This is a genomic window from Pseudomonas mediterranea CFBP 5447 (assembly GCF_000774145.1).
Taxonomy (GTDB): domain Bacteria; phylum Pseudomonadota; class Gammaproteobacteria; order Pseudomonadales; family Pseudomonadaceae; genus Aquipseudomonas; species Aquipseudomonas mediterranea.
On the sequence record NZ_KN322987.1, the window covers coordinates 2,756 to 60,426 of the forward strand.

Annotated in this window: 38 protein-coding genes (1 of these 38 cut by a window edge); 19 read left to right on the top strand and 19 right to left on the bottom strand. The window is 63.1% G+C overall.

All coding sequences use genetic code 11. The annotated features are described in order from the left end of the window. The 3 genes from N005_RS20290 to N005_RS20300 form a co-directional block, all read left to right on the top strand. Window positions 1-15,519, top strand: a 15,519-nt coding sequence (locus tag N005_RS20290) for a non-ribosomal peptide synthetase (protein ID WP_144402737.1), incomplete at its 5' end; no start/stop codon positions are given. 78 nt (window positions 15,520-15,597) lie between these two features. Next, a complete protein-coding gene (macA, locus tag N005_RS20295; protein ID WP_047702820.1) occupies window positions 15,598-16,749 on the top strand; it encodes a macrolide transporter subunit MacA in 1,152 nt (383 codons plus the stop codon). Window positions 16,750-16,751: 2 nt separating this feature from the next. Next, complete coding sequence (locus N005_RS20300) at window positions 16,752-18,713, top strand: MacB family efflux pump subunit (protein ID WP_047702821.1); 1,962 nt, start codon at window positions 16,752-16,754, stop codon at window positions 18,711-18,713. A gap of 202 nt (window positions 18,714-18,915) precedes the next feature. On the opposite strand, the gene N005_RS20305 is transcribed toward N005_RS20300, so the two are convergent. Then, on the bottom strand, window positions 18,916-20,256 hold the full coding sequence (locus N005_RS20305) for a diaminobutyrate--2-oxoglutarate transaminase family protein (protein WP_047702822.1): 1,341 nt from the start codon (window positions 20,254-20,256) through the stop codon (window positions 18,916-18,918). Between the two features lie 317 nt (window positions 20,257-20,573). On the opposite strand from N005_RS20305, the gene N005_RS20310 reads away from it, so the two are divergent. Genes N005_RS20310 through N005_RS20320 form a run of 3 tightly spaced genes read left to right on the top strand, consistent with a single transcriptional unit; the run spans window position 20,574 to window position 26,187 of the window. Then, window positions 20,574-22,004 (top strand): efflux transporter outer membrane subunit, encoded by a 1,431-nt coding sequence (locus N005_RS20310; protein WP_047702823.1) that lies wholly within the window; start codon window positions 20,574-20,576, stop codon window positions 22,002-22,004. Window positions 22,005-22,012: 8 nt separating this feature from the next. Next, window positions 22,013-23,107, top strand: a complete 1,095-nt coding sequence (locus N005_RS20315) for an efflux RND transporter periplasmic adaptor subunit (protein WP_047704062.1) — start codon at window positions 22,013-22,015, stop codon at window positions 23,105-23,107. After that, window positions 23,104-26,187, top strand: coding sequence for an efflux RND transporter permease subunit (locus tag N005_RS20320; RefSeq protein WP_052126418.1), 3,084 nt, complete (start codon window positions 23,104-23,106; stop codon window positions 26,185-26,187). The genes N005_RS20315 and N005_RS20320 overlap by 4 nt, the downstream gene beginning before the upstream one ends. A 57-nt stretch (window positions 26,188-26,244) precedes the next feature. On the opposite strand, the gene N005_RS20325 is transcribed toward N005_RS20320, so the two are convergent. After that, the gene (locus N005_RS20325) at window positions 26,245-27,111 is read right to left on the bottom strand and encodes a helix-turn-helix domain-containing protein (RefSeq protein WP_047702824.1); all 867 of its coding nucleotides are present in this window, start codon (window positions 27,109-27,111) and stop codon (window positions 26,245-26,247) included. Window positions 27,112-27,143: 32 nt separating this feature from the next. Then, window positions 27,144-27,917 (bottom strand): acyl-homoserine-lactone synthase, encoded by a 774-nt coding sequence (locus tag N005_RS20330; RefSeq protein ID WP_047702825.1) that lies wholly within the window; start codon window positions 27,915-27,917, stop codon window positions 27,144-27,146. A gap of 589 nt (window positions 27,918-28,506) precedes the next feature. On the opposite strand from N005_RS20330, the gene N005_RS20335 reads away from it, so the two are divergent. Then, window positions 28,507-29,106, top strand: a complete 600-nt coding sequence (locus N005_RS20335) for a LysE family translocator (RefSeq protein WP_047702826.1) — start codon at window positions 28,507-28,509, stop codon at window positions 29,104-29,106. 94 nt (window positions 29,107-29,200) lie between these two features. Here the strand turns inward: N005_RS20335 and N005_RS20340 are convergent, their stop codons facing one another. Together N005_RS20340 and N005_RS20345 are read right to left on the bottom strand one after the other, a co-directional pair. Continuing rightward, on the bottom strand, window positions 29,201-29,929 hold the full coding sequence (locus tag N005_RS20340) for a LuxR family transcriptional regulator (protein ID WP_047702827.1): 729 nt from the start codon (window positions 29,927-29,929) through the stop codon (window positions 29,201-29,203). Between the two features lie 384 nt (window positions 29,930-30,313). Then, window positions 30,314-32,971, bottom strand: coding sequence for an excinuclease ABC subunit UvrA (locus N005_RS20345; protein WP_047702828.1), 2,658 nt, complete (start codon window positions 32,969-32,971; stop codon window positions 30,314-30,316). A 204-nt stretch (window positions 32,972-33,175) separates the two neighbouring features. Between N005_RS20345 and N005_RS20350 the strand changes: the two genes are divergently transcribed. Then, window positions 33,176-34,642 (top strand): hypothetical protein, encoded by a 1,467-nt coding sequence (locus N005_RS20350; RefSeq protein WP_047702829.1) that lies wholly within the window; start codon window positions 33,176-33,178, stop codon window positions 34,640-34,642. Between the two features lie 593 nt (window positions 34,643-35,235). On the opposite strand, the gene N005_RS20355 is transcribed toward N005_RS20350, so the two are convergent. From N005_RS20355 to N005_RS20405, 11 genes are all read right to left on the bottom strand, one after another. Further along, window positions 35,236-36,732: a nitrite reductase gene (locus N005_RS20355; protein WP_047702830.1), complete on the bottom strand. Its 1,497-nt coding sequence runs from the start codon at window positions 36,730-36,732 to the stop codon at window positions 35,236-35,238. Next, window positions 36,729-37,568: a uroporphyrinogen-III C-methyltransferase gene (gene cobA / locus N005_RS20360; RefSeq protein WP_047702831.1), complete on the bottom strand. Its 840-nt coding sequence runs from the start codon at window positions 37,566-37,568 to the stop codon at window positions 36,729-36,731. Before cobA ends, N005_RS20355 begins: the two co-directional genes overlap by 4 nt. 25 nt (window positions 37,569-37,593) lie before the next feature. After that, on the bottom strand, window positions 37,594-38,775 hold the full coding sequence (gene nirJ / locus N005_RS20365; protein ID WP_047702832.1) for a heme d1 biosynthesis radical SAM protein NirJ: 1,182 nt from the start codon (window positions 38,773-38,775) through the stop codon (window positions 37,594-37,596). 151 nt (window positions 38,776-38,926) lie between these two features. Continuing rightward, a complete protein-coding gene (gene ahbB, locus N005_RS20370) occupies window positions 38,927-39,460 on the bottom strand; it encodes a siroheme decarboxylase subunit beta (RefSeq protein ID WP_052126419.1) in 534 nt (177 codons plus the stop codon). Continuing rightward, window positions 39,435-39,878 (bottom strand): Lrp/AsnC family transcriptional regulator, encoded by a 444-nt coding sequence (locus N005_RS20375; protein WP_047702833.1) that lies wholly within the window; start codon window positions 39,876-39,878, stop codon window positions 39,435-39,437. The genes ahbB (N005_RS20370) and N005_RS20375 overlap by 26 nt, the downstream gene beginning before the upstream one ends. Beyond that, window positions 39,871-40,383: a siroheme decarboxylase subunit beta gene (gene ahbB / locus N005_RS20380; protein ID WP_047702834.1), complete on the bottom strand. Its 513-nt coding sequence runs from the start codon at window positions 40,381-40,383 to the stop codon at window positions 39,871-39,873. Before ahbB (N005_RS20380) ends, N005_RS20375 begins: the two co-directional genes overlap by 8 nt. Next, window positions 40,380-40,838, bottom strand: coding sequence for an Lrp/AsnC family transcriptional regulator (locus tag N005_RS20385; RefSeq protein ID WP_047702835.1), 459 nt, complete (start codon window positions 40,836-40,838; stop codon window positions 40,380-40,382). The genes ahbB (N005_RS20380) and N005_RS20385 overlap by 4 nt, the downstream gene beginning before the upstream one ends. A 2-nt stretch (window positions 40,839-40,840) precedes the next feature. Continuing rightward, window positions 40,841-42,019: a cytochrome D1 domain-containing protein gene (locus N005_RS20390; protein ID WP_047702836.1), complete on the bottom strand. Its 1,179-nt coding sequence runs from the start codon at window positions 42,017-42,019 to the stop codon at window positions 40,841-40,843. After that, entirely contained in the window at window positions 42,016-42,345 is a 330-nt protein-coding gene (locus N005_RS20395; protein ID WP_047702837.1) for a c-type cytochrome, read from the bottom strand. The genes N005_RS20390 and N005_RS20395 overlap by 4 nt, the downstream gene beginning before the upstream one ends. A gap of 296 nt (window positions 42,346-42,641) precedes the next feature. Further along, window positions 42,642-42,953, bottom strand: a complete 312-nt coding sequence (locus N005_RS20400) for a c-type cytochrome (RefSeq protein ID WP_047702838.1) — start codon at window positions 42,951-42,953, stop codon at window positions 42,642-42,644. Window positions 42,954-42,977: 24 nt separating this feature from the next. After that, the gene (locus tag N005_RS20405) at window positions 42,978-44,657 is read right to left on the bottom strand and encodes a cytochrome D1 domain-containing protein (RefSeq protein WP_047702839.1); all 1,680 of its coding nucleotides are present in this window, start codon (window positions 44,655-44,657) and stop codon (window positions 42,978-42,980) included. A gap of 198 nt (window positions 44,658-44,855) precedes the next feature. Here N005_RS20405 and N005_RS20410 point away from each other — a divergent pair, with 198 nt between their 5' ends. From N005_RS20410 to N005_RS20435, 6 genes are all read left to right on the top strand, one after another. Then, window positions 44,856-45,659 (top strand): CbbQ/NirQ/NorQ/GpvN family protein, encoded by an 804-nt coding sequence (locus N005_RS20410; protein ID WP_047702840.1) that lies wholly within the window; start codon window positions 44,856-44,858, stop codon window positions 45,657-45,659. Next, a complete protein-coding gene (locus tag N005_RS20415; protein ID WP_047702841.1) occupies window positions 45,643-46,227 on the top strand; it encodes a cytochrome c oxidase subunit 3 family protein in 585 nt (194 codons plus the stop codon). The genes N005_RS20410 and N005_RS20415 overlap by 17 nt, the downstream gene beginning before the upstream one ends. A gap of 12 nt (window positions 46,228-46,239) precedes the next feature. After that, on the top strand, window positions 46,240-46,497 hold the full coding sequence (locus tag N005_RS20420; protein WP_047702842.1) for a cytochrome C oxidase subunit IV family protein: 258 nt from the start codon (window positions 46,240-46,242) through the stop codon (window positions 46,495-46,497). Between the two features lie 282 nt (window positions 46,498-46,779). Continuing rightward, complete coding sequence (locus N005_RS20425; RefSeq protein WP_047702843.1) at window positions 46,780-47,220, top strand: c-type cytochrome; 441 nt, start codon at window positions 46,780-46,782, stop codon at window positions 47,218-47,220. A gap of 3 nt (window positions 47,221-47,223) precedes the next feature. Then, window positions 47,224-48,651, top strand: coding sequence for a cbb3-type cytochrome c oxidase subunit I (locus N005_RS20430; protein WP_047702844.1), 1,428 nt, complete (start codon window positions 47,224-47,226; stop codon window positions 48,649-48,651). Window positions 48,652-48,841: 190 nt separating this feature from the next. Continuing rightward, window positions 48,842-50,680 carry a nitric oxide reductase activation protein NorD gene (locus tag N005_RS20435; protein ID WP_047702845.1) on the top strand — a complete coding sequence of 613 codons (1,839 nt, stop codon included), beginning with the start codon at window positions 48,842-48,844 and terminating at the stop codon, window positions 50,678-50,680. Between the two features lie 25 nt (window positions 50,681-50,705). Here N005_RS20435 and N005_RS20440 read toward each other — a convergent pair whose 3' ends face one another. Further along, on the bottom strand, window positions 50,706-50,906 hold the full coding sequence (locus N005_RS20440; RefSeq protein WP_047702846.1) for a hypothetical protein: 201 nt from the start codon (window positions 50,904-50,906) through the stop codon (window positions 50,706-50,708). Beyond that, a complete protein-coding gene (locus tag N005_RS20445) occupies window positions 50,903-51,586 on the bottom strand; it encodes a Crp/Fnr family transcriptional regulator (RefSeq protein ID WP_047702847.1) in 684 nt (227 codons plus the stop codon). The genes N005_RS20440 and N005_RS20445 overlap by 4 nt, the downstream gene beginning before the upstream one ends. 577 nt (window positions 51,587-52,163) lie before the next feature. On the opposite strand from N005_RS20445, the gene N005_RS20455 reads away from it, so the two are divergent. Continuing rightward, entirely contained in the window at window positions 52,164-53,354 is a 1,191-nt protein-coding gene (locus N005_RS20455; RefSeq protein WP_047702849.1) for an NnrS family protein, read from the top strand. A 22-nt stretch (window positions 53,355-53,376) separates the two neighbouring features. Continuing rightward, window positions 53,377-53,817, top strand: coding sequence for a membrane protein (locus N005_RS20460; protein WP_047702850.1), 441 nt, complete (start codon window positions 53,377-53,379; stop codon window positions 53,815-53,817). A 125-nt stretch (window positions 53,818-53,942) separates the two neighbouring features. Here N005_RS20460 and ytfE read toward each other — a convergent pair whose 3' ends face one another. Continuing rightward, a complete protein-coding gene (gene ytfE, locus N005_RS20465; protein WP_047702851.1) occupies window positions 53,943-54,620 on the bottom strand; it encodes an iron-sulfur cluster repair protein YtfE in 678 nt (225 codons plus the stop codon). 160 nt (window positions 54,621-54,780) lie between these two features. On the opposite strand from ytfE, the gene norR reads away from it, so the two are divergent. The 3 genes from norR to moaB form a co-directional block, all read left to right on the top strand. Beyond that, window positions 54,781-56,313 carry a nitric oxide reductase transcriptional regulator NorR gene (gene norR / locus N005_RS20470; RefSeq protein WP_047702852.1) on the top strand — a complete coding sequence of 511 codons (1,533 nt, stop codon included), beginning with the start codon at window positions 54,781-54,783 and terminating at the stop codon, window positions 56,311-56,313. 310 nt (window positions 56,314-56,623) lie between these two features. Beyond that, window positions 56,624-57,271 (top strand): pyridoxamine 5'-phosphate oxidase, encoded by a 648-nt coding sequence (pdxH, locus tag N005_RS20475; RefSeq protein ID WP_047702853.1) that lies wholly within the window; start codon window positions 56,624-56,626, stop codon window positions 57,269-57,271. 88 nt (window positions 57,272-57,359) lie between these two features. Beyond that, on the top strand, window positions 57,360-57,671 hold the 5' portion of the coding sequence (moaB, locus tag N005_RS20480) for a molybdenum cofactor biosynthesis protein B (protein WP_047702854.1). 243 nt of this gene lie beyond the right edge of the window; 312 of the gene's 555 nt are visible here — the first part of the coding sequence; it begins with the start codon at window positions 57,360-57,362; the stop codon falls past the right edge of the window.

Sequence of the window (57,671 nt, forward strand, 5' to 3'; positions counted from 1 at the left end):
GAGGCGCTGGAAACCGGCATCCTCAAGCCGTGGTACGCCCGGGCAATCAATGCCGGTACGCAACTGGTGAACATGTACGGCATCACCGAAACCACCGTGCACGTGACCTACCGTGCACTGTGTGCGGCGGATGCGCAGTTGGTCGGCGTCAGCCCGATTGGCGGGCGTATTCCCGACCTGCAACTGTACGTGCTCGATGCTCAACGCGAACCGGTACCGGTCGGCGTGGTGGGTGAGATGTACGTCGGTGGCGCGGGCGTCAGCCGGGGCTATCTGAACCGCGACGAACTGACCGCCGAGCGTTTCCTGAGGAACCCGTTCAGCGATGAGCCGAACGCCCGCATGTACAAGACTGGCGACCTCGGTCGCTGGCTGGCGGACGGCAGCATCGAATACCTGGGGCGCAACGACGACCAGGTGAAGATCCGCGGCTTCCGTATCGAACTGGGCGAGATCGAGGCGGCGTTGGCGGCTTGCGAAGGGGTCAGCGAGGCGGTGGTCATCGCCCGCGAGGACGAGCCGGGCGACAAGCGCCTGGTGGCCTATGTCATCGCCAAGGAAGATACGCAGCCAGCGGCTGCCGAGCTGCGCACGCAGTTGCTGGGCTCGCTGGCCGACTACATGGTGCCGAGCGCCTTCGTGATGCTCGAAGCCTTCCCGCTGACCACCAACGGCAAGCTGGACCGCAAGGCGTTGCCGGCACCGGATCAGTCGGCGGTGATCAGCCGTGAATACGAAGCTCCCCAAGGGGACGTGGAAAACGCCATTGCCCGGATCTGGCAGGACTTGCTCAAGCTCGAACAAGTGGGGCGCCACGACAATTTCTTCGAACTGGGCGGCCATTCGCTACTGGCGGTGAAGTTGATCGAGCGCATGCGCCAGGTGGACCTGAGCGCCGATGTGCGCGTGCTGTTCGGCCAGCCGACCCTGGCCGCGCTGGCCGCTGCGGTCGGTGGACACACGGAAGTCGTGGTGCCGGCCAACCTCATTCCCGCCGGCTGCACGCGCATCACCCCGGACATGCTGCCCCTGGCCGATCTGGACCAGGAGGCCATCGACCGCATCGTCGCCGGCGTGCCTGGCGGCGTTGCCAACGTGCAGCAGGAAGGCATTCTCTACCATCACCTGGCGGCGGAGCAGGGCGATCCCTACGTGTTGCAGGTGATGTTCGGCTTTGACAGCCGCGAGCGCCTGCAAGCCTTTGCTCAGGCCTTGCAGAGCGTGGTGTCGCGTAACGATATCCTGCGCACCAGCATGGCCTGGCAGGGCCTGGAGTCACCGGTGCAAGTGGTCTGGCGCCATGCGACGCTGGCCCTTGAAGAAATCGCGCTGGATCCGGCGGCAGGCGACGCAGTGCAACAGTTGCACGAACGTTTCGACCCGCGTCACTACCGGCTCGACATTGCCCAGGCACCGCTGATGCGGCTGGCCTATGCCCAGGACCTGGCCAATCAGCGCTGGGTCGGCATGCTGCTGTTCCATCACGTGGCGCTGGACCACACCGCCCTTGAGGTGGTGGTGCATGAAATGCAGGCCAGCCTGCTGGACCAGGCGGAGCTGCTCGCACCGGCTGTGCCGTACCGCAACCATGTCGCCCAGGCCCGGTTGGGCGTGAGTCGCGAACAGCACGAAGCGTTCTTCCGCGACATGATGGGCGATATCGACGAACCGACGCTGCCGTTCGGTCTGCTGAATGTGCAAGGCGATGGCAGCGGCATCGAAGAAGTGCAACAAGGCGTGGATGCGCCATTGGCCCAGCGCTTGCGGACGCAGGCCCGTCAGCTCGGCGTGAGCGCGGCGAGCCTGGTCCACCTGGCCTGGGCCCAAGTGGTCGGGCGTGTCTCGGGGCGGGAGGAAGTGGTGTTCGGCACCGTACTGATGGGCCGGATGCAGGGCGGCGACGGTGCCGATCGCGCATTGGGGATGTTCATCAACACGTTGCCGCTGCGGGTGAGTGTGGGGCACACCGGTGTCCGTACAGCCGTGAAGGCCACCCACGCCCGATTGAGCGGATTGTTGGGGCATGAACACGCTTCCCTGGCATTGGCCCAGCGCTGCAGCGGCGTACCGGCCTCGCTGCCGCTGTTCAGCACGTTGTTGAACTATCGGCACAGTGCTGGCGAAGCCGCATCCGAGCAGGCCATCTCGGCCTGGCACGGAATTCATACCCTGGGCATGGAGGAGCGGACCAATTATCCGTTGTGCCTGAACGTCGACGACCTCGGCGAAGGTTTCCTGCTGACGGCCCAGGCGGTGGCCGAAGTGGGTGCGCAACGTGTCTGCGGCTATATGCATATGGCGCTGGAAAGCCTGGTGCAGGCGCTGGAGCATGCACCTGACGCGCCATTGCGCGAGTTGTCGATTGTACCTGCCGACGAACGCGAGCAATTGCTGGTGGCCTTCAATGCCACCGATGCCGAGTACCCGCTGGAGCAGACCATTCATGGGCTGTTCGAGGAGCAGGTGCGGCGCACGCCGGATGCGCTGGCGGTGCGTCATGGTCGGCAGCAGCTCAACTATCGCGAGCTCAATGGGCTCGCCAACCGGTTGGCCCATTACCTGCGCAAGCAGGGTGTGCAGCCGGACTCGCGGGTGGCGATCTGCGTCGAGCGCGGCATCGATATGGTGGTGGGCTTGCTGGCGATCCTCAAGGCGGGTGGCGGTTATGTACCGCTGGATCCGGCCTATCCGGCGGATCGGATTGCCTACATGCTCGAAGACAGCGCCCCGGCGGCGATCCTGGTGCAGGCGGCCACGCGAGGCTTGCTGGGTGAGACGACGGTCCCGGTGATCGACCTCGACAGGGGTGTCTGGCAGGACGAGGCAGCGCCGAATCCGTTGGTCCCGGGGCTGACTTCGTCCCATCTGGCCTACGTGATCTACACCTCCGGTTCGACCGGGTTGCCGAAAGGCGTGATGATCGAACACCGCAACACGGTGAATTTCCTGACCTGGGCCCATCGTTCGTTCGATGCGCAAACCTTGTCGAAGACGCTGTTCTCGACCTCGCTGAACTTCGACTTGGCGGTTTATGAGTGCTTTGCACCGCTGACCAGCGGCGGCAGCATCGAAGTCGTCACTAATGTGCTGGAACTGCAACACGGCGAGCACGACATCACCTTGATCAACACCGTGCCGTCAGCGCTCAAGGCGTTGCTGGAAGCCGGTGGACTGGGCGAGGGCGTGGACACGGTCAACGTGGCCGGTGAAGCCCTCAAGCGCAGTCTGGTGGAGGCGTTGTTCGAGCAAACTTCGGTCAAGCGCCTGTGCAACCTCTATGGTCCGTCGGAAACCACGACTTATTCGAGTTGGGTCTCGATGGCCCGGGAAGACGGATTTGCCGCCCATATCGGCAAACCGGTCGCCAACACCCAGTTCTATCTGCTGGATGAACATAAGCAGCCGGTGCCATTGGGTGTCCCAGGGGAAATCTACATCGGTGGTGCCGGTGTTGCCCGTGGTTATCTCAATCGCGATGACCTGACCGCTGAGCGTTTCCTTAACGACCCATTCAGCAACATCGCAAACGCCCGGATGTACAAGACCGGCGACTTGGGCCGCTACCTGCCGGACGGCAACATCGAATACCTCGGCCGTAACGACGACCAGGTGAAGATCCGTGGTTTCCGCATCGAACTGGGCGAGATCGAAGCCAAGCTCGCCCAGCACGACGCGGTGAAGGAAGCGGTGGTGCTGGCCCGCGAAGACGTGCCCGGCGACAAGCGCCTGGTGGCTTACTTCACCCAATCCGAAGCGGTGGACATTGAAACCCTGCGCAGCCACCTGCAAGCGCGGTTGCCGGAGTACATGGTCCCTGTGGCCTACGTACATCTCGACGCACTGCCGCTGACGCCCAACGGCAAACTCGACCGCAAAGCCCTGCCGGCCCCGGACCTGGAGTCGGTCATCACCCGTGGCTACGAAGCCCCACAAGGCGAAGTTGAAACCACCCTGGCGCAGATCTGGCAGGACCTGCTGGGCCTGCAACAGGTCGGTCGTCACGACCAGTTCTTCGAGCTGGGGGGCCATTCGTTACTGGCGATGCAACTGATCTCCCAGGTCCGTTTGCGCCTGGGTGTGGAACTGAGCCTGACTGCGCTGTTCGCCCATCCCGCACTCATGGACCTGGCGCAGGCCGTGTCCGAGGCCGGGCGCAGCACATTGCCGGAGATCGTCAGGGTCTCCCGCGACGAACCCTTGCCACTGTCGTTCGCCCAACAGCGCCTGTGGTTCCTGGCGCAGATGGAAGGGGCCAGTTCGGCCTACCACATGCCGGCCGGCCTGCGTCTGCGCGGCACGCTGGACCGCGTCGCCCTGCAACGGGCGCTTGATCGCATCGTTGCCCGTCATGAGGCGCTGCGCACGACTTTCGTACAGGCCCAGGGCGAGGAGCCCCGGCAGTGTATCGCCGCGGCCGATAGCGGCTTTGCCTTGCTGCAGCATGACTTTTCCGAGCGGATCGATGCCGAAGCCGAAGTGCATGCCTTGGCGGCGCGGGAAGCCGTCGACGCCTTCGACCTGGAACACGGCCCGCTGATCCGTGGCCGGTTGATCCGCCTGGGTGATGAGGACCATGTGCTGCTGGTGACCATGCACCACATCGTTTCGGATGCCTGGTCCATGGGTGTGCTGGTCAAGGAACTGGTGGCGCTCTACGAAGCGTTCCGGCATGAGCTGGACGATCCGCTGCCGGCGCTGGCCGTGCAATACGGCGACTACGCCCTGTGGCAACGCCGCTGGCTGAGCGGCGAAGTGTTGCAGGCCCAGAGCAGCTACTGGCGGCAAACCCTGGCCGATGCGCCGGCGCTGTTGATGCTGCCGACGGACCGGGCGCGCCCGGCGCAGCAGGACTACAGCGGGGCGGCGCTGCCCCTGGCGTTCGACGCCGAGCTGACGGCCAATCTCAAAGCCTTGAGCCAGCGTCATGGCGTCACCCTGTACATGACGTTGATGGCAGCTTGGGCGGCGTTGTTGAGTCGCCTCTGCGGGCAGGACGATGTGGTGATCGGTTCGCCGGTGGCCAACCGCACGCGTTCGGAAGTCGAAGGGTTGATCGGTTTCTTCGTCAACACCCTGGCTGTGCGTATCGACGTTTCGGGCGCACCGACGGTCGAGGCCTTGCTGGCGCGGGTCAGGAACCAGACCCTGGGCGCCCAGGCGCATCAGGACCTGCCGTTCGAGCAGGTGGTGGAAGTACTCAACCCGGTACGCAGCCTGTCCCACAGCCCGCTGTTCCAAGCCATGTTGTCCTGGCAGACCCTGGACAACAACGAACTGGCGCTGGGCGACCTCAAGCTCGAAAGCCTTGGTGTGGCAAGCAATATCGCCAAGTTCGACCTGTCCCTGGAACTTGGCGAGGCCCAGGGGCAGATCTTCGGCGCCCTGGAATACGCCACGGCCTTGTTCGACGAGGCCACGGTGCAGCGTTACCTCGGTTATTTCGAGCGGGTGGTGCGTGCCATGGTGGCAAGTGACCAGACCCTGATCGAGCAGATCGCGCTGGTGGACGACACCGAACGCCAGCATTTGCTGGTCGGGCTCAACGCGAACCAGGCACCGTACCCCCGTGGACAGACAATCCATCAACTCTTCGAGGCCCAGGTCGCGACCCGGCCGCAGGCCATTGCCGTGGTGTTCGAAGGCGAGCGGCTGAGCTACGCCGAACTGAATCGCCAGGCCAACCAGTTGGCCCATCACCTGATCGGGCTGGGCATCCGTCCGGACGACCGCGTGGCGATCTGTGTCGAGCGCAGCGCCGAAATGCTGGTGGGCCTGTTGGCGGTACTCAAGGCTGGCGGCGGTTACGTGCCGCTGGATCCGGCGTATCCGGCCGAACGATTGGCTTACATGATTGCCGACAGTGCCCCGGTAGCGCTGCTGACCCAACGCGCACTGCAAGACCGCTTGCCGCCACTGGCTACGCCGGTGGTGCTGCTCGACTACGTCGAACGGGTGCGCAGCGGCATTGCCACAGGCCGCGAAGACAACCCGGTGGTGGCGAGCCTTGGCGTGCGTCACCTGGCCTACGTGATCTACACCTCGGGTTCGACCGGCGCGCCCAAGGGCGTGATGATCGAACACCGTGGCCTGGTCAATTACTGCGTGGACGCCGCGCGCCTGTTCGAGCTGACGCCGGCCGACACGGTGCTGCAGCAGAACACGTTGAACTTCGACCTGTCGGTGGAAGAGATTTTCCCGGCGCTGGTCGCCGGTGCCACCCTGGCGCCGACCCGACAGTTGTTCGGCAGCGTCGAGTTGCAGCAGGACGCCGGGATCCGGCCGACCTTCGTGCACCTGACCGCTGCGCATTGGCATTCCCTGGCGGCTGAATGGCACAGCACGCCGGCACAGGCCCGCGATCATCTGCGCGACGTGCGCCTGGTCAACGTCACCGGTGACGCCCTGTCGATGCAGAAACTGCAGATGTGGGACGCGGTGCGCCCGGCCCATACCCGACTGATCAACACCTATGGCCCGACCGAGGCGACCGTGTCGTGCACCGCCGCCTACATGCACTACGACGCCGACGGCGCGGCCGGCAACGCCACCATCGGCACGCCGATGGCCAACACCCGTATCTACCTGCTCGACGGGCACCGCCAGCCGGTGCCGTTCGGAGTGGCGGGAGAGATCTACATCGGTGGCGACGGCGTGGCCCGGGGTTACCTGAACCTCGAAGCGATCAATGCCGAACGCTTCCTCGTCGATCCATTCAGTGAGCAGCCCGACGCCCGCATGTACAAGACTGGCGACCTGGCCCGCTATCGTCCGGACGGACGCATCGAATACCTGGGGCGCAATGACTTCCAGGTCAAGGTCCGGGGGTTCCGTATCGAGCTGGGTGAAATCGAAACCAGGCTCAGCCACTGCGCCGGGGTCAAGGAAGCGGCGGTGATCGTGCGCGAGGACACACCGGGGGACAAGCGCCTGGTGGCCTATGTCGTGCCGCAGGGCGGTATCACCCTGAGCGCAGCTGCCTTGCGCTCGGAGCTGTCGACGCTGCTGGCCGAGTACATGGTGCCGAGTGCGTTCGTCAGCCTGGTCGCGCTGCCGCTGACGCCGAACCGCAAGCTCGACCGCCAGGCACTGCCGGCGCCGGATGCCGACGCGTTCGCCAGTCGCGAGCATGTAGCGCCGCAAGGCGCCACGGAAATCGCCCTGGCGCGGATCTGGCAGGGCATGCTCAACGTCGAAACGGTGGGGCGTCACGACCACTTCTTCGAGCTGGGCGGGCATTCGTTGCTGGTGATGCGCTTGATTGCCCAGGTGCGCGAGCAATTGGGGGTGGAGCTGAGCCTGAACGAGGTGTTTGCCCAACCCGAGCTGAGCGCCTTGGCCCAGGTTCTGGCCCGAGCGGCACGCAGCTCGCGGCCGGACATCGTGCCGGTGTCCCGTGAGCAGGCACTGCCATTGTCGTTTGCCCAGCAACGCCTGTGGTTCCTCGCGCAGCTGGACAACGCCAGCGCGGCGTATCACATCCCCACCGGCCTGCGTCTGCGCGGTGCGCTGGACACCGCCGCCCTGGGTCGTGCCCTGGACCGCATCGTCGCCCGCCACGAAGCCTTGCGCACGACCTTTGTCCAGGGCCAGGAAGTGGAGCAACGCATTGCTCCGGCCGACATCGGTTTCGCCTTGCAACGGCATGACCTGTCCGCCCACCCGGATGCCGAGGCCGAGCTGTCGCGCATGGCCGGGGAGGAGGCGCGGCAGGCCTTCGACCTGAGCCGTGGCCCGCTGGCCCGCGGTCGCCTGGTGCGCATGGGCGATGCTGACCATGTGTTGCTGGTGACCTTGCACCACATCGTCTCGGACGGCTGGTCCGCCGATGTCCTGACCCGTGAGCTGGGCGTGCTGTACGCGGCATTCAGCCAAGGCCAGGACGATCCGCTGCCGGCCTTGCCGGTGCAATACGCCGACTACGCCATCTGGCAGCGGCGCTGGCTCACCGGCGAGGTGTTGAGCCGCCAGGAACGTTACTGGCAGGACACCCTGGTTGGCGCGCCGGCATTGCTGACCTTGCCGACGGACCGGCCACGGCCGGCCCAGCAGGATCATTCCGGTCATGCGGTGGGGATTGCCTTCGATGAAGCGCTGACCGAAGGCCTCAAGGCTTTGAGCCAGCGCCATGGCGCCACGTTGTTCATGACGGTGATGGCCGCTTGGGCCGCGCTGCTGAGCCGGATGTCCGGGCAGGATGATGTCGTCATCGGCACTCCGACGGCGAACCGCATGCAGGCGGAGGTCGAAGACCTGATCGGCTTGTTCGTCAACACCCTGGCGGTGCGCGTCGAGGTTTCGTCCGAGCTGACCGTCGAGACCTTGTTGCAACGGGTCAAGGCCCAGACCCTGGGCGCCCAGGCGCATCAGGATCTGCCGTTCGAACAGGTGGTGGAAGTGGTCCGGCCATTGCGCAGCCTGTCCCACAGCCCGGTGTTCCAGGCCATGCTGTCGTGGCAGAACAGCGAAACCGGCGGCATGGAATTGTCCGACCTGTCACTGCAAGGGCTGGGGGTGACCAGCCGCACCGCCAAGTTCGATGTGTTGCTGGACATGGCCCTGATCGAAGGGCGCCTGTTCGGTTCGCTGGAGTACGCCACGGCGCTGTTCGACCAGGCCACGATGGAGCGCTACCTCGGTTACCTCGAATGCATCTTGCGCGCCATGGTTGCCGATGAGCAGGCCCTGGTGGTGCAGATCCCGCTGTTGGAGGACGCTGAGCGCCAGCACCTGCTGGAAGCGTTCAATGCTACAGCCGTCGACTATCCGCAAGGCCTGACCCTGCATGGCCTGTTCGAGGCACGGGTCACGACCTGTCCGGATGCCGTCGCCGTGGTGTTCGAAGAGCAGCAACTGGGCTACGCCCAGCTGAACCAGCGCGCTAACCAGATTGCCCATCGCTTGCTGGAACTGGGCATTCGCCCGGATGACCGCGTGGCGATTTGCATGGACCGCAGCACGGACATGGTCGCAGCGCTGCTGGGCATTCTGAAGTCGGGCGCCGCCTACGTGCCGCTCGACCCGGATTACCCGGCCGACCGTTTGGCCTACATGCTGGAAAACAGCGCCCCGGCCGTGGTGTTGACCCAACGCGCCTTGCAGGCGAGTTTGCCGGCGACCGCTGCCAGGGTGATGGTGCTCGAAGACGAAGACTTCGCCACGCAATCGACCGGCAATCCGCAGGTTTCGGGCCTGCATGCCAGCCATTTGGCCTACGTCATCTACACCTCGGGTTCCACCGGTCTGCCCAAGGGCGTGATGAACGAGCATGGCGCGGTGGTCAACCGCCTGCTGTGGATGCAGGACGCCTACACGCTGAGCGCTGCGGATGCGGTGCTGCAGAAGACCCCGTTCAGCTTCGACGTCTCGGTGTGGGAGTTCTTCTGGCCGCTGTTCACCGGTGCGCGGCTGGTGATGGCCCGTCCGGGCGGCCATCGCGATCCGGCGTACCTGCGCGAAGCGATCCAGCGACACGGCATCACCACGCTGCACTTCGTCCCGTCGATGCTGGACGTGTTCCTCGCCCATGGTGAGGCTGGCGAGTGCGAGGGGCTGCGCCAGGTGATGTGCAGCGGCGAAGCCTTGCCGGGCCATCTGGTGCGGCGTTTCAAGGCGCAATTGCCAGGGACTGCGTTGCACAACCTGTACGGCCCGACCGAAGCGGCCGTGGACGTCACCGCCTGGGACTGCACGGGGGCCGAGACACCGGACAGCACGCCGATCGGCAAGCCGATCGCCAACACCCGGATCTACCTGCTCGACGCCCATCAGCAACCGGTGCCCCTGGGCGTGGCCGGGGAGATCTACATTGGTGGCGTCCAGGTGGCGCGGGGTTATCTGCACCGTCCGGAACTGACGGCGGAGCGTTTCCTCGTCGACCCGTTCAGTGACCGGCCGAATGCCCGGATGTACCGCACCGGCGACCTGGGTCGCTACCTGGCGGACGGCAATATCGACTACCTGGGGCGTAATGACGATCAGGTGAAGATCCGCGGATTCCGTATCGAACTCGGCGAGATCGAGGCCAAGCTTGCCCAGCACGGGGCGATCAAGGAAGCCGTGGTGCTGGCTCGCGAAGACGTGCCGGGGGCCAAGCGCCTGGTGGCGTATTTCACTGTGCACGGTGACGAGCACCGTGTCGAGATCGAAAGCTTGCGGACTCAACTGCAAGCGCAACTGCCGGAATACATGGTACCGGCGGCTTATGTGCAGCTTGAGGCACTGCCGCTGACCCCCAACGGCAAGCTGAATCGCAAGGCGTTGCCGGCGCCGGACCTGTCGTCGGTGATCACCCGTGAGTACGAAGCGCCGCAGGGCGCTGTGGAAACGACGCTGGCACAGCTGTGGGCCGAGCTGCTCAAGGTCGAAAAGGTCGGGCGTCATGACCACTTCTTCGAGTTGGGTGGGCACTCGTTGTTGGCCGTCACGCTGGTCGAGCGCATGCGCCAGGCCGGCTTGAGCGCCGACGTGCGAGTGCTGTTCGGCCAACCGACCCTGGCCGCGTTGGCGGCAGCCGTGGGTGGCGCGACGGAGATCGTGGTGCCGGACAACGGCATCGTGCCGGGTTGTAAGCGAATCACCCCGCAGATGTTGCCGCTTGCCGACCTGACCCAGCAGGAAATCGACGCCATCGTCGCCGGCGTGCCCGGTGGCGTGAGCAATGTCCAGGACATCTATGCCCTGGCGCCGTTGCAGGAGGGGATCCTGTACCACCACCTGGTGTCGCCGCAGGGCGATCTCTATGTGCAGCAGGCCATGTTCAACCTCAAGGACCGTGCCCGGTTGGATGCGTTCGTGAACGCACTGCAAGGCGTGATCGATCGCCACGATATCCTGCGCACGGCCGTGCTTTGGGAGGGCCTGGGCGAGCCGGTGCAGGTGGTGCTGCGGAAAGCTCCCTTGGCGGTGCAGACCTGTATGGTCGAACCGGGCCAGGACGCGATGGCTCAGCTGCGTGAGCGTTTCGACCCTCGGCACTATCGGCTCGATGTGCGCCAGGCGCCCATGATGCAGCTTGCCTGTGCCTATGACGACGAGCACCAGCGCTGGGTGGCGCTGCTGCTGTTCCATCACATTGCACTCGATCACACCGCATTGGAGGTGATCCAGCACGATATGCAAGCGTACCTGCTCGGGCAGCAGGCGCAGTTGGGCGATGCCGTGCCGTATCGCAACTACGTGGCCCAGGCCCGGCTTGGCGTGACGCAAAGCGCCCACGAGGCATTCTTCAGGGACATGCTCGAGGATATCCAGGAGCCGACCCTGCCATTCGGCCTGCAGGACGTGCAGGGCGACAGCCATGTCATCGAGCAGGCCCGATTGAGCGTGGACGACAGCTTGAGTCATCGTCTGCGGACCCAATCGCGTCTGCTTGGGGTCAGCGCCGCGAGCCTGCATCACCTGGCCTGGGCGCGGGTGGTGGGCGCTGTGTCCGGACGCGAAGACGTGGTGTTCGGTACCGTGCTGATGGGCCGTATGCAGGGCGGTGAGGGCGCCGATCGGGCGCTGGGGTTGTTCATCAACACCTTGCCGCTGCGGGTCGACATCGGCGTCGACGGGACCCGGGCAGGCGTCAAGGCGACGCATGCACGTCTCACCGCGCTGCTGGGACACGAACATGCGTCGTTGGCACTGGCACAGCGTTGCAGCGGTATCGCCACGTCGACGCCGTTGTTCAGTGCGCTGCTGAACTACCGGCACACTGCAACGCAGGTCACCCAGGAGGCCCAGTCGGCCTGGAACGGGATCGAGGGGCTCGGCGGTGAGGAGTGGAGCAACTATCCACTGTCGCTGAACGTCGACGATCTCGGCGAAGCCTTCGTGCTGACCACCCTGGCGGAGTCGCGCATCGGGGCGGAACGCATCTGCGGCTACATGCACACGGCCCTGGAAAGCCTGGTCGATGCGCTTGAGCGCACCCCCGAGGCACCTTTGCGTGAGCTGGCGATATTGCCGGCGGCGGAGCGCCGGCAACTGCTGGTCGACTTCAATGCGACCGACTCGGTCTATCCCCGCGAAGAGACGGTCCACGGCCTGTTCGAAGCCCAGGTCCGGGCCCGGCCCGACGGGATTGCACTCCAGCATGGGGCGCAGCGGCTCACCTACCGGGCGTTGCACGAGCGAGCCAGTCACCTGGCGCATTGCCTGCTGGAACGCGGCGTCCAGCCAGGGGCGCGGGTCGCGATCATGCTGGACCGTTCGTTCGAGCTCATCATCAGCGAACTGGCGATCCTCAAGTGCGCCGCCGTCTACGTACCGCTGGACCACCATGCGCCCGAGGAGCGGCAGCGCTTCATGTTGCAAGACAGTGCCGCGGTGCTGGTGCTGACGACCAGTGACAAGGCCGTGCCGGAAGACATGCCGCGAGTGGACCTGGACAGGCTGCAGTCGATCCAGGCTGCACGGCCGGCGGTGTTCCCCGGCCAGAGCAGCGATACACCGGCGTACATCATGTACACCTCAGGCTCCACCGGCCACCCGAAAGGGGTGATCGTGCCGCACCAGGCCATAGGCCGCTTGGCGATCAACAACGGTTACGCGGATTTCGGTGTACAGGATCGCGTGGCGTTCGCCTCGAACCCGGCGTTCGACGCCAGTACGATGGAAGTGTGGGGGGCGTTGCTCAACGGCGGGCGCGTTGTGATCGTCGATCACGAAACGTTGCTCAGCCCGACGCAATTCGCCCAGGTGCTGGCAGAGGCCGAGGTGTCGGTGCTGTTCCTCACCACCGGCATGTTCAATCAATACCAGCTGTTGATCCCGGATGCCCTGGCAGGCCTGCGGATCCTGCTGTCCGGTGGCGAGCGCGGTGATCCGGCTTCCTTCCGGCGGCTGTTGGCCCATGCTCCTTCGCTGCGGCTGGTGAATTGCTACGGTCCCACCGAGACCACCACCTTTGCGACGACCCATGCGGTCACTGCCGTACCGCATGGCGCAACGAGTGTTCCGATCGGCCGTCCTATCGCCAACACCCGGGTGTATATCCTCGATGCCGCGCGCCAACCGGTGCCTGTGGGTGTCGCAGGGGAAATCCATATCGGTGGTGCCGGGGTCGCCCTCGGTTACCTGAATCGGCCGGACCTGACCGAGGAGCGCTTCATCGCCGATCCGTTCAGCGATACGGGCACCGCGCGCCTGTACCGCAGTGGCGATATCGGCCGCTGGCTGCCCGACGGCACCATCGAATACCTGGATCGCAATGACGGGCAGGTCAAGATACGTGGTTTCCGTATTGAACTTGGTGAGATCGAGGCCCGTCTGCACGAGTGCCACGGGGTGCGCGAGGCCCTGGTGATAGCGCGTGAAGACAGCCCGGGCGACAAGCGTCTGATCGCGTATTACACCGGGCACGAGAACGGTGAGGCCTTCGATGCGGATGCCCTGCGTGCCCAACTGCGCGCCGTGCTGCCGGAATACATGATCCCGGCGGCCTATGTGAGATTGACCTCGTTGCCGCTGACGCTGAACGGCAAGGTCAATGTCGGGGCGTTGCCGGTACCGGAAATGCACGCTTATGGGAGTCAGGGCTACGAGGCTCCGCAAGGTGATCTGGAAGTCACGCTGGCAGGCTTGTGGGCCGACGTCCTGAAGCTGGAGCAGGTCGGTCGTCACGACAACTTCTTCGAGCTGGGCGGTCATTCATTGCTGGCGATCCGGCTGGTCGGGTTGCTGGCACAGGCCAACCTGACCGTCTCGTTGGCCGAACTGTTCCAGCACGAAAGCGTGGCGTCGATGGCAGCGATGCTGCAGGCCCGCACCGAGGAGGTCCAGGTCAAGGAGGCCATCGTACCGGTGCGCACCACCGGCCAGCAGAACCCGCTGTTCCTGGTGCACGAGTTCAGTGGCCTGGACCTGTACTTCCCGATGCTGGGCAAGCACATCGATCCGGATATCCCGGTGTATGGCCTGCCTGCCGTCGAGTGGGGCGAGCCGCAATTGCAAACGATGGAATGCATGGCCTCGCGGCTGGTGGGGATCATCCGTTCGGTACAACCCAAGGGGCCTTATCGCCTGGCCGGCTGGTCGTTCGGTGGCGTGCTGGCCTACGAAACCGCGATCCAGCTGATCGGTCTGGACGAGGAGGTCGAGTTCGTCGGCCTGATCGACAGCTACCTGCCTCGGCTGGTGGACCAGGGCCGGTCGCGCTGGGCGTTGGACGAAGCGCACAAGCTGCATCTGCTGGACCGCTGCGATGTGTTCTGGAGGGCTGCGTTGCCTGGCGAAGCAGTCCTTGCAGCGATCCTGGAGAAACTGACCGATCTGCAAGGGCAATTGGATCGGTTCGATTTCGAAGGCCTGGTGCAGCATTGCCGCGATGAGGCGATGCTGCCCGCCGAGCTGGCCGTCTACACTGCCGAGCAGCTCTGGCAGTACCTCGATCGCGAAGTGGCCCACGGTCATGCGCTGGCCCATTACATGGTGTATCCGATTTCCGTACCGGTGCATCTGCTGGTGGCCGAAGAACGCAAGGACGATGCTCCCGAACACTCCGGCTACCTGGGCTGGGATGCGGTCCTGCCGACGTCGCAGCTGCATTGCGTCAAGGTTCCGGGCAACCACCAGACCATGATGCAGGCACCCCACGTCCAGGCGTTGGGCCAGGCCATCAGTGCTGAACTCCACGCCGCCGCATCGCGTCCGGCGCCCTCGCCGAAGAGCGGTTACCAGCCGCTGCTGACGATCCAGGGCGGGCGCGCGGACCGGGCTCCGATCTTCTGCGTACCGGGTGCCGGCGACAGCGTCACCGGTTTCATCGGCCTGACCGACGCCTTCGGCCCGGACTGGCCGATCCATGGCTTGCAGCATCGGGGGCTGGACGGCAGCACAGAGCCTTTCAGCCTGGTGGAAACCGCCGCCCAGGCTTACCTCGAAGCCATCGACAAGGTGCAACCGGAGGGGCCGGTGCATCTGCTGGGGCATTCCTTCGGTGGCTGGATTGTCTTCGAGATGGCGGCTCGCCTGCACGCTCGTGGTCGCAAGGTGGCCTCGTTGACGCTGATCGACAGCGAGTCGCCAGGCGGCAACGGCGTGGTGGGCAGGCCCTATACCGGGACAGGGGTGTTGCACCGGTTGATCGAGGCAATGCAACTGGCCTCGGGCAAATCCCTCGGTATCGATGCCACGGTCTTCGGTGCCCAGGACGATTCGGCACAGATGCGCTTGCTGCATGCCGGCATGGTCCGCGCCGGCATGTTGCCGCAGCGTTCGGCGGTGGATTCCATGCGTGGTCCGGCGCGGGCCTTCGGTACGGCCCTGCGCACGGTTTATCAACCGCAACATCAATACACCGGGCCGGTGCGCCTGGTGCTGGCGAATGATCCTACCCTGGATACCGCCGGCAACAAGCGCGAGCAACAGCAAATGATCGAAGGGTGGCGCAAGCATGTACCGGACTTGAGTATCTGGTACGGTCCGGGCAACCACTTCACGATTCTCAAGGCACCACACGTACATAACCTGGCTGCCTGGTGGCAGGACGGCCTTCCCATGCTCGATGAGGAGGAGGCCAGTGACTACGTCTAGCCGTTCTTCCTTCGGGCGCACCCATGGAACCCGGCGCTGTCTTGGCCGGGCCTGAACTCAACGCACTCATGGTTATTTATGGAAAAGTCGAAGTTTCGAAAAATCGCTATCGTGCTTGTCCTGGTCGTGGTCACCGGCCTGGTTTTCTACAGCGCTCAGTCGCCAGGGAAACCGCCGGAGTACCTGACCGCCACGGTCGAGCGTACTGACATCGAGAACGCGGTGTTGGCCACCGGGACGCTCCAGGGCGTCAAGCAGGTCGATGTCGGGGCCCAGGTGTCCGGGCAACTGAAGTCGCTCAAGGTCAAGTTGGGCGACAAAGTGAAGAAGGGCCAGTGGCTGGCGGAAATCGACCCGCTGCTGGCACAGAACGCCTTGCGCCAGGCCCAGGTCAATGAAGAAAACCTGAAGGCCAAGCGGCAAGCCACCGCGGCACAACTCAAGGATGCGAAAGCCACCTACGACCGCTACAAGGTGCTGCAACCGGACGACGCGATTTCCAAGCAGGAATACGAGACCGCCGAATCGAACTACAAGGTGGAGGCAGCCAACCTGCTGTCCCTCGACGCACAGATCAAGGACGCGCAGATCCAGGTGGAAACGGCCCGGGTCAACCTGGCCTACACCCACATCGTCGCGCCCATCGACGGCTACGTGGTGGGCATCGTGACCCAGGAAGGCCAGACCGTGATCGCCGAGCAACTGGCACCCGTGCTGTTGAAGCTGGCGGATCTGGACACCATGACCGTCAAGGCCCAGGTGTCCGAGGCCGACGTGATTCACATCGTGCCCGGGCAAGAGGTGTATTTCACCATTCTCGGTGAAGCGGAAAAACGCTACTACGCCACGCTGCGCGGCACGGAGCCGGCACCGCAGAACTTCCTCGAAACCCAGAACGCCGGGACGCCCAAGCAGAACACCGCGGTGTTCTACAACAGCCTGTTCGACGTGCCGAACCCCGATCACCGCCTGCGCATTTCGATGACGGCCCAGGTCCGCATTGTCCTGGACAAGGCCAAGGCAGTGCTGACGGTTCCGGTCGCGGCCCTGGGCCCGAGAAACCAGGATGGCACCTACGTGGTGCGGGTACTGGACGCCGAAGGCAAGGCCCAGCCGCGTAACGTCCAGACGGGGATCAACAACAACGTCAGGGCAGAAATCAAGGACGGCCTGGCCGAAGGCGACAAGGTCGTCATCGGTGAGCCTACCCCAGCCGTGGCGGGAGCCTGACCATGACGCGACCACTGTTGGAACTCGAAGGGATCACCCGCAGCTTCCAAGCGGGCGAAAAGGCGTTCATCGCGCTCAAGGACATCAACCTGACGATCAATGCCGGGGAAATCGTGGCGATCACCGGGGCGTCCGGCTCCGGCAAGTCCACCCTGATGAATGTGCTCGGCTGCCTCGATCATCCGAGTTCCGGCAGCTATAAAGTGAATGGGCGCGAAACCGGCTCGATGAACGACCGTGAGCTGGCGGAGCTGCGTCGCGATCACTTCGGCTTCATCTTCCAGCGCTATCACTTGCTGCCCCACCTGAGTGCCCTGCACAACGTCGAGATGCCGGCCATCTATGCCGGTGCCGCCGAGTCGCAACGGCACAACCGGGCCGGGGAGCTGCTGGGTCGCCTGGGGCTGACCGGGCACCTGGCCAATCGACCCAGCCAGCTTTCCGGCGGGCAGCAACAGCGGGTGAGTATCGCCCGGGCCTTGATGAACGGCGGCGAGATCATCCTCGCCGACGAACCCACCGGGGCACTGGACACCGCCAGCGGCAAGGAAGTGATGAAGATCCTGCTGGAGCTCAACGCGGCGGGGCACACGGTGATCATCGTGACCCACGATGACAAAGTGGCGGCCTACGCCCAACGCATCATCGAGATCCGCGACGGCGAGATCGTCAGCGACCGGGCCAATCCGCAGCGGTCCATGGAGGACCAGCCGCCCCAAGGCACGCCGCCGGCCAAGGTCAAGTCGTCGAACCGCTTGCTTGCCAGCTTCGGGCTGTTCAGCGAAGCGTTCAACATGGCGTGGGTGGCGCTGATCTCGCACCGGATGCGAACGCTGCTGACAATGCTGGGCATCATCATCGGCATCACCTCGGTGGTGTCGATCGTGGCCATCGGCGAAGGGGTCAAGCAATATGTCCTGAAAGACATCGAAGCAATCGGCAGCAATACCATCGAGATCATGCCCGGGGCCGACTGGGGCGACAGTCGCTCGACGGCAATCGAAACCCTGGTGCTCTCCGACGTCACGGCGCTGAGCGACCTGTACTACATCGACAGCGCCACCCCGAACCTGGGGCGCAACCTGCTGTTGCGTTACCAGAACATCGACGTCAATGCGACCGTCAACGGTGTGAGCGAGAGTTACTTCCAGGTCCGCGGGATCAAGATCGGCGCGGGCGTCGCCTTCAACAAGGACGACTCGAGGCGGCAGTCGCAAGTGGTGGTGATCGACCATAACACCAGCCAGCGACTGTTCGGCTCGCACACGGACCCGCTGGGCAAGGTGATCCTCGTCGACAACCTGCCTTGCACCGTCATCGGCGTGACCGAGGACCGCAAGAGCGTGTTCAACACCAGCAAGAACCTGAATATCTGGATGCCCTATGAAACGGCGGCGGGGCGCTTGCTGGGCCAGCGCTTCCTGGACAGCATCACAGTCCGAATCAAGGACGGGCAGCCGAGCAAGCTGGTGGAAGACAACGTGGTCAAGCTGCTGACGCAGCGCCACGGCACCAAGGACTTCTTCACCTACAACCTCGACAGCGTGATGCAAACGGTGCAGAAGACCAGCCAGTCGCTGGCGCTGCTGCTCTCGCTCATCGCAGTTATCTCACTGGTGGTGGGTGGCATCGGCGTGATGAACATCATGCTGGTCTCGGTCACCGAGCGAACCCGTGAAATCGGCATCCGCATGGCGGTGGGGGCACGGCAGTCCGACATACGCCAGCAGTTCCTGGTGGAAGCGGTGATGGTCTGCCTGCTCGGCGGGACGATCGGCATCGGCTTGTCGTTCAGCATCGGCTACGTCTTCTCGATCTTCGTCAAGGAATGGCAGATGGTGTTTTCGATGGGGTCGATCATTACCGCGGTGGTCTGCTCGACACTCATCGGCATCGTGTTCGGCTTCGTACCCGCACGCAACGCGGCGCGGCTTGACCCGATCAATGCCTTGGCGCGGGATTGAGGTATCGAATCCAACACAGATCAACTGTGGGAGCGAGCCAGCTCGCGATAGCGGTGGTGCCCCTAACTTCGATGCTGACTGACCCGGCGCCATCGCGAGCAGGCGAGCATGCTCGCTGCTCGCGATAGCGGTGGTGCATCCGACATTGATGCAGACTGACCCGACGCCATCGCGAGCAGGCTCGCTCCCACAGTGGTGGTTTTCAGACTGTTTCGCGTGCCGCCTGGGGGCGTGCTTCGACGACCTTTCCGAGTGACTGCTCGAACCGGTCGAGGACCATATCAACTTCACCCTCGGTGATGGTCAGGGGTGGCAGGAACCTGAGCACCGCGCCGTGGCGTCCTCCGGTCTCTATCATCAAGCCATTGTCGAAGCACTTGAGCTTGATGGCCTGTGCCAGGGCGCCGTCGGCCTGGCCGGCGCGTTGGATGGTGGTCGGTTGGATGATTTCCACGCCGATCATCAGGCCGCGACCACGGATGTCGCCGATGAAGGAAAACCGCTGCGCGATCTGCTGCAGGCCGCTTTCCAGCCGCTTGCCCATCCGGGCGGCATTGGCAACCAAGTGGTCTTTCCTGATCTGACGCATGGTTGCGGCACCCGCCACCATCGCAATCTGGTTGCCGCGGAATGTGCCTGCGTGCATGCCGCGGCCCCAGGTATCCAGATGCCTGGCATACACGATGACCGACAAGGGGTAGCCGCCGCCGATGGCTTTTGACAGCACCAGGATGTCGGGCACGATACCCGCATGCTCGATGGCGAAGGTATTGCCGGTACGACCCAGGCCGGTCTGGACTTCGTCGACGATCAGCAGGATGTCCTGTTCGAGGGTGATCTCCCGCAAGGTTCTCAGCCAGTTGGCCGAGGCCGGGATACAGCCGCCTTCGCCTTGCACCACCTCGACAATCACCGCCGCCGGTTTCGCAACGCCGCCTTCGGGGTCCGACAGTACGGTGCGGATGTAGTCGATGGACAACTGATCGGTGTGTTCGCCATCGGTGCCGAACGGGCAGCGGAAGCGATAGGGGAACGGCAGGAAGTGTGTGCCCTGGGCAATGAGACCTTCGGCGCTCTTGGGCGACAGGTTGCCCATGGCGGACAAGGCCCCGGCCGTCATTCCGTGATAGCCGCCGTGAAAAGCCATCAGCGGCGAGCGCCGGGTGTAGTGGCGCGCCAGCTTGATGGCGGCCTCGACGGCATCCGAGCCGCTGGGCCCGCAGAACAGGATCTTGCTGGTCTCGCGCATGTTCGCCGGCAGCATCGAGAACAGCTCCTGCACGAAGGTATGCTTGGCCGGTGTCGCCAGGTCGAGTGCCTGCTGCAGATGATCGCCGGCGAGGAACGCCATCACGGCGTCGCGGACTTCCGGTGGATTGTGCCCCAAGGCCAGGGTCCCGGCGTTCGACAGGCAATCGAGAAATTCCTGGCCGCTGGCGTCCTTGATCCGCATCCCCTTGCCGCTGACAAATAGCCGTTGGAAAGTCTGCGCATAGGTTCGCGCATTCGACTCGATATTTTCGAGGTAACTGAGTGCTTCCATGTTCGATCATCCGTTGGCTATGGAAAGGGAGGGACGCAGGACCCTGTGGGAGCGAGCCTGCTCGCGATAGCGGTAGGGCAGCCGCATCGATGGTGCATGTACCACCGCTATCGCGAGCAGGCTCGCTCCCACAGGGGGAAGTATTCACAAGTCCGGGCCATTTCAGCAGGCCTCTGCATTTATCGCGAGCTTTCCGGCCGGCACCTGTCCCCGTTTCCCACGCCAGACACAAAACCGGCCCCAGGGTTAAATAACCCAATCAAATCTGCCGCGTCCCTGAACGGTCCGTTCACTTTTGCCAGGCCTCCAAACCACCTATGCAAGCCTTCAAGCCCCGGGAAAACCTACTGCTGGCGACTCTGTGTGCGGCGATGTTGAGCGGCTGCGTATTGGGACCGGATTATCGGGTGCCGGCCGTTCCGGTCGCGACCAAGTGGCAGGCTCCCTTGCCCCATGGTGCGTCCGTGGCCGCCTTGGCCGACTGGTGGCAGCAGTTCGACGACCCGGCATTGGCCGAGCTGCTGCGCCTGGCCGAAGCCGACAGTCCGTCGATGGACCAGGCGTGGGCCAATATCGCCCTGGCACGGGCGACTGCGGACAGCGATGCAGCCGATGCCTTGCCCAAGGTCGATGGCCAGTTATCCAAGGGGCGGGGCGGTCAACAGACCGGGACCCAGCGCCTCGGTGGTTCAGGTGCTTCCGCCGCGCTGGACGCGGCGTGGGAGGTCGACCTGTTCGGCAAACTGCGGCGCAATAACGAAGCGGCCCGTTCACGGGTCGAGGCGCGAGTCGATGACTGGCATGACGCGAGGGTTTCCCTGGCGGCACAGGTGGGCGACTACTACGTGCAATACCGTGGCTGCCAGAAACTGGTGCTGGCCTACAGGGACCAGGCCCAATCGCAACAGGACACTGCGCGTATCACCCGTCAATCGTTCGGTGCCGGCTTCACATCGTCTGCCGACGCCGCCCTGGCCGATGCCAGCGCCGCCAGCAGCGCGGCAGCCCTGGTCCAGCAGCAAAGCGAATGCGAAGTCCTGCTCAAGAGCCTGGTGGCGTTGACCGGGGGCGATGAAGAGCGACTGATCGGCGTGCTCGGCAAGACCCCGGCGCAACTGCCGGAGCCTGCCGGACTCAACGTGCAGCAAATTCCTGCCGACATGCTGCGCCAGCGTCCGGATGTGGCCTCCAGCGAACGGGAACTGGCGGCGGCGAATGCCGAGATCGGCGTGGCCCAGGCCGACCGGCTGCCGAGCCTCAGCCTGTCCGGCACCTTTTCCGTCGGCAATACGGTGGGGCAGCACACCCGCTCCTGGTCGCTGGGCCCGGTGTTGTCGGTCCCCCTGTTCGATGGCGGCAAACGTCGCGCGGCGGTGGACGGTGCCAAGGCTACCTACGACGCGGCCCTCGCGGTCTATCGCCAGACGCTGCGTACCAGCGTCATGGAAGTCGAACAGGCCCTGGTGCGTCTCGATGCGGCGCGGCGGCGGGAGTCCGATGTCGAGCGTTCCACCGCCGGTTTTCGTGAGTCGTTCGAGGCCATCGACCGCAATTGGCAGGCGGGCAGCGTCAGTCTGCTGGACCGTGAAACCGCCCGCCGCCAGGCGCTGACGGCGGAAATCGAATTGATCACCTTGCAACAGGATCAGGTCCGCTACTGGATCGCGCTGTACAAGGCATTGGGCGGCGGATGGAAAGCCAGCCAGCCGCTGGCTCGGCACCCGACATCGAACGGAGAAGGCGTGTGAACCCGACGTTGCGAAAGATCCTGCTGACGATCACCGTGCTCGCGGTCGTGGCAATCCTACTGACGTTTCGCCGTGGCGCCGAGCCGGTCGCGGCCGCCCCCAGCATCAGCAGCCTGAGCGTGGAGGTCGTCCAGGCCAGGTCCCAGCTCTGGCCGCAACTGCTGTTCGCCAACGGAGCACTGGCACCCTGGCAGGAAGCAGTCATCAATGCCGAAACCAGCGGCCTGCGTATCGCCAGTCTCGAAGCCGACGTGGGCAGCCGGGTAAAGAAGGGGCAATTGCTGGCGACGCTGGCCTCCGACACGGTGCTCGCCGAGGAAAGCAAGCAGAAGGCTTTGGTCGCCCAGGCGGAGGCCAACCTGGAACAGGCCCGCTCCAACGACCGCCGTGCCCGGGTCGTCGGCCAGGGCGGCGCCCTGTCGGAGCAGCAGCGCGAAGACTATCGCATCAAGGTGGCACTGGCCGAGGCTGACCTGGCCGGGGCCCGGGCGGAATTGCAAAGCACCCGGATCAGGCTGCGGCAAACGCGTATCGTGGCGGTGGACGACGGCATTATTTCCGCACGCACGGCACTGCTCGGCAAAGTGTTGTCCGCCGGTGACGAACTGTTTCGCCTGGTGCGCGACGGTCGCATCGAATGGCAGGCCGAGCTCGACGCCCGCCAACTGGCCCAGGTCCAGGCCGGTCAGGTTGCCCGACTGACGTTGCCGGGCGGGCAAAGCCTGGAAGGGCAGGTACGGTTGGTGTCGCCCACCTTGAGTACCAAGACCAGTCGGGCCCTGGTGTATATCTCGCTACCCACCGGCAGCCCCGCCCAGGCCGGCATGTACGCCAGCGGCCAGATCGAACTGGCGCCCCGCGAAGCCCTCACGGTGCCGGACACCGCCGTGATCCTGCGCGACGGCCGCTCTTATGTGTTCACTCTCAACGATGACATGCACGTGGTGCAGCGACCCGTGGTGGTGGGCCGGCGCATGCACGAGGCGGTAGAGATCCTGAGCGGTCTGGATGATCAGGCGGCCCGTATCGTGCGCGCCGGTGGCGCCTTCCTCAATGACGGCGCGAGTGTGACCCTCGTGCAATCCCAGGTCGCCCAGCCATGAATATTTCAGCCTTGTCGATCCGCTATCCGGTTCCGGCGGTGATGCTGTTCATCCTGCTCACGCTCTTCGGTCTATTGGGTTTTGGCAAGCTTGCCATCCAGGACTTCCCGGACATGGACCTGCCGGTGGTGGTGATCAGCGCCTCACTGGAAGGTGCGGCTCCCGAACAGCTGGAAACCGAGGTGGCACGCAAGATCGAGGACAAGCTCACGTCCTTGCGCCTGCTCAAGCATGTGACGACCGTGATCACCGACGGCGCCGTCAGCATCAGCGTCAGTTTCGACATCGACAAGGACGGCAACGAGGCACTCAACGAAGTGCGCAACGCGGTCGACAGCGCCATGCCGCAGTTGCCGGCCAGCCTGGATACGCCTTCGGTGTCCCGGTTGACCACCAGCGCATCGCCGCTGCTGACCTATGTCATCGCTTCCGACGTCCTGGACGAGGAAGCGCTGTCGTGGTTTGTCGATAACGAGCTGAGCAAACAGTTGCTGTCGGTGCCGGGCGTGGCCCTGATTTCCCGCATCGGCGGGGTTGATCGGGAGGTCCAGGTCAATCTCGATCCGGCCTTGATGGCCGGATTGGGCATCCGCGTCGCGGATGTCGCGGCGCAACTGCGGGCGATGCAGAAAGACAATTCCGGTGGCCAAGGCAATCTGGGAAGCGGCCAGCAGGCCGTGCGCACCCTGGGGGCCATCGATGATCCCGCGGCCCTCGGTGCCATCGATATTCCCAGCGGCGACGGCCGCCTGCTGGCGTTGAACCAACTGGCGGAGATTCGCGACACCCATGCCGAGCGCAGCAGCCGGGCTTTTCGCGACGGCAAGCCGGTAATCGGTTTCCAGATCACCCGCTCGCTGGGATTTTCCGATATCGGTGTAGCCAACGACGTGCGCAAGCGCATGACCGAGTTTGTCCAGCAACATCCAAACGTGCACATCGACGAGGCCAGCGATACGGTCAAGGCTGTGCTCGCCAACTATCACGACTCGATGAATCTGCTGTACGAAGGCATGCTGCTGGCGGTGCTGGTGGTCTGGTGGTTCCTGCGGGACTGGCGCGCCACGCTGATCGTCGCCACGGCGTTGCCGTTGTCGATCATCCCCACCTTTGGCGTGATGTACCTGGCCGGGTTCACGCTCAACGCCGTCTCCCTGCTGGCCCTGGCGTTGGTCATCGGCGTGTTGGTGGACGATGCCATCGTCGAAATCGAGAACATTGCCCGGCACTTGCGCATGGGCAAGACCCCGCTTCAGGCGGCCACCGAAGCCGCCGATGAAATCGGCCTGGCGGTGCTCGCCACGACGGCCACCCTGGTCGCGGTTTTCCTGCCCACGGCGTTCATGGGCGGTGTGGCCGGCAAACTGTTTCGCCAATTCGGCGTGACCGCCTCGGTGGCGCTGTTGTTTTCGCTGCTGGTGGCCCGGGTTTTGACCCCGATGATGGCGGCGTACTTCCTCAAGGCGAAGACCGAGACTGCTCATGACGGCCCGTTGATGACCCGCTACCTGGGCTGGATCCATGCCAGTTTGTCTCGCCGCAAGACCACGATGGTCCTGGCCAGCCTGTTTTTCATCGGCGCCCTCGCACTGGTGCCGTTGTTGCCCACCAGTTTCCTGCCGGCCCAGGACGTCGGTCTCAGCCGGATAACCCTGGAACTGCCTCCTGGCACGACGCTGGAGCAGACCACCGCGATGGCGTTGCAGGCCAGCGAAAGGCTGAGCGAGATGCCCCAGGTCAAGCATGTGTTCATTTCGGTAGGGACAGCCAGCAACTCGAGCGCCGGGGCGGCTGACATAACCGGCGCCGGCGATGCCATCCTGACGGTGGATCTGGTGGACCGCAATCAGCGCGATCTCAAACAGGTGCAAGTCGAGGCACAGATGCGCGAAGTGCTGCGTACATTGCCCGGCGTACGGGTCAATGTCGGGGGCGACGGGAGCGGCGAGAAGCTCAATATCGTCCTGGCCAGCGATGACGGCGACCTGTTGGAACGCACGGCAAGTGCTCTGGAACCGCAGTTGCGTGAGTTGCACGGGATCGGCAACGTCACCTCCAGCAGTGCCCTGCAACGCCCGGAAATCCAGATGCGTCCGGACTTCGCCCGCGCGGCGGAGCTGGGCATCACCAGCCAGGAAATCGCCGATACCTTGCGCATGGCGACCTACGGCGAATACTCCTCGCAGCTGGGGAAAATCAACTTGTCGCAGCGCCAGGTAGATGTGCGGGTGCGCATGGATTCGCTGCTGCGCGATGACCTGCAGAGCATCAACCAGCTACGAGTGACCGGCCGTGACGGGCAGGTCTCCCTGGCTTCGTTGGGGGAGATCAGCATGGGTAGCGGGCCGGCGCAGATCAGTCGGCTCGATCGCTTGCGCAATATCACCCTGTCCATCGAACTCAACGGGCGTAACCTGGGTGAAGTCATGGCCGAGGCCAGCCAGTTACCGGCGATGCGCAATCTCCCTCCCGAGGTAAAAAGGGTGGAGCAGGGCGAGTTGCAACTGATGACTGAATTGTTCGGCAGCTTCAGCCTGGCCATGGCCATCGGGGTGTTCTGTATCTACTCGGTCCTGGTGCTGCTGTTTCACGATTTCCTGCAGCCGGCCACGATTCTTTCGGCGCTGCCGCTCTCCCTGGGCGGAGCCCTGGTGGCCCTGTTGGTGTGCAACTTCAGCTTTTCCCTGCCATCGGTTATCGGTTTGCTGATGTTGATGGGCATCGTGACCAAGAACTCCATTCTGTTGGTGGAGTACGCGATCATGGCTCGCCGGGACTATGGCCTGAATCGATATGAGGCGTTGGTGGATGCTTGCCACAAGCGTGCCCGCCCCATTCTGATGACCACCATCGCAATGGGCGCAGGCATGTTGCCCACCGCGCTGGGAATGGGTGAAGACCCCAGCTTCAGGCAGCCGATGGCTGTTGTGGTCATGGGCGGCTTGCTGACTTCGACGCTGTTGAGCCTGTTGGTGGTGCCGGTGATTTTTACTTATGTCGACGATGTCTTGGAGTGGCTGAAGCTGCGTACGCGCAGATCGACCGGGGAAAGCATGAAGGGGGAAAATTCGCGGGCATGAATCATCCCCCAACACCCGCTCGATTAAAGTGATCGAGCAAAGGTTGGGGGGAACGTTTTATACGGCTTGGCGAATTGCGGGGATACCGTTCCACTCGACGCCCGATGGCGTGGCATCCATCGAGTGCATCCAGCGGATGAGCGAGCGGCGTCCACCAATGCCCATTTTTATCGCGGCACGTTTCAGATAACTTTCGACTGTGTTGACTTTCAGGTTGAGTTGCTCGGCGAGTTCCGGGGCGGTGCGTCCGGCCAGTAAACCGACACACACTTCGGTTTCACGAGAGGACAAGCTCAACCCGGACAACGCCAGCCGGTCGGCGAATCTTTGGCGTAATGCTTCCATTCCGCCGTTTTCCGGGCCTTCCAATGGCAGGCATGCGTCCTGTCGGTTGACCTCAGCCGGCACCAGGGCAGCCACATGCTCTTCGACCATGGGCAAGAGAAGGCAGGAAAAATCCTTCAGCAGGGCATGTTCCTGTGCCGTGAATCCGCTGGAAAAAGGAGAGCGGTAGACGGACAGAACATAGCGGATGCCGTTTTTACGGGTGGCCAGGTGCAGTTGAGTGGTGGTGTTGTGGCAGGGAAGGCTGTCCGTTTGTTCACGATTGAGCAGGCAGCGGGAAAAATTGGGGACTTTTTGTGGGGGCGAATCCTCGAAAAAAATATCATCGGCGAGGAAGAAAGGTTTTGCGGTATGCGCATCCATGACCGCGTCGATGCAGGCGCTGTCCATACCAACGCCACCTATGCTGGACGTGCTGGGTTCAGAAATATGACTAGGTCCTATTCTTTGCTCGGTAATGTGCGTCGCGTCGACAGGTATTTCGGTAAGTATCAGATCGTGCAACAAGCGAGGAAAGTTGCGGCTTCCAGTACTGGCAATCACTTTGCCAACATGCGGGAATAGTCGTTGTAGGTTCATCCTTTCTCCAATTTCATGCCAGAGTCTTGGTGTTATAGATGCAACTCAGTGTGCATTTGTTTTTTTGCTGGAATGTTTCGGCCAATGTGCGTTTGGTCGATATCAAAGGGTTGATGGGATGTGTCTGACGAACGGTTGGCTATAAGGAATTGTTCGTAGGCGGTGATTGTCTGGATGGCGTTCTTTCTGAGTACTCCTTTATAGGCGTCGAGGGTGCATGGAAGGGTGCCGTAGATGATGGTCTCGCCCTTTGAGCCGAACGCGGTATTGTGTCGCTCAACTGTCCAGCCGGAACGTTTCAGGATTTTTTCCATCAGGGTGTCAACGACAATTTCATAGGTATCTATATTTTGCAGTTGGGCAAACTTTATCATTGACAGGAAAAGTGCCACCGTGCGAACGTCTATGTTGGCCTGGGTGACTTCTCCTGCTAAAGTTTTATCTTCCAGAAGTGCGAATCGGGTGGCTTCCCAGCAGCAATTAGAATGGGGTCTGATATTGCCGGTGGGGAGAATGAAACTAAGGGCGCCACTCATGAGAGTCGGTTTGTTGGAGGGGCGTAGTCGCACAGCGCCAGTGACCCGTTCATCGGTATAAGTATAGATATAGACTGCATCGGGATCGTCATATTCATCCCACTCGTAATCGGTGCCTTGATAACTTTCAATATCCCACTTCTTTCTATCGATGAAGGCGGCTTTACGAATGGCAAATATCTGTTGCAGCGTTTGCGGTGGAATTTGCGAGTAGAATGCGATGCGGGTAGAGACGCCGGAAAAATGATGAATACAGGACGAGTAGTTCATGAGTGACGTTTCTTGGTTGTGGTTGAGGCTACTGTTAACTTTGCACTAAATCATTTCAACTGTCCTAAAGTACAGTGCTGAATTTTGTAGAGTGTATAGTCTAATTAGTTACTGGATAAATGCCGTGAATAGTGTTTGTGGAGAGGAGAGAGAGGGGCGGCTTAGTACCAGCTATTGTCCAAAAAAGTACCAACTTGAAGTAAGCACAAGATGTCGCTGAGAGATAGCCTGATGGCGGACCCAGGCATTCGGAAAATGTATGTTTTTTTGACGGCCGGCCGAGACGCCTATAAATCACTGATAGTAATGGGGTCGAAAAATTGACGACTGGCTTGAGGTAAGTAACCAGACTGTAATAGAGGTATGGGAGCGTTGTTAAATAGCAGGATTACGACCCTGCGGAAAGTTTAAACGGCTGTATGAGTGACGGGTGAAAGGCACTATGGAGTGCCGGATGGTTTTAGTGTAACTGCTCTAAGTATGAAAAAATTGGTCTGATGTCATACAACTAAAAAGTTGATATTGTATGGAGAGACCTGTCCGAACCTGAAAAGATGAGCCAGTTGTGGCTCCTGGCATGGATGACCTTATGTCTTATATCGCGTTCTCACTAATGACTGTCCTGCTGGTTCCAGGGCCGACAAACTCACTGCTGCTGCAAACCGGAATAAAGAGAGGGCTGAATGCTCGATCCATGAGGTTCGTTGTGGCGGAGTGGCTGGCTTATGTCATCCAGATGACGATGTGGGGGGTATTCATCGATCTTCTGATGACTGAACATTCCTGGGTGGTTGTGGCGACGAAGTTCTTCGCTGTGTGTTTCTTGTTTTATATTTCCTTGAAGCTGTGGTTCTCGGCGAAGGATCATTTGCCCGGTACCTCGGTAGGCATCACCGTGCCTGACCTGTTTGTGGCGACGCTGACCAACCCGAAAGGACTGTTCTTCGTTTCCTTTGTTGCGCCGGCTGGAACGTTCTTGTCGTTGAACAACTACTTGCCATTCATGATGCTGTTCACGGCTATCATATTTCCGGTCGGGCTGGTCTGGATCGCGATTGGGGCATTCTGTGGGCGTAAACTCCACACCATTGTTTCCGGACGGTTTTTGAGTCGAGCCATATCATTGGTGATTGGCTTGTTTGCAAGCGGCATGCTGTTCAACATTGCATCGCAAGTAGTGTTCGCCTGAGGAGCGGGGTTGCGTACAGGCGTGGTAGGGCGTCGGATCTCGATAGGATCGTCGCCAGTAGCGTGGAATAGTGGAGAGGTATAAAGGAAAGGGATCAAACGAAGTTCAGTTGCACCGCTTTGATCATGGCTTGCTTGACATTGGTGCAGTCCATTTTTTCAGTCATTTGCTTGGCGTGAAACTTCACCGTCCGTTCGGTGATATTCATGATCAAGCCGATCTCTTTGTAGTTTTTCCCCAGTGCGAGCCAGCGCAGGAATTCAATTTCCCGAGGGGACAGTTTCAAGTTGTTTTCAGTGGTTATTTCCACGGGCCGATATTGATTGGCGATGACGCTGAGGGTTTTGATGATGAACAGGTTCGAGCGGACGATGAGGGGGAAGTCGGGGTCATTTTCTTCTGACGACAGGTGCAGGGAGCCGAATGCTCGACCAGGTTCATGGATGGGAACGGTGTAACCCTGTTTGATGCCGTAGTTGGCTGACTGATCGAATATCTCCGGGTTGTTATCCAGTTCAGCCGGTATTTCATTCCAGAAAAAAGGCGTCGCCGTAATGGCCGTGTTGGCCATGACCGGATCTGATTTGTAGAGTGAGTTCTTGCGGTAGGTGTCTACCCATTCGGCCGGGTAGTTGCTGTAGATGGAAATCTTGGAGCTGTTGGACGGAGTGGGCTCCAGATGAACGTAAGCGAACTTATTGATCCCCAGCTTGGAGAATATCCACCCCAGTATCTCGGTGTATTCCTCTTCGCTCACGCCTGAGATGTTGTTCTCCACCTCTTGGATCAAATTGAACAGATGGCTTGAAATGGGCTTGAGCATAATGAGCGAGCTCGAAAATTTGAATGTAAGACTTTGACGTAGCCAGGCTCTATACCTTTAGAGTCGCCAAATGAACGTGAAGGTTTTCAGAGCCAGCTCAACAACGACACGAACGGCTGTGGCTGGTGTTCGACGCGATGCAGGTGCTCGGGGCGAGAGGCATCTCCCTGCTCATAAGGGGGATTGCCAAGGGGTGATCATGCTGTTCCGCCACCCCACGATGTTGCTGTTTTGAAAGGTGATTTGATGTCATTGTGCCTCCTGGCAAGTGCGGTCTCACAGCATGGGCGGCGAGACCGCTAGTTAAACTACACGTACTGAAACGATTAACTGGAAGGCAGTATAGACAAGTTTTCCAATACAGCCAGTGACATTAAAAAAGCTTTAATATTCAGGCTGCAACGCTTTTTTCAGGAACCCTGACGTCCGACTCTGCGCACAGTCAGCCACCTGGCCTGGCGTCCCGCAAACCACCATTTTTCCTCCCTGGGAACCCGCTCCCGGACCGATGTCGATGACCCAGTCGCTTTGCGCCACCACTCGCATGTCGTGCTCCACCACAACCACCGTATGGCCGTCATCCACCAAGCGATTCAACTGCACGAGCAGGCGATCCACATCCTGGGGATGCAGCCCGTTGGTCGGTTCATCCAGTACATACAATGTCGCCCCTCGGGCTTTGCGCTGCAGTTCCGTTGCCAGCTTGATGCGCTGAGCTTCGCCGCCGGACAGTTCCGTGGCCGGTTGGCCCAGGCGCAGATAGCCGAGTCCGATATCCTGCAGGACCTGCAGTGCGCGTCTTGGCGCGGCTTGCCCGGCAAATGCCTCCAATGCCTGGTTGACGGTCAATTGCAACACCTGAGCGATGTTCAATCCCTGCCAGTTCACGGTCAGCGTCTGCGGGTTGTAGCGTGCGCCATGGCAGGTCGGGCAGGGGGCGTACACGCTGGGCATGAACAACAACTCGACACTGACGAAGCCTTCACCTTCACAGGTTTCGCAGCGGCCCTTGGCGACGTTGAAAGAGAACCTCCCGGCATCGAATCCCAATTCGCGGGCCTGCTCCGTCGCAGCAAACAACTTGCGTACGTGGTCGAACAATCCGGTGTAGGTGGCGAGGTTGGAGCGCGGTGTGCGCCCGATGGGTTTCTGGTCCACCCGGACCAGGCGCTTGATGGCGTCGAGCCCGGCGGTGACACGTCCACCGCTGGTTTGTTCGGGTTCGTCTTCCAGGCTGGCCTCATCCGCTTCGCCGTCCTGGCTGGCCAGGCCCAGGTGGGTGCCCACCAGGTCCAGCAGGGCCTGGCTGACCAGGCTGGATTTACCGGAGCCGGAGATACCGGTCACGGCTGTGAAGCAACCCAGGGGAAAGGCCGCGCTCAGGTTGTCGAGATTGTTGCGGGTGATCCCCTCCAGGCGCAGCCAGTCGGCTGGCGTTCGAGGGCTGCGCGGGGCGAGGGTCTGTTCGGCAAAGAGATAGGCGCGGGTTCGCGATGCCGATACCTGGGCGAGACCGCCAGGTGGGCCGCTGTAGAGAATCCTGCCACCTTGTTCACCGGCATCCGGGCCCACGTCGATCAGCCAGTCGGCGCGGCGCATGGTGTCCAGGTCGTGTTCGACCACGAACACCGAGTTGCCTGCGGCCTTGAGGCGTTGCAGGGCGTCGAACAGGGCTTCGCTGTCGGCAGGGTGCAGGCCGGCGGAAGGCTCGTCCAGCACATAGATCACCCCGAACAGCTGGGAGTTGAGCTGGGTCGCCAGGCGCAGGCGTTGCAACTCGCCGGAGGACAGCGTCGGGGTGCTGCGTTCCAGGGCCAGGTAGCCCAGGCCGAGGTCGATCAGGGTGACGATCCGTTCCAGCAATTCGGCGGCGATGCGCTGGGCGGCCAGGCGTTTTTCCAGGGACAGGTTGGGCGTATGACGTGCGTCCGGCCCGCCTGCGTGGGGGTTGTCGCCCCTGGCGGCACGTTGCTCGCGAGCCTCTCGGGTTTGCCGGTGGGTGAGGACGTCGCTCGACTCTTCGGGTTGCTCAAGATAATCCGCAGCCGTGACGCCCTTGAGCACATCGGCCAGTTCCAGCAGGGAAAGGTGCGACAGCTCGGCGATGTCCAGGCCGGCAAAGGTCACGGTCAGCGCCTCGCGCTTGAGGCGTTTGCCCGCGCATTCGGGGCAGGCACTGGCGCGCATGTATTGCGCCACGCGTTTGCGCATCTGCGCGCTTTGCGAGTGCATGAAGGTGTGCAGCAGGTAGCGCCGGGCGCCACTGAACGTGCCCTGGTAACTGGGTTCGAGTTTGCGTTTGAGGGCGGCGCGGGTCTGGGCCGGCGTGAGCCCGGCGTACACCGGGACGGTGGGTGTTTCTTCGGTGAAGAGGATCCAGTCGCGCTGCTTTTTCGGCAGGTCGCGCCACGGGATATCGACGTCATAGCCCAGGGTCACCAGGATGTCCCGCAGGTTCTGGCCCTGCCAGGCCATCGGCCAGGCCGCGACGGCGCGCTCGCGGATGGTCAGCGAAGGGTCCGGCACCATGGACTCCTCGGTCACTTCGTAGACCCGGCCCAGGCCATGGCATTGCGGGCATGCCCCCTGTGGCGTATTGGGTGAGAAGTCCTCGGCATAGAGCATTGGCTGATCGGCCGGATAGCTGCCCGCCCGGGAGTACAACATGCGAATCAGGCTCGACAGGGTAGTGACGCTGCCCACTGAAGAGCGCGCACTGGGGCTGCCGCGTTGCTGCTGCAAGGCCACTGCCGGCGGCAGCCCCTCGATGCTGCCCACGTCCGGCACGCCCACCTGGTCGATCAGGCGCCGCGCATACGGCGCGACCGATTCGAAGTAGCGACGCTGGGCCTCCGCGTAGAGCGTCGAGAAGGCCAGTGACGACTTGCCCGACCCCGACACGCCGGTAAACACCACCAGGGCATCGCGTGGGATATCGACATCAATGTTCTTGAGGTTGTGTTCGCGGGCGCCACGCACCCGGACGAAACCGCTGTATTGGAGTGGTGGGGCAGAGCTGTCCAGGCTTGCGCGTGGGGGCATCGGGTGTTCCTTGTGGTTCAGTGCGACCTTAACCCGTCAAGGCTGCGCGGCAAAACTGCATCGCTCGGCGAGGGCAAAATGCAACCTGAGTCACAGCGATGAAATCATGCGACAGGCTTTAGCGGTTTTCGTGCGATAAAAATTTACTGGCGTTGAAAGAAATGAGAAAAGCTTCTCATTTTTTCCCATGGATATGGACCTTTCATGCCTCGATCAAAACTGTTCGTCACGCTGTTTGCCGCGCTGCTGGGTGCCGCCGGGTTGTGGTACATGTGGATGCTGACCAGCGCCAAGCTGGAGTGGGGCGGTGCCAGTCCGGACCAGCAACAGCTCGGCACGGTGAAGGATACCCGGCTGCGGGCAATGACTCAGTATTGCACGGGCGTCGTCGTGACCGCGCAAGGTACCTGGCTGGTCGGACGCCTGGACGGTGATGCCAGCCAGTTGGACCCCGGTGCCGAGGTGGTGAACCTGGACACCGTGGTCTACGGCAAACCGAAAGCGCCGGAGCCGGAGGGGTTCTACGCCAATCTCATCGTCCGTGAAGAGGAAACCTCCTTCATTTCACGCCTGAATGCCCAGGGGCAGTTCGAGCTGGTGGCTCACGTCAGCGGCGCGGCTTGCCTGGTCGCCAGTCCGGACGGCGCCAGTGTATTCCTGCTGACCGGGCTTGACCGGCCTGAAGGTGCCGGTGGCGACGACATCAACCAGACCGTGGTCTTGCGCAGCGACGATCAAGGCAAGCGCTGGACCTGGTTGAGCAAAGGCTGGTTTGCCGGTGCCGACCAGTTGGCCTGGAGCCTGAAGCCATATTTTCACGGCGCCGATGAAGTCTGGGCCTGGGGTCGGCCGGCCACGGCGGATGACTTCAGCGGCGAGGCGCCGCCGGGCGCCGTTCCCACCGGGGTCTTCTACTCTGCCGACCGTGGCGTGAGCAGTACACCGGTCATGGCGTCCGAGTCGTTGCTGATGTCCGTCGAGTCAGTGCAGGAGAAACACCCCGACATCACTCAATGGCACACTGATCTGGGCGAGCAAGGGGACGTGCGAACCAATGTCCTGCAACTGGATGCCCAGCATGCCTTCCTCTGGGTGTCCCAGCGCTTTTGGGCCAGCAATCCCGATGGTGTCGGCAACAACCTCGCGTTCAACCTGACCACCCGTGCCCGTTTGCAGCGTGAAGCGGGGGAGTGGCGGGTAGTGGAGATGCAGCGTGAGGACAATCTGTTTGTCAGCAAGCTGATCCAGAACGACAGCGGACGGGTCATCGGACTGATCGACCAGGGCAACCGTGGCCGCGACGTCATCGCCGAGCTGGACACCAAGGCGCTGACCTGGCGCACCTTGAGCGAGCTGCCCAGCGCGTTTGCACCCCTGGCCTCGGAGAGCCGGGTGCGCGAGGAGAATTTCTGGGTCGGGCAAAACAGCCTGCTGATCAACACCTCCAGCAGCCACCAGCCGCCGCGCTGGCTCTACTGGTGGTCGGACGCGACCATTTCGGCCGACGGGGTGTTCTACTCCAACGACTGGGGCCAGTCCTGGAAGCGCCTGGACATTGATGGCTACCTGGGCATCGTCGGGTTTCAACCCGCTCAGGACCGGGTGATCTGGGGTAACGGCAATTGGTACGACAATCACGATGGCGGGCTTTATTCCTATGGGTTGCGCTGAATGATTGGCTGATCTGCGTTGTCTGTCTGGCGCCTCGCGAGCAGGCTCGCTCCCACAGTGGATATGCGGTGGATGCGGTATTAATGCCGGGCACCGGACCCTGTGGGAGCGAGCCTGCTCGCGATAACGGTGACACATTCAACAGGGATGCGGGCTGAACCGACGCCATCGCGAGCAGGCTCGCTCCCACAGTGGATTTGCGGTGGATGGGGTATTGATGCCGGGCGCCGGACTTGTGGGAGCGAGCCTGCTCGCGATAGCGGTGGCACATTCAGCAGGGATGCAGGCTGGACTGAAGCCATCGCGAGCAGGCTCGCTCCCACAGTGGATTTGCGGTGGATGCGGTATCGGTGCCTAGCGCCGGACCTGCGGGAGCCGGGCTTGCCCGCGATAGCGGTGGCACATTCAGCAGGGATGCAGGCTGGACTGAAGCCATCGCGAGCAGGCTCGCTCCCACAGTGGATTTTGCGGTGGATGGGGTACTGATGCAGGGCGCCGGACCTGTGGGAGCGAGCCTGCTCGCGATAGCGGTGGCAGGGGCAACATGGAGGCCGGCTGAGCTCGGGGGGCCGTCGTTAACGATTTACCGCTGTTCAGTGGGATGTCCCCTCGACGAATTCGATCTTGTTGCCGACGTTGTACTTGCCCGAAGGCTTGTTCATGGGCAGGCGCTTGATTTCCTGGAGAGTATTGCTGTCATACACGATCAGCGCGCCGTCGGTGTCCCAGATGCTCAGCAGCAGATGACGGCCGTCACGGGTGAACTCGACGTGGGCGGCGGTCTTGCCGGGCATGGGGCGCAGGGTGTGGGCGATTTCCAGGGTCTGTTTGTCGATCAGGTGAACGGCATCGTTGTCCTGGGCGAAAAATACATCGGTCCAGGCGTAGCGGGAATTGGCATGGCTGCGCAGGAAGAACCCCGGTCCCAGGGTCGGAATCTGCTTGATGACTTTCCAGGTATCGAGGTCGATCACCGACACCAATCCCTTGCTGATATTGGGCGTCGCGAACAGCCAGCGTCCGTCGCGTTTCCAATAGGTGCCCGAGCCCAAGTGAGGCATCCCCGGCAAGGCGATGTCGGTCACCACCCGACCGGAGTCCAGGTCGATCACCTGTCCGCCCTGGGCCTGGCGGGAGGTGGCGAGCAACTGGTGGTAATCGGGCGAGAAGGAAAAATCATCCAGTTGGTCCTGGACCTCGATGCGCCTTGGCGCGAAGTCCGGCTTCGGACCGGTGGACAGCTCCCAGACTTCCTTCACATCCTTCAAGGCGACGATGAAACTGTTGCGCGGCGGGGCGGTGTAGACCGCACTGACCCGCGAAGCCTGGCCATCGCGGCCCACCGTCTCGATGATCTTCACCAGCGACAGGTCCCGGGCATCCAGCACCGCGAGATTGCCGGGCAGGTAATTGCCCACCAGCACCCAGCGACCGTCCTTGCTCACCGCCAGGTTGCGAGTATTGAGCCCGGCGCGCACCTCGGCGATCAGCTTGAGGTTGTGCAGGTCATACAGGCTGATCCAGCCGTCCCGGGACGCCAGGTAGACGAAGCGCCCGTCAGGGGAAAACTTCGGCCCGCCGTGCACGGCAAAATGCGAGGCGAAGCGGGCCAGTACTTCGAAGCGGTCGCCATCGACGATGTCGACATGGTGATCGCCGGCTTCCACCACCACGAACAGGTTCAACGGGTCGGCGTTGTGCTGGGGCTTGTCGGGAAGAGTTGCGACATCCGCCAGCACGCGGTGGCTGTGGCGGATGTCCTCTTCGCTCCAGGTCGGCTCGACGGCGGGCGGACGCTGAAGGTAATGGGTCAGGCTGTCGATCCGCGCGGCCTCGAGCACCGCGCCGAACGCCGCCATCTGGCTGGCCGGGCGACCGTTCTCGATCACCTGGCGGATTTCGTCGGGTTTGATCCGGCTCAGGCTCTGGGGCAACAGCGCGGGTCCGGCGCCGCCGATGCGATTGACGCCATGGCATTGTTGGCAGTGCTGCTGGTAATCGCGCTCGGCCTGTTCCAGGTCCGGCACGCCGGTCACGCTGCCGTGGGCCGCGCCGATCCACAGCAATGGTGTCAGCCACCAGCACCTCATGGCGCCACCTTCGACAGTTGAGGCCGGGTGGGTAAGGGCAGCAGGCGCGCCGGATGATACAGCGGTTGCTGGGCGAACAGCCCGACCACCTGGCCGATCACCGTCAGGGTCGGCAAGCCTTCGGCGCAACGCCTTGCCAACTCCGGCAGTTGTGCGAGGGTGCCGCGCAGCACTTGCTGGTCGGGGCGGGTGCCGTTGCTGACCAGGGCCGCCGGGGTGTCGGCTGCCAGGCCGGCTTCCATCAACCGCGCGGCAATGGTACCCAGGTTCGACAGCCCCATGTAGAACACCAGGGTCTGGCTGGCCTCCGCCAGGCTTTGCCACGGCAGGTCCAGGTCGCCTTCGCGCTGCAAGTGGCCGGTGATGAAGCGACAGGAGTTGACCAGGTCGCGATGGGTCAGCGGGATGCCGGCGTAGGCGCTGCAACCGGACGCGGCGGTGATACCGGGCACCACCTGGCAATCGATGCCACGGGCCAGCAGGTATTCCAGCTCCTCGGCGCCACGGCCGAAAATGAACGGATCGCCACCCTTGAGCCGGACCACCCGTTGACCCTGGTCGGCGAGATCGGCGAGCAGTTCATTGATTTGCGGTTGGGGCAGGCTGTGGCAGCCAGCCGCCTTGCCGACATAATGCCGGGCGCACGGCAATGGGATCAGACTCAGCAATTGCGGGCTGATCAGGCGGTCGTAGACCACCGCATCAGCCTGCATCAGCAGGCTCCAGGCACGCAGCGTCAACAGGCCAGGGTCACCGGGGCCGGCGCCGACCAGAGCGACTTCGCCCGGTCTGAAGGGGGATTGCAACGCCGCGGGTAGAACGAGGGGGACGGGCATGGGGTTTCCTTGGTTCGGACTCAAGTTATCGGGTGCAAGGCATCGCCACACTGGGGATCGCATCCAGGCCAATTTCCTCGTCGCTGAGATGGCAGCCGGGGTCCTGGCCCCACAGGTCGCCATCGGCCCAGGCGCGGGTACGGGTGTTGCCGTTGCAGATCGCCAGCCAGCGACATTGTCCGCAGCGACCGCCGACGGCTCGCGGATGCTCGCGCAATTTCAGCAGCAGCGCGTCGGGGCGCTCCAGCCAGAGGATCTTGAACGGCGTCTGGCGGACATTGCCCACCGAGTGCTGCCACCAGTAGGTGTCGGGGTGGACCTCGCCGGTGTTGTCGATATTGGCGATACCGCTGCCCGACGCATTGCCGCCCCAGGCCCGCAGCATCCGCTCCAGTTCGGCAGAGTGCTGTGGCAGACGGCGGGCGATCCATTGCAGCAGCAGGATCGCATCGGCGTCATTATTGCCGCTGACGAAATCACTCTCGCGGCCCTGTTCGATGTCGCTCCAGGCCCGCTCGAAGATCATCGTCATGGCCTCGCGACTCATCTGTTGATGGGCGTCGAGTTTGCGGCTGCGTTTGCCCCGGCCGCTGTAGTTGAGGTGCGACAGATAGAACTTCTGCACGTCGTACTCATTCATCAGGTCCAGGAGCCGGGGCAGTTGGGCATGGTTCTGCTGGGTCAGGGTGGTGCGCAGTCCGACCCGGATCCCTTGCTCGCGGCAGAGCCGGATGGCGGCCATGGAGCGGGCGAAACTGCCCTTGAGCTGGCGGAAGGCATCGTGGGTGGCTTCCAGGCCATCGATGCTGATGCCGACGTAGTCGAAGTTCGCGGCGCGGATCTGCTCGATATTGCTCGGGTCGATCAGCGTGCCGTTGGTGGACAGGGCGAGGAAGAAGCCTTTGGCGCGGGCATGGGCGCTGAGCTGGAACAGATCGTCGCGCAACAGCGGTTCGCCGCCGGAGAGGATCAGTACGCGCACACCGGCGTCATGCAGGTCGTCGATGACCTTGAGCGCGGCGGCAGTGTCCAGCTCGTCGCGAAACACGCTGTCGGCCGAGGTGGCGTAGCAGTGCTTGCAGGTCAGATTGCAACGCCTGAGCAGGTTCCAGATCACCACCGGCGCCCGGCTGCTGCCCACGGGGGCGGTGCGTGGAGCGGGACACTGGCCGGCCAGGGCGCGCAGATAATGGCTGATCCTCAACATGATGCGCTCCTTCCGATACACGAGTGCTTGATCTATGGGCTCAGCACAAACCTGTGGGAGCAAAGCTTGCTCGCGATTGGGGCAAGTCAGTCGACCGCTATTGGCTGTTCCACCGCTATCGCGAGCAAGCTTTGCTCCTACAGGTTGTGGGTTAACTGCCTGGCATCAGGCGCAGGCCGGTTTTCTTCAGGATGCGGCTGCTCACCAGCATGTCGTCGGCGGCACAGGCATCTCCCAGCAGGTAGCGCAGATGGTCGCGGTAGCTGTCGATTTCCTCACGGCTGCGACCGTGGACCATGGCGAACAGGTTGTAGCGCCAGCCAGGCCTGCGCGGACGTCGGTAGCAGTGGCTGACGAAGGGCTGCGCACCCAGCAGCGAACCAAGTCGCGACATATCGGCGTCAGCGACGTCCCAGACGGTCATGCCGTTGTGGCGATAGCCCAGGCGGTAGTGGTTGGGCACGGCGGCGATGCGGCGGATGGCGCCTTCGGCCTGCAGGCGTTTGAGCAGGTCGAGGGTGGACTCCACGCTCAGTCCCAACTGTTCCGCGAGCCAGGCCCATGGGTCTTCCAGCAGCGGCAGGCCTTCCTGGGTCAGTTCGACCAGTCGCCGTGCCAGGGATGTTTCACTCAACGGCGGTGGTGCTTGCCGCGACGGTTCAGACGGGGAAATACAGGCCGACATGGTAAGTCTCCTCCTTGGGCAGGTTCAGCGGCACCAGGCCGGTCAGGCGCTCGATGCGCAGCAGGCTCTCGCGGATCGCCTGCTCGCTGGCGCAGGCCAGCACGAACCACATGTTCAAGTGGTGTTCGCGGCGATAGTTGTGAGCCACCTCGGGCATCGCCGCGAGCTGCTCGGCAACGGCTTCGAAACGGGCTTCGGGCACTGCCAGCGCCGCCAGGGTGAATGCGCCGCCCAGGCGCTCGACATCGAACATCGGGCCGAAGCGGGTGAGCACGCCGTCGTTGAGCAATTCGTGCAGCCGGTCGAGCAGTTCGGCGCTGCTGCTGTCCAGCTCAAGGGCCAATGCCTGCCAAGGCTGGCGCACCAACGGCAGGCCCAGCTGCAGGCGGTTGATCAGGCGTCGGTCGAGGTCATCCATCGATACGGACTCCTGCCGGAGCGGTGAAGCGTCCACCGCATTGCTTGAACAGCTGGGTGCTGAACAGCAGCTGGTGGGGCAGGTCGTCCAGCAAGTGCTCGGCGAGCAGTGCCTGGACCTGGGCCTCGACCCGGTCACGCTGGCGACCGTGGATCATGCAGAACAGGTTGTACTGCCACTGGGGCAGGCGCCGTGGCCGCTGGTAGCACAGGTTGATGCCCGAGGCCTTGCCGAGGCGGCGACCGACTTCATCCACCAGGGCGTCCGGCACATCCAGCACCAGCATGGCGTTGGCGGCAAAACCCAAGGCGCGGTGGTTGACCACCAGGCCGACCCGGCGAAACAGGCCTTGTTCTTGCCATTGCCGTATCTGCTCGAGCACCTGTCGTTCGTCGGCGTCGATCTGTTCGGCCAGGGCCTGGAAGGGGCGCGGCGTCAGCGGCAGGCCGCTCTCCAGGAGACGGCGTAGCGCCAGCGACTGCTGTTCGCTCAACGGTGTGTTCATGGGGTGGCCTCCAGGGCAAAGCCCAGGTTGATGCGGTAGGCGGTGAGCATGGGCAGGTCCAGCGGTGTCAGGCCGGTGTCGCTCTCCAGTTCTCGGAGAATGTTTTCCAGATGCGCGCGGTCGGGGCCGGTGAGGACGAACCACAGGTTGTAGCGATGCTCCCGGGCATAGTTGTGATTGACCTCCGGATACTGGCTGACGCGGGCAGCCACTTGCTGCAAGCGGTCCTCGGGCACGGCCAGGGCCGCCAGGGTGCTGGCACCGGCCCTGGAATGCTCGAACACCGGGCCGACCCGGTACAGGGTGCCGGCCACTTGCAGGTGTTGCAGGCAGTCAATGACTTGGGCTTCGCTGCAACCGAGGGCGTCGGCCATCGCCCTATAGGGTTCGGCGCACAACGGCATGCCATGCTGGAAACGGTCGATCAGGCGACGGGCCAGTGAATTCCCGGTCATGCTCAATACCCCGGTTTATGCGCGCGACTGCTGAAGAAAATGCCGCTGGGACTGAGAGCGGGCAGGATCGCGAGGCGTTCGAGTCGGTAAGGGTCCCAGACCTGTAGCTCGTTGCCGTCTCGAACCGACAGCCACACCTGGTCGCCGCGGGCGGTGAATTCCATGTGCAGCACCGCCGGTCCCGGCCGCAGATCGGCCACGATGGCATGGGTCTGGGTGTCGATGACCTGGACCCGGTCGTTGTCCGGATAAGCGAAGTTGACCCACAACTGCCGGGCGTCCGGTCGTGCCGTGACAAACACCGGCTGGCCGGCCACGGCGATGCTGTCGGTCTGCTGCCAGTCACGAGCATCCATCACCAGCACCTGGTGATGCCCGACGGCGGGGACGAAAGCCTGTCCGTCGGCCAGGGCCCAACCTTCCAGGTGAGGCATCTTGTACACCGGGAGCCGCGCCTGACCGCGTCCATAATGCCCCAGCACGCGTTTCACGCCGCGTTCCGGATGCCACAGGTCGAGCTGCGCCATGCCGTCCTCACCGAACAAGCCGGCCATGTAGTAGCGGCCCTCGGGCGTGATCAGCGCGTCATAGGGCTGCTGGCCGATGGCGGTGAAGCGCTCGATGCGTGGTACTTGGCCTTGGCTGAAATCGGCGGTCCAGATTTCGCCGGTGTCGAACAGACTGAACACGAAACGCTGTCCCGGTGCGTCCACCAGACCGACCACCCGTGAGCGCTTGCTGCCGTCCGGCAAGGGTGTGGACGGGATGTCGGCGACCTGTTCCAGGGTGCGGGCATCGAACACCTTGACGCCGCCGGGTTCGTAGTTGGAGACGGCAATCAGCTTGCCGTCCTGGCTGATCGCACCGCCGATGCTGTTGCCGCCCTGGAGAATCCGCCGCTCGATCCGCTGAGTCAGCAGGTCGACTTTGCTCAAACCGCCGTCACGACCGAACACGTAGGCATAACGCTGGTCGCGGGAGAACACCACTGACGCATGGGAGAGGTCGCCCAGCCCTTCGACCCGACCGAGCGCGGTGCGCCGCTCGCTTTCGATGATCTGCAGGCTGCCGCTGGCGCGCTCCACCACCACACCGAGGTCGCCGGTGCCGCGCAGCGGTGCCTGGGCGCAGGCCGACAGCAACAACACCGCGGCTGAAAATAACAGGAAGGAACGGATCATGGGGTGGGTTTTCCTTGCAGGAGCCGGTCCACCAGCCAGCGGATGTCGTCAGGTCCGAGCAGCGGCGCCCAGCCGGGCATGGCACTGCCGGGGCGGCCTTGGGTGACGGTGGCGATGAGGTTGTCGCGGGGTTTTCCGGCCAGGGCGGTCTGGGTCAGGGGGGGGCCGAGACCGCCGGTCAGATACAGGCCGTGGCAGGCGCCGCAGTCCTGGTCCAGCAGGTGTTGCAATTGGGCCTGGCGCTGGGGGCCGGGGGCGGCCAGCGCGCTGGCAGAAAAGGCCAGGAGCAGGGCCGTCATCCAGGTTGCAGCGCTGTGTCGTTCCATGACGTCCTCCTGAATTGAAAGGGTGCGAGCAACAACAATCATTTGTGGCGAGGGGATTGATCTGTGGCTAGGGGAATCTGTCTGTGACTAGTGGGTTATTTGTGGCGAGGGGATTTATCCCCGCTGGGCTGCGAAGCAGCCCCACCAAAAAGCGGCACTCATCAACCTGACACACCGCGACATCAGGTTTTGGGGGCTGCTTTGCAGCCCAGCGGGGATAAATCCCCTCGCCACAGGTCCAGTTGTCACAGATCCACTTGCTACAAATCCCTCGCTACAAAGTGTCTCTCGCAGGGTTATTTAAGGCTCAACACCCACGCCGCCAGAACCTTGGCTTCCTCTTCGGTCACCGGATTCGCCGGCATCGGCATCGGTCCCCAGTTGCCTTGCGTGCCTTCCTTGATGTGCTTGGCGAGCACTTCCTGGGCCCCGGGGACGCTGGCGTTTTTCGCCGCGACGTCCTTGAGGGCCGGGCCTACCACCTTGGTGTCGATGGCATGGCAAGCCGCGCAGGGTTTGCTCTTGAACAGTGTCGGGCCATCCTCGGCCAGCGCCGGTTGCAAGCTGGAGAGGGCGGTCAGGGCCAACGCGATCAGAATAGGCTTCATGGTTTTTCCTCTTATTGATGGAGCTCAATAGATGTCATGTTGGGTGTTGTAGACGTTGAATTTCCCGGTCGGAGTGATCAGGCGCTTGTCCTTGATCACGTCCTTGACCTTGAGGGTCTTGTCGTCGATCACCACCAGCGCCGACTCGTCCTCCTGTCCGCTCCAGACCGAAAACCAGACCTCGTCGCCGGCCTTGTTGTATTCCGGTTGCACCACCCGCAGGGCGCCTTTCTTGATGCCTGCGTACTCGGCAATCGGCAGCACGGTGTAGCCGGCGTCGAGCTTGTCGATGTCGAACACCGCCACCGACTGGCTGAGCTTGGCGTCGGGGCTCAAGGTGGTGTCGACATACAGGTGACGTGACTGGGGATGGGTCTTGATGAACAGCGAACCGCCGCCCTGGCCCTGCAGGGAGCCGACCTGTTTCCAGGCGTATTGCGGGTGCTTGACCGGGTCGGTCCCGATCATCGAAACCCCGGCATCCCCCAGGTGGCTGGTGGCCCAGACCGGCCCGTACAGCGGATGGTTGAAGTTGGCGCCGCGCCCCGGATGCGGGGTCTTGCCGACGTCCACCAGGGCGGTGAGCTTGCGTTCCTTGGAGTCGATCACCGCTACCTTGTTGGAGTTGTTGGCCGCCGTCATGAAGTAGCGGTGGCTGCTGTCCCAACCGCCGTCATGGAGGAACGGCGCGGCGTCGATGCTGGTGATGGTGAGGTTCTTGATGTCCTGGTAATTGACCAGCATCACCTTGCCGGTTTCCTTGACGTTGACGATGAACTCCGGCCACTCGTGGGAGGCGATGATGGCCGCCACACGTGGTTCGGGATGGTATTGCTGGGTGTCGACCGTCATGCCTCGGGTCGAGACGATCTGTTTCGGCTCCAGGGTTTCGCCGTCCATGATGGTGAACTGCGGCGGCCAGTAGGAGCCGGCGATGGTGTACTTGTCTTCGTAGCCCTTGAACTTGGAGGTTTCCACCGAGCGGGCCTCGATGCCCACCTTGATTTCCGCGACCTTGGTCGGCTCCTTCGGCCACAGGTCGATCATGTCGATCCTGGCATCCCGGCCGATCACCAGCAGGTAGCGCCCCGACGCCGAGATACGGGAAATGTGTACCGCATAGCCGGTGTCGATCAGCTTGACGATTTTCTTGGAGTCGCCATCGATCAAGGCAATCTTGCCGTCATCGCGCAGGGTGACGGAAAACAGGTTCTGCAGGTTGAGGCTGTTGAGCTGCCGGGTCGGCCGGTCCTCAGGCTTGACCAGCACTTTCCAGGTCTTGAGGGTTTCCGCCATGCCCCATTCCGGTGGCGTCGGCGGGGTGTGCTGGATGAACTTGGCCATCACCGTGATCTGGTCTTTGCTCAGCGCATTGGAGGTGCCCCAGTTCGGCATGCCGGCGGCCGAGCCGTAGGTGATCAGTGCTTCCAGGTAGGCCTGGCCACGTGCCTGGGTGATGTCCGGGGTCAGCGGCTTGCCGGTGGCGCCCTTGCGCAATACGCCGTGGCAGCCGGCGCAGCGCTGGAAGTAGATTTCCTTGGCCGCGTCGAAGTCGGCCTGGCTCAGGTCCGGCGCGCCTTCGGTCTTGACCATGCGCGGTTGCTCCGGGGCGGCGGGTTGGTCGGCGAAGGCGTGGGGTGCGGCCAGCGCCGTACACAGCGCCGTGACCCTCAGGACCCACGATTTTTTGTGGCTGATCAGCATTCCATTTCTCCTCAGGCATGACCCGCGCTGCGCTGTAATGGATGTTCGGCGCGCAGGTTCCGGGTGCACTGCAAGGCTATTCCCTGGCCCGTGATTACTCGCTTGACCTCGATCAAGTTTGCCCGCCGAGCGCCTTGCCAGGTTGTCGCAGGGCGCCGTAGCGTGAGCGGCAATCGTATTGTTCGAGCAGGACACGCCATGAACCCGAGTCAGATCTCTCCCCATCCGGACGAACCTTTCTATCAGCCCCAGGACAACGAACAGGCACTGTTCGAACAGGCCTGGCACCACGGCATGCCGGTGCTGATCAAGGGGCCGACGGGCTGCGGCAAGACCCGTTTCGTCCAGCACATGGCTCACCGCTTGAAGCTGCCGCTGTACACCGTGGCCTGTCACGATGACCTGAGCGCCGCCGACCTGGTGGGCCGCCACCTGATCGGTGCCCAGGGCACCTGGTGGCAGGATGGGCCATTGACCCGGGCAGTGCGCGAGGGCGGCATCTGTTACCTGGACGAGGTGGTCGAGGCGCGGCAAGACACGGCGGTCGTATTGCACCCGCTGGCCGACGATCGTCGGCAGCTGTACCTGGAACGCACCGGCGAAGTGCTCCAGGCACCTCGTTCCTTCATGCTGGTGGTGTCTTACAACCCCGGTTACCAGAACCTGCTCAAGGGCATGAAGCCCAGCACGCGCCAGCGTTTCGTGGCGATGCGTTTTGGCTATCCGGCTGTGGCGGATGAGGAGCGCATCGTCGCCCGCGAGGCGGGCGTGAACCTGGACCTGGCCGCCCAGGTGGTGCGCCTGGGCGAGGCCCTGCGCCGGCTCGATCAGCATGACCTGGAAGAAGTGGCTTCGACCCGGCTGCTGATTTTCGCCGCGCGCATGATCGGCGCCGGCATGAATCCGCGGCAAGCGTGCCTGGCGTGTCTGGCCGAGCCGTTGAGCGACGATCCGCAGACGGTCGCCGCCTTGATGGATGTGGTCGATGTCCACTTCGGCTGAAACCGCGGTCATGCCCCGGCGTCTGCCGGGGGATCTGGCGATGTGGTTCTTCATCCTCGCCGAGCTCTCGGTGTTCGCGTTGCTGATGCTGGCGTTTGTCGTCGCCCAGGCGTTGTATCCGCAAATCTTCAGCGAAGGCCGGCAGTTGCTGGATCGCTCCACGGGACTGGCGATGACCCTGAGCCTGTTGACCGCCGGGCTGTTCGCTGCGCTGGCCCTGGAGCAGGTCAGGCGGGATCGGCCGCGCCGGAGTGCTCTGCTGTTGTGCGTGGCGTTGCTGTTTGCATCAGGCTATGTGGGCATCAAGCTCAGCGAATATGCCCATCTCTCGGCCAGCGGCCTGGGCCTTGAGCACAACACCTTTTTCACCCTGTACTGGATCCTTACCGCGTTCCATTTCCTCCATGTGCTGCTGGGCATGGCGATTCTCGGTTGGCTGGCCGAGGGCTGTCGGCGACGGCGCTATGGCTCGCGACAGTGCAGTGGCCTGGAGTCCGGTGTGTTGTATTGGCACATGGTGGACCTGGTGTGGGTGCTGCTGTTTCCGCTGGTCTACATCCTGGATTGAGCGGAGGCGCTCATGCCGAATTCCCTTGTTCTGATTCTTTGCTGGACGGCCCTGGCCGTGTTGAGCGGCGGCACTGTCGCCCTGGGCCAGTTCGCCGGTTCCGGTGTCGTCTCCGTCGCACTGCTCAGCGTGGCGGTCACCAAGGCCTGGCTGATCGCCGACGGCTTCATGGAGCTGCGCCATGCGCCGCGATTGTGGCGGTGGTTGGTGTTGAGTTGGGCGATGGTGTTGGCGACCCTCATCGCAACGGTCCTGCTGTTCGCGCCTTGAACCTCAAACACAGCATTGTGGCGAGGGGATGAATCCCCGCTGGGCTGCGAAGCAGACCCAAAACTATCGATGCAATCTGCCTGGCACACCTCAGTGTTGGATCTAGGGGCCGCTTCGCAGCCCAGCGGGGATGAATCCCCTCGCCACAAAAGCTGTCCTGCCTGAGCTTTCGGGTACCGCTGGAACAACCCACCAAAACCATCGGAGATTCTTGATCGCCATCAAGCGGTTCCGGACCCCTCGCTTCCTAGAATGGACACGCCAAGCAATGAGGAAGTGACCATGTCAGATACCTTCACCAAAGGCATGGCCAGGAATATTTACTTCGGGGGAAGCGTGTTCTTTTTCCTGATATTCCTGGCCCTGACCTACCACACGGAACAGACCTTTCCGGCGCGCAGCAACCAGGCGCAATTGACCGAATCGGTGATACGCGGCAAGGGCGTCTGGGAGCGTAACAACTGCATCGGCTGCCACACGCTGCTGGGCGAGGGCGCGTACTTCGCGCCGGAGCTGGGCAACGTGGTCAACCGTCGTGGCGGCGAGGAAGCCTTCAAGCCGTTCCTGCAGGCCTGGATGAAAATGCAACCCCTGGGTGTACCCGGGCGCCGGGCCATGCCGCAGTTCCACCTGAGCGAGCAGGAGGTCGACGACATCGCCGAGTTCCTCAAGTGGAGTTCGAAGATCAATACCAATGGCTGGCCGCCAAACAAGGAGGGCTGAGAGATGAGCATGGCTAATCCGCATCTGAAATTCGCCTCGCAGGCCGTTGCCAAACCCTATTTCGTGTTTGCCCTGATGCTGTTCCTGGGGCAGGTGTTGTTCGGTTTGATCATGGGGCTGCAATACGTGATCGGCGACTTCCTGTTCCCGCTGATCCCCTTCAACGTGGCCCGCATGGTCCACACCAACCTGCTGATCGTCTGGCTGCTGTTCGGCTTCATGGGCGCGGCCTACTACCTGGTACCGGAGGAGGCCGATCGCGAGCTGCACAGTCCGATACTGGCGCGGGTGCTGTTCTGGGTGTTCGCCGTGGCCGGGGTGCTGACCATCCTGGGTTACCTGTCGGTGCCGTATGCCACCTTGGCCAGGATCACCGGCAATGACCTGCTGCCGACCATGGGACGCGAGTTCCTGGAGCAGCCGACCATCACCAAGATGGGCATCGTGGTGGTGTGCCTGGGCTTTCTCTACAACATCGGCATGACCCTGCTCAAAGGGCGCAAGACCACCGTCAGCATGGTGATGATGACCGGCCTGATCGGCCTGGCGGTGTTCTTCCTGTTCTCCTTCTACAACCCGGAAAACCTGGCCCGCGACAAATACTACTGGTGGTGGGTGGTGCACCTGTGGGTCGAAGGCGTCTGGGAGCTGATCATGGGCGCGATGCTGGCCTTCGTGCTGATCAAGGTCACCGGCGTGGACCGGGAGGTGGTGGAGAAATGGCTCTACGTGATCATCGCCATGGCCTTGATCACCGGGATCATCGGCACCGGCCACCACTTCTTCTGGATCGGCGCGCCGGAGGTCTGGTTGTGGGTGGGTTCGATCTTCTCGGCGATGGAGCCGCTGCCGTTCCTGGCGATGGTGATCTTCGCGTTCAGCATGGTGCGGAACCGTCGTCGGCAACACCCGAACCGCGCCGCCACCTTGTGGGCCAAGGGCACCACGGTCACCGCGTTCTTCGGCGCGGGGGTATGGGGCTTCCTGCACACCCTGGCACCGGTCAACTACTACACCCACGGTTCGCAGTTGACGGCAGCCCACGGTCACCTGGCGTTCTACGGGGCCTACGCGATGATCGTGATGACGTTGATCAGCTATGCCATGCCCCGTTTGCGCGGTATTGGCGAGGCGGCGGACGAACGCTCCCAGCGCCTGGAGATCTGGGGCTTCTGGCTGATGACTCTGTCGATGGTGATGATCACCTTGTTCCTCACCGCAGCCGGTGTTGTCCAGGTGTGGTTGCAACGCTGGGCGGCGGACGGCAGTGCCTTGCCGTTCATGGCCACCACCGACCACTTGCGTCCGCTGTTCTGGGCACGGCTGGTCAGCGGCGTTGGCTTCCTGTTGGGGTTGCTCTGCTACCTGCTCAGCTTCCGCCAGCGCGGCCGTGCGGCCCAGCGCGCTCCGGCGGTGGTGGTGCCGTCGTGAACATCATGTGTGACTGAGATGCTGTTGTGGCGAGGGAGCTTGCTCCCGCTTGGGTGCACAGCACCCACAAGAATGGATCGGTGCGCAGCGTCCACGAGAAATGGGGCTGCTGCGCAGCCCAGCGGGAGCAAGCTCCCTCGCCACTAGAGAGATTCTCATCACAGCGCATCGCCTGAAGAGGAGAACAACCATGGCATTCACCCTCGAACTGGAAGAGTGGGTCGGCAGTGTCTGGCATCGCTTCATCACCCGGCGGGCCAGTGCCGATTTTCCCGAGGCACGGGTCGAGCTGAGCGATCGGCAGCGATCCCTGCAAGTGCTGTTTCACGCCACCGGCGGCGCTCGTCACCAGGGGGTGGAGGCGGTCAGCGATCGCGATCTGCTGTTGCGCCGCAACCTGCTCCAGCAGATCGCCGGTACCTGCAAACAAACGCCACTGGCCTGGTGTGACGCGGACAACCTGCGGCTGCCGGCGAGCCTGGCGGCGTTTCCCGATGCCGCCTTGAACGAGGAGCTGTACCGCTGGCTGGCCTTGCTGGCCGCACAGTCGGGGCCGATGAAACACTGGGGGCGGGACAATCAGCGTTGGACCCAAGCCGTGTTGCGGCGCTACCCGGCGCTGCGTCCTCGTTATCGGCGGCTGGTGGAGGCACACCTGTCCCTGCGTCCCGATCCGGCGGCACTGAACCCGGACGAAGCCTTGCTTGAGCGTGCCCTGTGCCAGGCCTTGCGCGACCCCGGCAGTGTCGAGCATTTCCCTCGCAGCGAACGGGCGGCCTGGCCGTTACCGTTGTGGCTGTATCCACCCCGGCATCTGGGCAATCCCCAGGCCGGCAACCTTGAGGAATCCGAGCAATACCTGGCGACCCCACCGGGTGAGCAGCAGGGCGGACGCAAACGCGCCGAACGGATCGACGAAACCACCCGGGACGGCGGGCTGCTGATCGTTCGCCTGGAAAACCTGTTCAGTTGGACGGAACACGTGGACCTGGATCGCTGGTCGGATGACAGCGAGGATCCGGACGCGGCACGGGTCGCCGAGGACCTGGACCAGTTGACCCTGTCGCGCACCCGCTTGCGCAAGGGCGGCGGCTTGAAGCTGCATCTGGACCTGCCGCCGGCGGATGTGGATGACGTGCCGTTGGGCGAGGGCATCCGGCTGCCGGAATGGGACTATCGCAAGCAGCGCCTGCAGGATGATTTCGTCAGCCTGCAAACCTTCATCCCCCGGGATTGCCAGCCCCAGCCTCTACCGCCACGCCTGCGAGCACCGGCCCAGCGCTTGCGTCGCCAGTTCGAGCACCTGCGCAACGACCGGCAATGGCTGCGCCAGCAAACCCAGGGCTCGGAGCTGGACTTGCAGGCCTGGCTGGATTTCCATGTCGAGCGCCAGCACGGCCAATGCAGCGAGCGCGGCCTGTTCATCGAGCAGCGCCAGACCCGTCGTGACCTGGCCTGTCTGTTGCTGGCCGATTTGTCGATGTCCACCGACGCCCACCTCAACGACGAGCACCGGGTGATCGATGTGATCCGCGACAGTTTGCTGCTGTTCGGTGAAACCCTGTCGGTCCTGGGAGACGACTTTGCGTTGTACGGCTTCTCATCGTTGCGCCGCCATCATGTGCGCATGCATGAACTCAAGGCCTTCAACCAGCGCTACGACGACCACACCCGGGGCCGTATCCAGACGCTCAAGCCCGGTTACTACACGCGCATGGGGGCGGCGATCCGCCAGGCCACGCAACGGCTGGCGGGCTGCAAGCGGCGACGCAAGCTGCTGTTGCTGCTCAGCGATGGCAAGCCCAATGACCTGGACCTCTACGAAGGACGCTACGGCGTGGAAGACACTCGCCAGGCCGTGCTGGAAGCGAGGCGCCAGGGACTGACGCCGTTCTGCATCACCATCGATCGCGAAGCGGGGGACTACCTGCCGTACATGTTCGGCGCCAACGGCTACACCTTGATCCGCCAGCCCGAACAGCTGCCGCTGCGTCTGCCGCAGTTGTATCGGCAACTGACCCAGGATTAGAGCTGCGAGCTCCAAGCTCCAAGCTTCAGAGCATGTCGCGGGGTAACCAGAAGAACATGACGATGCAGAAAACCGTCAGCCCGACACAGAACCAGGTGAAGCGTCGCAACCGGCGCTCCATGGCCATTGCAGTGCTTTCCGGCAGGGGCATGCCGCACTGGCGACACTCGGGTTCATCCGCCGGGTTGGCCTGTTGGCAGTACAAGCAAGTGGCCTGGGCGCTCATTCGAACTGCTCCAGGCGCAGGCGGTCGAGAATGGCGATCTGGCGGCCGTCCTGGGTGATGATCTTTTCGTCGATCAGGCGACGGATGATCCGCGAAAAGGTTTCCGGCTGGATGGACAAGTGGCCGGCAATCAACTGCTTGGCCATCGGCAGTTCGAACTGGCTGTCCACGGTCTGCAGGCGAACCAGTTGCGTCAGCAGGTAGCGCACCACGCGGTGGGTGGCGTTTTTCAGCGACAGGGTTTCGATCTCGTTGACCCGCTGGTGCAGGCGCACGCAGAGCTTGCCGAGCAGGGCAAAGGTCAGCCGGCTGTTGCTTTGCAAGAGCCGCATGTAAGTGGCGTTGGAGAGGCGATACAACTGGGTCGGGCAGACGGCATCGGCGGACGCGACGTAGTTGGGCGTGTCCATCAGCATCATGGCTTCGGCGAACGTCTGGCGCTCGCCAATCACTTCGAACACCTTCTCCTGGCCATCCGGGGTCAGGCGATAGATTTTCACGGCTCCGGCAATCACGAAGTAAAACGCCTGCGCCGGTTCCCCCTGGCGAAACAGCGGGTCGCCCTTGTCGATGTTCAGCAGTTGGCTGGAACTCATCAGTTCGTCGAGCTGTTCGTCATTGAGCGGTTCGAACAGATGATGACTGCGCAGAATCTGGTGATGGACGCGGTGGAGCACCATGGCGTGGATCCTTGTGGTAAGCGAAAAAATCGGTCGGGGTCAGACGAGGTTCAGCGAAAGGCTGCTGGCCAGCGCCACGACGCAGGAGAGCAGGAGGAACCAGACGAGCGGGAGGGCGACATGTTTCATGGGGAGGTCTCGGCAAAAAGGGTATGCCGAGCCTGAGCAAGAGCCGGGCCATGCTTGCGGACCTTGTGTTTCGGCGGTTTCCGTTGACCAGGGTCAAAACTACCTCGGCGTAACGGGGTAAAAATAACCACGAAACGGTCATAAATACCCTGGTCTCCTGTGGGAGCGAGCCTGCTCGCGATAGCGGCCTGGCAGTTGGCGTCGAGTTGGCTCTGTGTGGCGATAGCGCTCGTCCGTCGCTCCCACAGGGGTACAGAGTTGTTCTTTGAAGCATGGGCGCGCGCTTCGTGCGGTTTCGGCAAGCCCCTTGCAAGTCCCGCTTCGAAGCGGACCGCCGGGGGGCTTGCTTGATCTGAGACAAGCCCCGTCGGCGCCGATAGCCGATCATTCGGATCTGAATGTCGACCCTCGTCCCGGGACCATTCCCGGGAGGGTTAAGGAGTGAAGTATGCAAGTGCTTGACCGTCGCAAGGCCATGGCCATCCTGCCGTTATGGCGCCTGGCGTTCCGGCCGTTTTTCCTCGCCGGCTGCGTGCTTGCGTTGTGTGTCGTGCCGCTGTGGCTGGCAGTGTTCAGCGGGCGACTGTCGGCCTGGCAACCGGCGGGAGGCTGGTTGGCCTGGCACCGTCATGAGCTGTTGTTCGGCTTCGGCCTGGCGATCATCGCCGGGTTCCTGCTGACGGCGGTGCAGACCTGGACGGGGACGCCGGGGCTCAGCGGCAAGCGCCTGGCGGCATTGGCGCTGCTGTGGCTGGGGGCGCGGCTGGCCTGGTTGGTCGATGCACCCTGGCCGTTGCTGGCGGTACTGGAAGTGGGTTTCGCCCTGGCGGTGGCCGCGTTGATGGGCATCACGCTGTGGCGCGTGCGGCAGAAGCGCAATTACCCGATCGTGCTGGTGTTGCTGCTGTTGGCCGCGGCCGACGGGTTGTCGGTGTATGGACTGGTTCAACAGGATGACGGCGTGCAGCGGCAAAGCGTGCTCACCGGCTTGTGGCTGGTGGCGGCGATGATGGGGCTGATCGGCGGACGGGTGATTCCGTTCTTCACCCAGCGCGGACTGGGGCGCGTCGAGGGCGTTGCGCCCTGGCCATGGCTGGATCGTTTGCTGTTGGGCGGCTCGGCCCTGGTGGCGCTGCTCTATGCCGGCGGTGTGGCGTTGTCGGCCAATGTCTGGACCGGCCTGTTGTTTGCCGTCCTGGCGACGGGGCATGGGGTTCGCTTGATCCGTTGGCATGATCGGGACTTGTGGCGGGTGCCGCTGCTGTGGTCGTTGCACCTGGCCTACGCCTGGCTGGCGCTGGCTTGCCTGGGCATGGCCCTGTGGCACTTAGGCGCGCCGCTGAACCCGAGCCTGGCGGTGCACTGCCTGACCATCGGCGCCATGGCCGGGCTGATCCTGGCAATGATCGCCCGCGTCAGCCTCGGCCATACCGGGCGTCCCCTGGAGCCGCCACTGGGCATGACCCTGGCGTTCATCCTGCTCAATCTGGCCTGCCTGAGCCGGGTGCTGCTGGTGCTGGTATTCCCGTTGGGCGCGTTGTGGCTGGCGGGGTTGTGCTGGACGCTGGCGTTCGGGCTCTATGCCTGGCGCTATGGGCCAATGCTCTGCCGGGCTCGGGTGGACGGGCATCCGGGATGAGCCGAATGGACGGAGACGATCGATGATGTATGGGGTCTTGCTGGTCACGCATCTGTTGGCGGCCATTGCTTTCATCGGCACGCTGTTCTTCGAGGTCTGCATCTGGCATAGCGCCCGCCGGCCACTGGCCCAAGGCGCCCGGGATGCCGCCGACCAGGCCATCGCCCAGCGTTCGCGCCGGGTGCTGCATGGTGTGGTGCTGTTGTTGTACGGCGCCGGTATCGGCCTGGCCTGGCAGCATCGCGGGGCATTGAGCCAGCCGCTGGCCAGCAGCTTCGGCCTGCTGTTGAGCCTGAAGATCCTGCTGGCCCTGAGCATCATCGGGCACTACCTGCTGCTGGCCTACTGGCTCAAGCGCGGCCGCCTGAGCCCGGCCAGGGCGTGCTGGCTGCGGCGCAGCATCCTCGGGCATATGCTGGTGATCGTTGTGTTGGCGAAGGGGATGTTCTACTGGCAGTTCTGAATAAGCGCAGGCGCCGCGCATCCTTTGTGGGAGCGAGCCTGCTCGCGATAGCGGTGGGTCAGTTGAATCAGTGCTGACTGACCCTCCGCTATCGCGAGCAGGCTCGCTCCCACAGGGAATGGTGGTTAGTGGTTGGAGGGGCTCATCGCCTTGACGAACAACACGTTGTTCTCCAGGTGGATGTGCTGCATCAGGTCGTCACGCAGTTCCACCAGGCCGCGATACAGGGCGCGCCAGGTATTGCAGGCGTCGGCGGGCGGAGTGATCTGGTCGGTCAGGGCGAGCATGGTTTCCAGGGCCTCGCCGTGCTGGTCGTGTTCGTAGCGCAGCACCTGGATCGGCGCCGAGGCCCGTTCGCCAAGACCTTGTTGCAGCATCGGGAACAGCACCTGTTCTTCCTTGAGCATGTGGCCTTCGAGTTCCTGATACAGATCCTGGAGGTGATCGGCCAGACCGTTCGGGCAACTGGGGCGGGCGCCATGCACCTGCTCGACGCGACGGGCCAGGCGGATCAGTTCCGGCAACTGTTCACGGTGGCGGGCGTGGTAGCGTTCCAGGATGTGGGCGATCAGCAGGGCCTGGGGTTCATCGCGCCAGTCGTGGCCGAGTTCCCCGGCGGCTTGCAGCGTCTTGAGGGCGTCGGCGATCAGCAGCGGGTTCAGGCCCTTGCTCAGCGCGGCTTCACGCAGGGTCTTTTGCCCGCCGCAACAGAAGTCGAGGCTGTAATGATGGAAGGTACGGGTGGCACCGGGAATGTCGCAGGCCAATTGGCCCAGGCTTTGTTCCAGCAGTTCGAGGCTCATCATGTTTCCTTGGGTTGAATCCCGGTAGGGACAGATGATTCGGCATTGCAGCCGGCATGCCATTTTCAACTGATTGATATTAAACGTATTTATTCCAGGGGCGGGTGATTATGACCCGAACTGGAAAGGGTCAAACCAACCCTGGAGGGTCATCACTACCATGCTGCGTGAAAGCCTGGCCGCCGACCTGATCGTCGAGCTGCCCAATGCCGTGCGGTTGCAGCGCCTGGTGCAGACCTTGCGCGAATATTTCAACAGTGGCGCCGTGGGGTTGCTGCGCCTCGACGATGACAGCCTCAGGCCTGTGGCGACCGTCGGCCTGGTCCACGAGGCGCTGGGCCGTCGTTTCGTGATCGCCCAGCACCCACGCCTCGCGGCGATCATGGCTTCGCGCGAGCCCACCTGGTTCGAGCCCGACAGCCGATTGCCGGACCCTTATGACGGCTTGCTCGATCATCACGTCGGCGAGCCACTGCCGGTGCACGACTGCATGGGCGTGAGCCTGTACGTGGAAGGGCGCCTCTGGGGAGCTATCACCCTGGATGCGTTGCACGCCGGTACCTTCGACAGCCGTGCCCGCGAGGAGCTCAAGCGCTGTACCCTGCAGATCGAGGCGGCGGTGCGGGTGACCCGGCTGGAGCAGGAGAACCGCAGCCTGCGGGCGTCGCGCAGCGACTCGCCGGACCTGCACCTGCCCGTCGAAGAGGGCGAGATCCTCGGTCGCAGCGAGGGCTTGCAGCAGTTGCTCAACGAACTGGACGTCCTGGCCGATTCCGAATTGCCGGTTCTGTTGTTGGGGGAAACCGGCGTTGGCAAGGAGCTGTTCGCCCGGCGCTTGCACAGGCTGTCCCGGCGCGGCCACAAGCCGCTGATCCAGGTCAATTGCGCGGCGTTGCCGGAATCCCTGGCGGAAAGCGAGTTGTTCGGTCATGTCAAAGGCGCGTTTTCCGGCGCGACCACCGACCGCGCCGGGCGTTTCGATGCGGCCAATGGCGGCACGCTGTTTCTCGACGAGGTCGGCGAGTTGCCGCTGAGCGTGCAGGCCAAGTTGCTGCGCACGCTGCAAAACGGCGAGATCCAGCGCTTGGGCGCGGACAAACCGCTGCACGTCGATGTGCGGATCATTGCCGCCACCAACCGGCACCTGCCCGACAGCATTCGCGACGGGCTGTTTCGCGCCGACCTGTATCACCGCCTCTCGGTCTATCCGGTGCCGATCCCACCACTGCGCGAGCGCGGCCACGACGTGCTGATGTTGGCGGGGCATTTCCTCGAACTGAACCGCACACGACTGGGCCTGCGTGGTTTGCGCTTGTCTCCTGCCGCCGAGCAGGCGCTGCTGGCGTACAGCTGGCCGGGCAATGTGCGGGAGCTGGAGCATGTGATCAGCCGCGCGGCACTCAAGCAACTCAGCCGAGGCGCGAGTCGCAGCTTGATCATGACCTTGGAACCTCAGGTGCTGGACCTTGATGTCAATGCCGGTGCCTCCGGTGCACGAGCGCTGGTCGAACAGCCCGAGGCGTTGATCGATGCACCGCTGCAGCCCTTGAGCGAAACCGTCGATGCGTGCCAGCGCCAGGCGATTCTCCAGGCCCTGGACCGTTGCGGACAGAACTGGGCCGGCGCGGCGCGGCTGTTGGAGGTCGATCCGAGCAACCTGCATAAGCTGGCGCGGCGGTTGGGGCTCAAGTAGAGCCAGCGAGACCGAGTCGCTGCCATCGCGAGCAGGCTCGCTCCCACAGGGATTGTGGGCGCCATGGATCCAGTGTGGGGCACCCTGCATAAGCTGGCGCGACGGTTGGGGCTCAAGTAGAGCCAGGGGGACCGCGTCGCGGCTATCGCGAGCAGGCTCGCTCCCACAGGTCCTGCGCAAATCCTGTGGGAGCGAGCCTGCTCGCGATGGCGTCGGCAAGATCATCACAGGAACCCGCATTGACGACGATCAAGGCCGGCCCCCTACATAGCACCCACACTGGGCAAAACCCTTGTGGAGATCCCCCCTTATGCCACTGTCCCTGGCGAACATGCGCCGTCAGTACACCCGCGATGGCCTGGACGAAACCCATGCCCCCGACGATCCACTGGCACTGTTCGGGCTATGGATGCGACAGGCCCGGGAAACCGAGAGCCCTCCGGTCGAGGCCAACAGCATGGTCCTGTCCACCGTGGACGAGCAGGGCCGCCCCCATGCCCGGGTGCTGTTGCTCAAAGGCTTCGACGAAAACGGTTTCACGTTTTTCGGCAACTATGGCAGTGGCAAGGGCCGGGACCTGGCAATCAATCCGTGGGCGGCGATGACGTTCTTCTGGCCGGGCCTGGAGCGCCAGGTGCGCATCGAGGGGCAAGTTCGCCGGCTCGATCCCGCACTGTCGGATGCCTATTTCCATTCCCGCCCGCTGGCCAGCCGGCTCGGGGCCTGGGCGTCGCCGCAAAGCCAACCGCTGGACAATCGTGCCGCGCTGGAAAGCTTGTTGGCATATGCCGAACAACGTTTCGCCGACCAACCGGTACCGCGCCCGGAGCAGTGGGGCGGCTATTGCCTGCAACCCGAGCGACTGGAGTTCTGGCAGGGCCGCGCCGATCGCTTGCATGACCGCCTCGACTATCGCCGGCAGGATGGCGGGTGGAAGCGCAGCCGTCTGGCGCCCTGAGCGCCGGGGGAGGTACCTCCATAGAGGAATAGGCCCGGCATCGATTGCGGTTCAGGCTGGGCCATCTTTTCTGACAGGACGGCTGATCATGGCCCATCTGACGCAACGCCACTTCCAACCACTGAACATTGCGGTACTTACCATCAGCGATACCCGCAGCTTCGACACCGATACCTCCGGCCAGACCCTCGTCGATCTGTTGCAAACAGCCGGTCACGTACTGATCGACCGGGGGCTGGTGAAGGACGACATCTACCAGATCCGCGCCCAGGTTTCGCAGTGGATCGCCGACTCCAAGGTGCAAGTGGTATTGATGACCGGCGGCACCGGTTTCACCGCCCGCGATAACACGCCACAAGCGGTGGCACCCTTGCTGGACAAACAGGTGGACGGCTTTGGC

Bases quoted from the DNA above. Each gene is read 5' to 3' on its own strand.
- ahbB (WP_047702834.1), bottom strand. From the start codon at position 40,383: ATGAACACACCGTTGAGCGAACAGCAGTCGCTGGCGCTACGCCGTCTC.
- N005_RS20340 (WP_047702827.1), bottom strand. From the start codon at position 29,929: ATGCTCAAGCCCATTTCAAGCCATCTGTTCAATTTGATCCAAGAGGTG.
- norR (WP_047702852.1), top strand. From the start codon at position 54,781: ATGCTGCGTGAAAGCCTGGCCGCCGACCTGATCGTCGAGCTGCCCAAT.
- N005_RS20425 (WP_047702843.1), top strand. From the start codon at position 46,780: ATGTCAGATACCTTCACCAAAGGCATGGCCAGGAATATTTACTTCGGG.
- N005_RS20325 (WP_047702824.1), bottom strand. From the start codon at position 27,111: ATGAACCTACAACGACTATTCCCGCATGTTGGCAAAGTGATTGCCAGT.
- ahbB (WP_052126419.1), bottom strand. From the start codon at position 39,460: ATGTCGGCCTGTATTTCCCCGTCTGAACCGTCGCGGCAAGCACCACCG.
- N005_RS20395 (WP_047702837.1), bottom strand. From the start codon at position 42,345: ATGGAACGACACAGCGCTGCAACCTGGATGACGGCCCTGCTCCTGGCC.
- N005_RS20345 (WP_047702828.1), bottom strand. From the start codon at position 32,971: ATGCCCCCACGCGCAAGCCTGGACAGCTCTGCCCCACCACTCCAATAC.
- N005_RS20410 (WP_047702840.1), top strand. From the start codon at position 44,856: ATGAACCCGAGTCAGATCTCTCCCCATCCGGACGAACCTTTCTATCAG.
- macA (WP_047702820.1), top strand. From the start codon at position 15,598: ATGGAAAAGTCGAAGTTTCGAAAAATCGCTATCGTGCTTGTCCTGGTC.
- N005_RS20355 (WP_047702830.1), bottom strand. From the start codon at position 36,732: ATGAGGTGCTGGTGGCTGACACCATTGCTGTGGATCGGCGCGGCCCAC.
- N005_RS20335 (WP_047702826.1), top strand. From the start codon at position 28,507: ATGTCTTATATCGCGTTCTCACTAATGACTGTCCTGCTGGTTCCAGGG.
- N005_RS20405 (WP_047702839.1), bottom strand. From the start codon at position 44,657: ATGCTGATCAGCCACAAAAAATCGTGGGTCCTGAGGGTCACGGCGCTG.
- cobA (WP_047702831.1), bottom strand. From the start codon at position 37,568: ATGCCCGTCCCCCTCGTTCTACCCGCGGCGTTGCAATCCCCCTTCAGA.
- N005_RS20310 (WP_047702823.1), top strand. From the start codon at position 20,574: ATGCAAGCCTTCAAGCCCCGGGAAAACCTACTGCTGGCGACTCTGTGT.
- nirJ (WP_047702832.1), bottom strand. From the start codon at position 38,775: ATGTTGAGGATCAGCCATTATCTGCGCGCCCTGGCCGGCCAGTGTCCC.
- N005_RS20460 (WP_047702850.1), top strand. From the start codon at position 53,377: ATGATGTATGGGGTCTTGCTGGTCACGCATCTGTTGGCGGCCATTGCT.
- N005_RS20440 (WP_047702846.1), bottom strand. From the start codon at position 50,906: ATGAGCGCCCAGGCCACTTGCTTGTACTGCCAACAGGCCAACCCGGCG.
- N005_RS20385 (WP_047702835.1), bottom strand. From the start codon at position 40,838: ATGACCGGGAATTCACTGGCCCGTCGCCTGATCGACCGTTTCCAGCAT.
- N005_RS20330 (WP_047702825.1), bottom strand. From the start codon at position 27,917: ATGAACTACTCGTCCTGTATTCATCATTTTTCCGGCGTCTCTACCCGC.
- N005_RS20420 (WP_047702842.1), top strand. From the start codon at position 46,240: ATGCCGAATTCCCTTGTTCTGATTCTTTGCTGGACGGCCCTGGCCGTG.
- N005_RS20390 (WP_047702836.1), bottom strand. From the start codon at position 42,019: ATGATCCGTTCCTTCCTGTTATTTTCAGCCGCGGTGTTGTTGCTGTCG.
- N005_RS20430 (WP_047702844.1), top strand. From the start codon at position 47,224: ATGAGCATGGCTAATCCGCATCTGAAATTCGCCTCGCAGGCCGTTGCC.
- pdxH (WP_047702853.1), top strand. From the start codon at position 56,624: ATGCCACTGTCCCTGGCGAACATGCGCCGTCAGTACACCCGCGATGGC.
- N005_RS20435 (WP_047702845.1), top strand. From the start codon at position 48,842: ATGGCATTCACCCTCGAACTGGAAGAGTGGGTCGGCAGTGTCTGGCAT.
- N005_RS20415 (WP_047702841.1), top strand. From the start codon at position 45,643: ATGTCCACTTCGGCTGAAACCGCGGTCATGCCCCGGCGTCTGCCGGGG.
- N005_RS20400 (WP_047702838.1), bottom strand. From the start codon at position 42,953: ATGAAGCCTATTCTGATCGCGTTGGCCCTGACCGCCCTCTCCAGCTTG.
- N005_RS20375 (WP_047702833.1), bottom strand. From the start codon at position 39,878: ATGGATGACCTCGACCGACGCCTGATCAACCGCCTGCAGCTGGGCCTG.
- N005_RS20305 (WP_047702822.1), bottom strand. From the start codon at position 20,256: ATGGAAGCACTCAGTTACCTCGAAAATATCGAGTCGAATGCGCGAACC.
- N005_RS20350 (WP_047702829.1), top strand. From the start codon at position 33,176: ATGCCTCGATCAAAACTGTTCGTCACGCTGTTTGCCGCGCTGCTGGGT.
- ytfE (WP_047702851.1), bottom strand. From the start codon at position 54,620: ATGAGCCTCGAACTGCTGGAACAAAGCCTGGGCCAATTGGCCTGCGAC.
- N005_RS20300 (WP_047702821.1), top strand. From the start codon at position 16,752: ATGACGCGACCACTGTTGGAACTCGAAGGGATCACCCGCAGCTTCCAA.
- N005_RS20455 (WP_047702849.1), top strand. From the start codon at position 52,164: ATGCAAGTGCTTGACCGTCGCAAGGCCATGGCCATCCTGCCGTTATGG.
- N005_RS20320 (WP_052126418.1), top strand. From the start codon at position 23,104: ATGAATATTTCAGCCTTGTCGATCCGCTATCCGGTTCCGGCGGTGATG.
- N005_RS20445 (WP_047702847.1), bottom strand. From the start codon at position 51,586: ATGGTGCTCCACCGCGTCCATCACCAGATTCTGCGCAGTCATCATCTG.